Source organism: Leptospira sanjuanensis, from assembly GCF_022267375.1.
GTDB lineage: Bacteria > Spirochaetota > Leptospiria > Leptospirales > Leptospiraceae > Leptospira > Leptospira sanjuanensis.
In genome coordinates, this window is record NZ_JAIZBH010000001.1 from 288,358 (window position 1) to 344,919 (window position 56,562).

The 56,562-nt window shown below is 42.9% G+C and carries 56 protein-coding genes, 1 rRNA gene and 2 pseudogenes (2 of these 59 cut by a window edge); 31 read left to right on the forward strand and 28 right to left on the reverse strand.

What is annotated here, in order from left to right; genetic code table 11:
- Positions 1-1,020, reverse strand: partial view of an MFS transporter gene (locus tag LFX17_RS01385; RefSeq protein WP_406600468.1) — the 5' portion only. The gene continues 384 nt to the left of window position 1, outside the view; only the first 1,020 of its 1,404 coding nucleotides appear in the window; the start codon lies at positions 1,018-1,020; the stop codon falls past the left edge of the window.
- A gap of 95 nt (positions 1,021-1,115) precedes the next feature.
- On the opposite strand from LFX17_RS01385, the gene LFX17_RS01390 reads away from it, so the two are divergent.
- From LFX17_RS01390 to LFX17_RS01400, 3 genes are read left to right on the forward strand one after another with little or no spacing between them, the layout of a single operon-like run.
- Positions 1,116-1,343, forward strand: a complete 228-nt coding sequence (locus tag LFX17_RS01390) for a (2Fe-2S)-binding protein (protein ID WP_167450738.1) — start codon at positions 1,116-1,118, stop codon at positions 1,341-1,343.
- A complete protein-coding gene (locus LFX17_RS01395; RefSeq protein WP_238728537.1) occupies positions 1,340-2,002 on the forward strand; it encodes a RibD family protein in 663 nt (220 codons plus the stop codon). Before LFX17_RS01390 ends, LFX17_RS01395 begins: the two co-directional genes overlap by 4 nt.
- 17 nt (positions 2,003-2,019) lie before the next feature.
- A complete protein-coding gene (locus LFX17_RS01400; protein WP_238728538.1) occupies positions 2,020-2,652 on the forward strand; it encodes a biosynthetic peptidoglycan transglycosylase in 633 nt (210 codons plus the stop codon).
- A 111-nt stretch (positions 2,653-2,763) separates the two neighbouring features.
- Here the strand turns inward: LFX17_RS01400 and LFX17_RS01405 are convergent, their stop codons facing one another.
- The 4 genes from LFX17_RS01405 to LFX17_RS01420 form a co-directional block, all read right to left on the reverse strand.
- Positions 2,764-3,198 carry a c-type cytochrome gene (locus tag LFX17_RS01405; protein ID WP_238744671.1) on the reverse strand — a complete coding sequence of 145 codons (435 nt, stop codon included), beginning with the start codon at positions 3,196-3,198 and terminating at the stop codon, positions 2,764-2,766.
- A 47-nt stretch (positions 3,199-3,245) separates the two neighbouring features.
- On the reverse strand, positions 3,246-4,091 hold the full coding sequence (locus LFX17_RS01410; protein ID WP_238728540.1) for a lysophospholipid acyltransferase family protein: 846 nt from the start codon (positions 4,089-4,091) through the stop codon (positions 3,246-3,248).
- A gap of 337 nt (positions 4,092-4,428) precedes the next feature.
- Positions 4,429-4,545 (reverse strand): 5S ribosomal RNA (gene rrf, locus LFX17_RS01415).
- Between the two features lie 78 nt (positions 4,546-4,623).
- Entirely contained in the window at positions 4,624-5,790 is a 1,167-nt protein-coding gene (locus LFX17_RS01420) for a hypothetical protein (RefSeq protein ID WP_238744672.1), read from the reverse strand.
- 438 nt (positions 5,791-6,228) lie between these two features.
- On the opposite strand from LFX17_RS01420, the gene ppnP reads away from it, so the two are divergent.
- Positions 6,229-6,543 (forward strand): pyrimidine/purine nucleoside phosphorylase, encoded by a 315-nt coding sequence (gene ppnP / locus LFX17_RS01425; RefSeq protein ID WP_238728542.1) that lies wholly within the window; start codon positions 6,229-6,231, stop codon positions 6,541-6,543.
- Positions 6,544-6,678: 135 nt separating this feature from the next.
- Here the strand turns inward: ppnP and LFX17_RS01430 are convergent, their stop codons facing one another.
- The 4 genes from LFX17_RS01430 to gcvT all read right to left on the reverse strand — a co-directional run bounded on the left by LFX17_RS01430 (position 6,679) and on the right by gcvT (position 11,567).
- Positions 6,679-7,026 carry a DUF3147 family protein gene (locus LFX17_RS01430; protein ID WP_238744673.1) on the reverse strand — a complete coding sequence of 116 codons (348 nt, stop codon included), beginning with the start codon at positions 7,024-7,026 and terminating at the stop codon, positions 6,679-6,681.
- 80 nt (positions 7,027-7,106) lie between these two features.
- Positions 7,107-10,001, reverse strand: a complete 2,895-nt coding sequence (gene gcvP, locus LFX17_RS01435; protein ID WP_238744674.1) for an aminomethyl-transferring glycine dehydrogenase — start codon at positions 9,999-10,001, stop codon at positions 7,107-7,109.
- 39 nt (positions 10,002-10,040) lie between these two features.
- On the reverse strand, positions 10,041-10,433 hold the full coding sequence (gene gcvH, locus LFX17_RS01440; RefSeq protein WP_238728544.1) for a glycine cleavage system protein GcvH: 393 nt from the start codon (positions 10,431-10,433) through the stop codon (positions 10,041-10,043).
- 18 nt (positions 10,434-10,451) lie between these two features.
- Positions 10,452-11,567, reverse strand: a complete 1,116-nt coding sequence (gcvT, locus tag LFX17_RS01445) for a glycine cleavage system aminomethyltransferase GcvT (RefSeq protein WP_238744675.1) — start codon at positions 11,565-11,567, stop codon at positions 10,452-10,454.
- Positions 11,568-11,928: 361 nt separating this feature from the next.
- Here gcvT and LFX17_RS01450 point away from each other — a divergent pair, with 361 nt between their 5' ends.
- The gene (locus LFX17_RS01450) at positions 11,929-12,231 is read left to right on the forward strand and encodes an LA_0364 family Cys-rich lipoprotein (protein ID WP_238728546.1); all 303 of its coding nucleotides are present in this window, start codon (positions 11,929-11,931) and stop codon (positions 12,229-12,231) included.
- 216 nt (positions 12,232-12,447) lie between these two features.
- Positions 12,448-12,705: an LA_0364 family Cys-rich lipoprotein gene (locus LFX17_RS20910; RefSeq protein WP_406600652.1), complete on the forward strand. Its 258-nt coding sequence runs from the start codon at positions 12,448-12,450 to the stop codon at positions 12,703-12,705.
- Between the two features lie 5 nt (positions 12,706-12,710).
- Here LFX17_RS20910 and LFX17_RS01455 read toward each other — a convergent pair whose 3' ends face one another.
- Entirely contained in the window at positions 12,711-14,888 is a 2,178-nt protein-coding gene (locus tag LFX17_RS01455; protein ID WP_238744676.1) for a hybrid sensor histidine kinase/response regulator, read from the reverse strand.
- A 322-nt stretch (positions 14,889-15,210) separates the two neighbouring features.
- On the opposite strand from LFX17_RS01455, the gene LFX17_RS01460 reads away from it, so the two are divergent.
- Positions 15,211-16,911, forward strand: a complete 1,701-nt coding sequence (locus tag LFX17_RS01460) for a hypothetical protein (protein ID WP_238744677.1) — start codon at positions 15,211-15,213, stop codon at positions 16,909-16,911.
- A 218-nt stretch (positions 16,912-17,129) separates the two neighbouring features.
- Here LFX17_RS01460 and LFX17_RS01465 read toward each other — a convergent pair whose 3' ends face one another.
- Complete coding sequence (locus LFX17_RS01465; protein WP_238744678.1) at positions 17,130-17,627, reverse strand: GlcG/HbpS family heme-binding protein; 498 nt, start codon at positions 17,625-17,627, stop codon at positions 17,130-17,132.
- 350 nt (positions 17,628-17,977) lie between these two features.
- Between LFX17_RS01465 and LFX17_RS01470 the strand changes: the two genes are divergently transcribed.
- Positions 17,978-18,949 (forward strand): glycerophosphodiester phosphodiesterase, encoded by a 972-nt coding sequence (locus tag LFX17_RS01470; RefSeq protein WP_238731466.1) that lies wholly within the window; start codon positions 17,978-17,980, stop codon positions 18,947-18,949.
- Positions 18,950-19,007: 58 nt separating this feature from the next.
- Here the strand turns inward: LFX17_RS01470 and LFX17_RS01475 are convergent, their stop codons facing one another.
- Complete coding sequence (locus tag LFX17_RS01475; protein WP_238744679.1) at positions 19,008-20,267, reverse strand: NADH:flavin oxidoreductase/NADH oxidase family protein; 1,260 nt, start codon at positions 20,265-20,267, stop codon at positions 19,008-19,010.
- A gap of 162 nt (positions 20,268-20,429) precedes the next feature.
- Here LFX17_RS01475 and LFX17_RS01480 point away from each other — a divergent pair, with 162 nt between their 5' ends.
- Entirely contained in the window at positions 20,430-21,065 is a 636-nt protein-coding gene (locus LFX17_RS01480) for a TetR/AcrR family transcriptional regulator (protein ID WP_238728551.1), read from the forward strand.
- Positions 21,066-21,068: 3 nt separating this feature from the next.
- Here LFX17_RS01480 and LFX17_RS01485 read toward each other — a convergent pair whose 3' ends face one another.
- Entirely contained in the window at positions 21,069-22,232 is a 1,164-nt protein-coding gene (locus tag LFX17_RS01485; protein ID WP_238744680.1) for a DUF819 family protein, read from the reverse strand.
- Positions 22,233-22,685: 453 nt separating this feature from the next.
- Here LFX17_RS01485 and LFX17_RS01490 point away from each other — a divergent pair, with 453 nt between their 5' ends.
- Positions 22,686-23,450 (forward strand): DUF4846 domain-containing protein, encoded by a 765-nt coding sequence (locus LFX17_RS01490; protein ID WP_238744681.1) that lies wholly within the window; start codon positions 22,686-22,688, stop codon positions 23,448-23,450.
- A 43-nt stretch (positions 23,451-23,493) separates the two neighbouring features.
- Here the strand turns inward: LFX17_RS01490 and LFX17_RS01495 are convergent, their stop codons facing one another.
- The 3 genes from LFX17_RS01495 to LFX17_RS01505 all read right to left on the reverse strand — a co-directional run bounded on the left by LFX17_RS01495 (position 23,494) and on the right by LFX17_RS01505 (position 26,106).
- Positions 23,494-24,162: a class I SAM-dependent methyltransferase gene (locus tag LFX17_RS01495; protein WP_238744682.1), complete on the reverse strand. Its 669-nt coding sequence runs from the start codon at positions 24,160-24,162 to the stop codon at positions 23,494-23,496.
- Positions 24,163-24,201: 39 nt separating this feature from the next.
- The gene (locus LFX17_RS01500) at positions 24,202-24,939 is read right to left on the reverse strand and encodes a hypothetical protein (RefSeq protein WP_238744683.1); all 738 of its coding nucleotides are present in this window, start codon (positions 24,937-24,939) and stop codon (positions 24,202-24,204) included.
- Positions 24,940-25,026: 87 nt separating this feature from the next.
- A complete protein-coding gene (locus LFX17_RS01505) occupies positions 25,027-26,106 on the reverse strand; it encodes a helix-turn-helix transcriptional regulator (RefSeq protein ID WP_238744684.1) in 1,080 nt (359 codons plus the stop codon).
- A 158-nt stretch (positions 26,107-26,264) separates the two neighbouring features.
- Here LFX17_RS01505 and LFX17_RS01510 point away from each other — a divergent pair, with 158 nt between their 5' ends.
- The 3 genes from LFX17_RS01510 to LFX17_RS01520 all read left to right on the forward strand — a co-directional run bounded on the left by LFX17_RS01510 (position 26,265) and on the right by LFX17_RS01520 (position 30,082).
- Complete coding sequence (locus tag LFX17_RS01510) at positions 26,265-27,290, forward strand: S1C family serine protease (RefSeq protein ID WP_238728557.1); 1,026 nt, start codon at positions 26,265-26,267, stop codon at positions 27,288-27,290.
- Positions 27,291-27,394: 104 nt separating this feature from the next.
- Positions 27,395-28,474 carry a hypothetical protein gene (locus LFX17_RS01515; protein WP_238744685.1) on the forward strand — a complete coding sequence of 360 codons (1,080 nt, stop codon included), beginning with the start codon at positions 27,395-27,397 and terminating at the stop codon, positions 28,472-28,474.
- A 510-nt stretch (positions 28,475-28,984) separates the two neighbouring features.
- Entirely contained in the window at positions 28,985-30,082 is a 1,098-nt protein-coding gene (locus LFX17_RS01520) for an alkene reductase (protein WP_238744686.1), read from the forward strand.
- Positions 30,083-30,156: 74 nt separating this feature from the next.
- Here the strand turns inward: LFX17_RS01520 and LFX17_RS01525 are convergent, their stop codons facing one another.
- Complete coding sequence (locus tag LFX17_RS01525) at positions 30,157-30,663, reverse strand: MarR family winged helix-turn-helix transcriptional regulator (RefSeq protein ID WP_238744687.1); 507 nt, start codon at positions 30,661-30,663, stop codon at positions 30,157-30,159.
- A 103-nt stretch (positions 30,664-30,766) separates the two neighbouring features.
- On the opposite strand from LFX17_RS01525, the gene LFX17_RS01530 reads away from it, so the two are divergent.
- The 3 genes from LFX17_RS01530 (at position 30,767) to LFX17_RS01540 (ending at position 33,085) form a co-directional block, all read left to right on the forward strand.
- Positions 30,767-31,927 (forward strand): hypothetical protein, encoded by a 1,161-nt coding sequence (locus LFX17_RS01530; protein WP_238744688.1) that lies wholly within the window; start codon positions 30,767-30,769, stop codon positions 31,925-31,927.
- 246 nt (positions 31,928-32,173) lie between these two features.
- Positions 32,174-32,554 carry a hypothetical protein gene (locus LFX17_RS01535; RefSeq protein ID WP_238744689.1) on the forward strand — a complete coding sequence of 127 codons (381 nt, stop codon included), beginning with the start codon at positions 32,174-32,176 and terminating at the stop codon, positions 32,552-32,554.
- 21 nt (positions 32,555-32,575) lie between these two features.
- Positions 32,576-33,085, forward strand: a complete 510-nt coding sequence (locus tag LFX17_RS01540) for a TetR/AcrR family transcriptional regulator (protein WP_238744690.1) — start codon at positions 32,576-32,578, stop codon at positions 33,083-33,085.
- Here the strand turns inward: LFX17_RS01540 and LFX17_RS01545 are convergent.
- Complete coding sequence (locus LFX17_RS01545; RefSeq protein WP_238744691.1) at positions 33,073-33,555, reverse strand: DUF4442 domain-containing protein; 483 nt, start codon at positions 33,553-33,555, stop codon at positions 33,073-33,075. The genes LFX17_RS01540 and LFX17_RS01545 overlap by 13 nt on opposite strands.
- A gap of 171 nt (positions 33,556-33,726) precedes the next feature.
- On the opposite strand from LFX17_RS01545, the gene LFX17_RS01550 reads away from it, so the two are divergent.
- The 6 genes from LFX17_RS01550 to LFX17_RS01575 all read left to right on the forward strand — a co-directional run bounded on the left by LFX17_RS01550 (position 33,727) and on the right by LFX17_RS01575 (position 41,488).
- Positions 33,727-35,772 carry a neutral/alkaline non-lysosomal ceramidase N-terminal domain-containing protein gene (locus tag LFX17_RS01550; RefSeq protein WP_238744692.1) on the forward strand — a complete coding sequence of 682 codons (2,046 nt, stop codon included), beginning with the start codon at positions 33,727-33,729 and terminating at the stop codon, positions 35,770-35,772.
- Positions 35,773-36,144: 372 nt separating this feature from the next.
- Complete coding sequence (locus tag LFX17_RS01555) at positions 36,145-37,164, forward strand: synaptic vesicle VAT-1 family membrane protein (RefSeq protein WP_238744693.1); 1,020 nt, start codon at positions 36,145-36,147, stop codon at positions 37,162-37,164.
- A 46-nt stretch (positions 37,165-37,210) separates the two neighbouring features.
- Positions 37,211-38,152 carry a polyprenyl synthetase family protein gene (locus tag LFX17_RS01560; RefSeq protein WP_238728567.1) on the forward strand — a complete coding sequence of 314 codons (942 nt, stop codon included), beginning with the start codon at positions 37,211-37,213 and terminating at the stop codon, positions 38,150-38,152.
- Positions 38,133-38,912 (forward strand): TlyA family RNA methyltransferase, encoded by a 780-nt coding sequence (locus LFX17_RS01565; protein WP_238728568.1) that lies wholly within the window; start codon positions 38,133-38,135, stop codon positions 38,910-38,912. Before LFX17_RS01560 ends, LFX17_RS01565 begins: the two co-directional genes overlap by 20 nt.
- Positions 38,913-39,043: 131 nt before the next feature.
- The gene (locus LFX17_RS01570) at positions 39,044-40,282 is read left to right on the forward strand and encodes an acyltransferase family protein (RefSeq protein ID WP_238744694.1); all 1,239 of its coding nucleotides are present in this window, start codon (positions 39,044-39,046) and stop codon (positions 40,280-40,282) included.
- Positions 40,283-40,381: 99 nt separating this feature from the next.
- Positions 40,382-41,488 (forward strand): DNA alkylation repair protein, encoded by a 1,107-nt coding sequence (locus LFX17_RS01575; protein WP_238744695.1) that lies wholly within the window; start codon positions 40,382-40,384, stop codon positions 41,486-41,488.
- A 35-nt stretch (positions 41,489-41,523) separates the two neighbouring features.
- On the opposite strand, the gene LFX17_RS01580 is transcribed toward LFX17_RS01575, so the two are convergent.
- Positions 41,524-41,925, reverse strand: coding sequence for a hypothetical protein (locus LFX17_RS01580; protein ID WP_238728571.1), 402 nt, complete (start codon positions 41,923-41,925; stop codon positions 41,524-41,526).
- 395 nt (positions 41,926-42,320) lie between these two features.
- On the opposite strand from LFX17_RS01580, the pseudogene LFX17_RS01585 reads away from it, so the two are divergent.
- Positions 42,321-43,178, forward strand: a pseudogene (locus tag LFX17_RS01585) (DDE-type integrase/transposase/recombinase); the annotation flags it as partial.
- A gap of 18 nt (positions 43,179-43,196) precedes the next feature.
- Here the strand turns inward: LFX17_RS01585 and LFX17_RS01590 are convergent.
- Positions 43,197-44,018: an IS3 family transposase gene (locus tag LFX17_RS01590; RefSeq protein ID WP_238744696.1), complete on the reverse strand. Its 822-nt coding sequence runs from the start codon at positions 44,016-44,018 to the stop codon at positions 43,197-43,199.
- Complete coding sequence (locus LFX17_RS20785; protein ID WP_004475080.1) at positions 44,015-44,137, reverse strand: helix-turn-helix domain-containing protein; 123 nt, start codon at positions 44,135-44,137, stop codon at positions 44,015-44,017. Before LFX17_RS20785 ends, LFX17_RS01590 begins: the two co-directional genes overlap by 4 nt.
- Before the next feature lie 87 nt (positions 44,138-44,224).
- Between LFX17_RS20785 and LFX17_RS01595 the strand changes: the two genes are divergently transcribed.
- Positions 44,225-45,438, forward strand: a protein-coding gene (locus LFX17_RS01595) for an IS3 family transposase (RefSeq protein WP_238728572.1) whose coding sequence is annotated in 2 segments (ribosomal slippage) — positions 44,225-44,567 and positions 44,567-45,438 — 1,215 coding nt in all. Because the reading frame shifts where the segments join, the coding sequence is not laid out codon by codon here.
- Here LFX17_RS01595 and LFX17_RS01600 read toward each other — a convergent pair.
- Positions 45,421-45,708, reverse strand: a complete 288-nt coding sequence (locus tag LFX17_RS01600; protein ID WP_238744697.1) for a transposase — start codon at positions 45,706-45,708, stop codon at positions 45,421-45,423. The genes LFX17_RS01595 and LFX17_RS01600 overlap by 18 nt on opposite strands.
- 63 nt (positions 45,709-45,771) lie before the next feature.
- Here LFX17_RS01600 and LFX17_RS01605 point away from each other — a divergent pair.
- Positions 45,772-45,969: pseudogene (locus LFX17_RS01605) on the forward strand (IS481 family transposase); the annotation flags it as partial.
- 351 nt (positions 45,970-46,320) lie between these two features.
- Here the strand turns inward: LFX17_RS01605 and LFX17_RS01610 are convergent.
- The 4 genes from LFX17_RS01610 to fcpA form a co-directional block, all read right to left on the reverse strand.
- The gene (locus LFX17_RS01610; protein ID WP_238728573.1) at positions 46,321-46,971 is read right to left on the reverse strand and encodes a hypothetical protein; all 651 of its coding nucleotides are present in this window, start codon (positions 46,969-46,971) and stop codon (positions 46,321-46,323) included.
- A gap of 228 nt (positions 46,972-47,199) precedes the next feature.
- Positions 47,200-48,087, reverse strand: a complete 888-nt coding sequence (locus LFX17_RS01615) for a hypothetical protein (RefSeq protein ID WP_238744698.1) — start codon at positions 48,085-48,087, stop codon at positions 47,200-47,202.
- A complete protein-coding gene (locus tag LFX17_RS01620) occupies positions 48,056-48,817 on the reverse strand; it encodes a hypothetical protein (RefSeq protein ID WP_238744699.1) in 762 nt (253 codons plus the stop codon). Before LFX17_RS01620 ends, LFX17_RS01615 begins: the two co-directional genes overlap by 32 nt.
- A gap of 298 nt (positions 48,818-49,115) precedes the next feature.
- On the reverse strand, positions 49,116-50,027 hold the full coding sequence (fcpA, locus tag LFX17_RS01625; protein WP_026131228.1) for a flagellar coiling protein FcpA: 912 nt from the start codon (positions 50,025-50,027) through the stop codon (positions 49,116-49,118).
- Between the two features lie 314 nt (positions 50,028-50,341).
- Here fcpA and zapE point away from each other — a divergent pair, with 314 nt between their 5' ends.
- From zapE to LFX17_RS01645, 4 genes are all read left to right on the forward strand, one after another.
- Positions 50,342-51,199, forward strand: a complete 858-nt coding sequence (gene zapE, locus LFX17_RS01630) for an AFG1/ZapE family ATPase (RefSeq protein WP_004766621.1) — start codon at positions 50,342-50,344, stop codon at positions 51,197-51,199.
- Positions 51,196-51,645, forward strand: coding sequence for a 2-amino-4-hydroxy-6-hydroxymethyldihydropteridine diphosphokinase (folK, locus tag LFX17_RS01635; RefSeq protein ID WP_238744700.1), 450 nt, complete (start codon positions 51,196-51,198; stop codon positions 51,643-51,645). The genes zapE and folK overlap by 4 nt, the downstream gene beginning before the upstream one ends.
- The gene (gene panB / locus LFX17_RS01640; protein WP_238744701.1) at positions 51,629-52,426 is read left to right on the forward strand and encodes a 3-methyl-2-oxobutanoate hydroxymethyltransferase; all 798 of its coding nucleotides are present in this window, start codon (positions 51,629-51,631) and stop codon (positions 52,424-52,426) included. Before folK ends, panB begins: the two co-directional genes overlap by 17 nt.
- Positions 52,427-52,497: 71 nt before the next feature.
- On the forward strand, positions 52,498-53,640 hold the full coding sequence (locus LFX17_RS01645) for an N-acetylneuraminate synthase family protein (protein ID WP_238744702.1): 1,143 nt from the start codon (positions 52,498-52,500) through the stop codon (positions 53,638-53,640).
- 431 nt (positions 53,641-54,071) lie between these two features.
- On the opposite strand, the gene LFX17_RS01650 is transcribed toward LFX17_RS01645, so the two are convergent.
- Positions 54,072-54,953 (reverse strand): ankyrin repeat domain-containing protein, encoded by an 882-nt coding sequence (locus LFX17_RS01650; protein WP_238744703.1) that lies wholly within the window; start codon positions 54,951-54,953, stop codon positions 54,072-54,074.
- Positions 54,954-54,984: 31 nt separating this feature from the next.
- Entirely contained in the window at positions 54,985-55,335 is a 351-nt protein-coding gene (locus LFX17_RS01655; RefSeq protein ID WP_238728580.1) for an Hpt domain-containing protein, read from the reverse strand.
- 144 nt (positions 55,336-55,479) lie between these two features.
- Between LFX17_RS01655 and lpxA the strand changes: the two genes are divergently transcribed.
- Positions 55,480-56,259 carry an acyl-ACP--UDP-N-acetylglucosamine O-acyltransferase gene (gene lpxA / locus LFX17_RS01660; RefSeq protein WP_135572427.1) on the forward strand — a complete coding sequence of 260 codons (780 nt, stop codon included), beginning with the start codon at positions 55,480-55,482 and terminating at the stop codon, positions 56,257-56,259.
- Positions 56,256-56,562, forward strand: partial view of a UDP-glucose 4-epimerase GalE gene (galE, locus tag LFX17_RS01665; protein ID WP_238744704.1) — the beginning only. The gene runs 665 nt beyond the window's last position; the window shows 307 of its 972 coding nt (coding positions 1-307); its start codon is at positions 56,256-56,258; its stop codon lies off the right edge, out of view. Before lpxA ends, galE begins: the two co-directional genes overlap by 4 nt.

The following is a 56,562-nucleotide window of genomic DNA, read 5'->3' on the forward strand; positions in this document are numbered from 1 at the left end:
GATCCATAAGAAGAGCGTAATGTTAAAGGTCTTTTTTGCTCCGATCTTATCCTGAATGAAACCGAATACGATCGCTCCGACCGCTGCGAAAAGTTGAATCAAAAGAAACATCGCGATTTCGTGTTTTTCTTCCGTTTTTATTTCCTGCGCTCCATAGATGAACGCGAAGCTGATTACGATCCCGAGCGCGGCCATCGCAAAGAACAGCGAAACGAGATACAATGCCATATCCCGGAATTTGTGGATTTCCCTCATCGTGGAAGTGACTCGCTCGATTCCGATTTTGAGATAGGAAAGCCCTTCGGGTTTTTCTTTTCCGTCGGTGTATTCTCTTAAAAGAAGAAAGGTCGGAATTCCGGCGAACAAAAAGAAGAACGCCGTATACGGTCCCACCATACGGAGACTATCGAAATTCTCCAGTGTCTTTGGACCGAGCGTGTTGACTAACGCAACCGCCGCGATTCCTCCGAAGTAACCGATTCCCCAGGCGTAACCGGAAATTTTTCCCAAATCTTCTTTCGGTCCGAGATACGGAAGAAAGCTGGATGCGAAGTTTTCCCCCGAGGCGAAAAAGAAGTTCGAAAAGATGATGAGAATGAATGCGAGGAGATATTGTCCCGGAGCGATTACGAACCAAAGTGCGCCCGTGGAAATGATACAAAAGACATAACTATAAAATAGGAACTGTTTCTTCCGAGCGGAATAATCTGTAATCGCGCCGAAAATCGGTCCCGTTAAAACCACGAGCAAATAGGAAATCGCAAGGGCGATCGACCAGAGAAGATTTCCGTATTCGTATGGATTTTCCTGATTGGAAGAGGCAGGGACCACAAGTTGGCTGAAAACGATTCCGTATGTTACGCTGATAATGACCGTCGTATAGGATGAGTTCGCGAAATCGAACATGCACCACCCGAGAATTTCTCGGAGAGGGGCTCTTTTTATATCTTGCATGGCTTTCCTTTTGGGTTTTTGATCCGAAATTTCAAAAAAGGCTATTTTTCGGAAACCGGATGTCAAATGAAAACCGCAAAAAATTTCTCTTGCAGAAGATTTTCAGACTCTTTAATCTGATTGGAAAACCGCTTTCTAACTGTCCAATTAAATAGAAGATTATGGATTCCTCTTTTTTCAGTCAAGTCGACCTGTGCCAACTGATGCGGCCCCGCAAGGTTTGCGTATGCAATCAGGTTTCGGAAGAAGAGCTCCTAACGTCGATCCGAAACGGGAACGATACCTTGGAAAAGCTCATGGACGATACGGGCGCTTCCACGGGTTGCGGAACTTGTATGGGATCGGTTCGTAAACTTCTGGCTCGGGAACTGAAAGTTCCGAGAGCATGACTTCGATTCCCAACGTAACAATCAATATGGCTATGACTTTGGACGGAAAGGTTTCCCGTCCGGACGGACGTTGGTACGGTCTTTCTTCCCGCAATGATAAGAAGAGAATGGATGAGATCCGTTCCAAAGCGGACGTTCTGATCTTAGGTAAGAATTCGATTCTCAACGACGACCCCGTGGTTCATCTTAGATATGTCGAGAATGGAAACGATCCGAGACCTGTGATTCTCCTTCGATCCGGAACCTTGCCCCAAGACAAAAAAGTATTCCGTTTTTCTAATCAACCTCCGTTGATCTTTTGTTTAAACGGAAACTACTCGGCGATTCGAGATAACCTTTGTTCGGTCGCGGAAATCATCCTTCTTCCCGGAGAAGATTTGAGTCCTCTCGAAGTTCTCAAACATTTATACGAGATGGGATATCGCGAAGCGCTTTTGGAAGGAGGTCCTTCCTTGAACGATTCCTTTTTTCGTTTGGATTTGATCTCGAGAATTTACGTCACGATCGTTCCGTTTTTAATCGGACAAAACGATCTGCCTTCGATCACCGGCGGTCATAAACAATATTTCGAATTCGATCGTAAAAAATGGGAACTCAAGTCCCATGATGCGATCGAAAATGAAGTTTTTCTAATGTACGAAAAAATTAAAGAAGTTTAGAATTTAGAATCGAGTCCATGAAACAGAGAGAACTTCTTTATACTTTCTTTTTGAGAGTTCTTCCGATTTTTTTCGCGGCCGTTCTTATCTACGAACAATTCTTTCCCGAGCGCAAAATTCTGGTTCAACAGGATCGCTTGATTTATTTGCCCGATCAGAAAGAATCCGTCCCTTTAGAAGTGGAATGGGTTCGGCTCGGGGACATTCCGAAAGAATGGATTTCATATACGGTCCAAGTGGAGGACAGAAGATTTTACTTTCACAACGGGTATTCGATTTCGGACATTCACTCTACTCTTGTTTCTTCCCTGTTATTGTTTCGAAAGATGAGAGGAGCGAGTACGATCACGCAGCAGCTGGCTCGGACGCTTTTTCTGTCGAGGGAAAAATCCTTATCACGCAAGTGGAAGGAAATTCAGATCGCTTCCGCTTTGGAGGAAGAACTTGGAAAAGAAACGATCTTGGAATTTTATCTCAACAGCGTATATTGGGGAAGAGGTATGAACGGCTTGAATCAGGCTTCTCGTTATTATTTTAGAAAAAGACCGACCGATTTGGAAACGCCTCAATTCAAAGCGCTGATTCAAATTCTAAAAAAGCCGGACGCTTATACAAGGGAAGAGGTCATCGACCTTTCGAGGAATCTTTGAATCCTTTTCGATTTTTTGAAAATGTGGGAACTACCGCAAAAGAAGGATAGGACTGTCGCTGAACTCTAAAAAAGAAATGTAGGAACTGCTACGGCAGCCATCGCGATCGCGTTAAAATCGCTCGATGCGTTTTACCAAAGCCCGAATCTGATCTTCGGACAATTCGTTTTTGAAGGAAGGCATGGTTTGATTCTTTCCATCGCGAATTGTTTTAACGATCCCTTCTCTCATCTTATTTCCTCCGAAAAAGAAACCCATCTTTAATCCAAAGCCGCTTAGTTTACGCGGTTTCGGCAGGACCGATTCGTTCGGAGTTCCGTCCAGGCCGTGACACGCGGCGCATCTTTGTTCCCATAAAAGATCCGCTTCCTGATCCGTTACTTTGTTATTGGAGAATTCTTCCGTTCGCGCTTGCGAACTTTGGCACGTGACGATCGGAACCGTTGCGATCATCGTTAGAAAGAATGGAATTATTGATGACAATATCGAATCGGAAGAAAGAAGCGAAAGTCGGTGCGTTTTAGAGTTCGGTGTAATTTGTTTCACGATGATTGTCCGGTTTTTTGTTGAATCAAATCTTCACTCTCAAGGGATCACGACTCATGGACGATCGTTCCCCATTGTTTGATATGAGTCACAACGAATCGGAGTAGGGTTTCCTGATTCTTTCTTGAATCATCCGTGGGTAAAAGAGGATCACCGAACTTAATGTTGATTTTGCGGTCCCTGAAAATTCTTCCTAGTTCTTTGATGACTCTTCCGTTTTCCCAAAAGTCGGTACGCAGCGCGACCGGGATCAACGGAACCTTTGCCCGCGCGGCGAGTTTGACGGCAATTGAATTGAATTCAGCCGGATTAAAATCCGTGGTTCGGGTGCTTTGCGGAAATACGATGATCGACATTCCTTGTTGTAAAAGTTTGGTTCCTTCTTCCAAGACCGCGACTAAGTCTTCCCGCGGATTGGTTCTTCCCACCGAAATCGGATTGCGCGAGCGCATGATCGGACCGAAAAGATTGCCGCGAGTCAGACTTTCTTTTACGACGAACGTGATGGGTTTGTATCTCGTAACAAAGGTCGGAAGTATGAACGTTTCCAAAGTGCTCATGTGATTTCCGGCGATCACAACCGGACCTTGCACGCTGAGAATTTTTTCGATTCCTTCCACGTCGATTTTTCCGCCGCAACTTTCGATCAGATCTAAAATTCTTGCCGAAGATTCGCACCAACTGGCGTTATCATACAATCCGTCCAAAGCCAAACGTCTGCTTCTAAAAATCTCTTTAAAGTATCCATAATGAAAGGCGAGATCCGTTTCGCGGAAAATTAAATCCAATACGGATCGTTTTTTATCGAGTGCGGTTTGATAAGAAATCGGAATTTCTTGATCGTATTCTAAGGGTTTGCAGAGATCCTTTCTTTGCAGCAGTCTCGTACTCATTGAGTTTCCTTTCGACGCCGAAGCGTGCGCGCAATTCTATTCGACTTATGGACAATGAAACTAAAAATCTTTGTGCGAAAGGAAAAGAGTTTCGTTCAATGTCTTCGTGAATTACAGATTCATTCTTATAGGAGCCGGTCCCGAAACCTTACAGCTTCTCTCTTTATCAAAGTACAATAAGCTTTTGGACGCGCTGTAAAGAGTAGGAACCGAATTTTACGGTAGGGTTGCAAAATACGAAGATAAGATTGAGAAACGGGGATATTGAAAAAAAGGGAAGGTTTAAAGGATTTCGCCGTGATTGACGATCTTACGATTTTGATAAAATCGTAAGATAACCCGGCAACGTCCTACTCTCCCATGCAGCGAACCACACAGTACCATCAGCGATGAGAGGCTTAACTTCCGTGTTCGGGATGGGAACGGGTGTGGCCCTCTCTCTATAGTCACCGGGAATCTTGAGGACATTGTTTCGTACTCGTTCGCTTTGTCATTCTTAAATTAAAAGAATGGAGGAATTTTTAAACGGAATTCAAAGATTTTCGAAGCCGATTTTTTCCTCGTCCCATTGCATTCTTTCTTGGATCGCAATTTCCGCCGCGAACAGATCCGCAAAACCGGGAGAATCCGGAAGCCAGGGCATGAGATGCCAAACGCCTAAAAGTTCTTTGTCGCCGGGAAGAACATACGCACTCAATGGAATCGTCTGAAGATTGAAGAGGAACGAAAGTTTTTCGCGCGAATTTTTTTCCAAGTCCTTCAACGAAACGGTAAGAACGCTTTGATCGCCGGGAAGTCGATTGGCTCTTACATGACGCACAACGTGTTTCGGAAAGAAACGCTCCAAGTATAAAAAGTGCGACAAAATCGGCAGCGTAGTTCCGTATCGGATGCGTAAACCGGAGGAATTCACGATCAGTTCCAAACTTCTCGTCATTACGAAAACGAGCGCTAAAGTAAAAATTCCCAAAAACAAAACGGAGAAGGGAATCATAAAGAATAAGAAGATCGGATCGGAGTTGATCGGAAAGAAAACCGCTCCCCATCCTCCGTAGAAAATTCCGATTACAAGAAAAATCGTAAACTTTTCGCGAGCGGTTCGACGTTTTACAAGTTCGATTCCGGTTCCGTTTTCATTCGTAATCAACTTTAGAAATTTTGAATCCGGTTTTTGAGTTTCAAATCTTGTTTGAAATCGGGAGCCTTCGTTCGTTTTCAGATTTTGCTCCGAATCGTCCGAGATCGGAAGGGGAAACAAGGACCTGAACAAAATTAAATCCTTTTTCAATTCTTCGATTATTGAATACGTTTCTAAAAGATAATAAGCTCCGTCCGATTTTAAGAGAAACAAATCCCAGTATTTTCTTCTGCCGCTTCCCGAGGAGGAAGTTCCTTGTGAGGATTCCAGTCTTTTTTTGATCTTATAAGCGATGAACTCTCCCAAATCGATCGTTACCGTCGATCGATCTGTTTCCGAAATCGAATACGTTCCTTTGGAAATATCGATTTCTTCCGTTAGCATCGAATCTTTGGTTTTTCGATAGGTTCGGATCGATGAAAACAGAAGATAGGAAAAGGAAAAACAAAAAAATACTATAAAACTCGGCGTAGCGTATTCTCCCTTTTCGAATTGTAAAGCCGCGTATCCGACGGCTCCGATGGAAAAGAAAAACACGAAGATCGATAGAAAAAGCATCATACATCCGATTAGGCCATTGAATCGATAAGGATTGCCGGAGTTTTTTAGGGCGCGCGACGTTTCGAAATTCCAGGATGACAAAGGGTGCCTCGTATTTTTAGAAATTTATAATATACGGATTCGTTTCCGATTTGAAAAACTTTCGTCCGAAAAGCCGATCGAATCGATCAGGCAATCTCGAACGGCTCGGTCCCCCATGCAAAAAATTCTTCCGATATAATGATTCGGTTTTTGACACGCTATAAATTATTTCTTTTCGGAACTCGTCAAGCCGTAAAACCGTTCTTTTTGTTTCGGATTTTTCATCGGAAACGTTGATTCTTGCCTTTTAAAAGTTGTAGCCTTCCCGGTTTCCTTTGGAAGCCTTGCAGAAAGGGCTTTTTAAAAGCTTCGACTCGTTTTTAAAACGAAATTCTTTGTGAAGATCATGGAGGCTGCATGGCGCAGTTTGAAAACGTTACCGTAATTAAAAAAGCGAATGTTTACTACGATGGAAAAGTTACGAGCAGAACCGTTCTATTTCCGAACGGGAGTAAAAAAACTCTCGGTATTCTTATGCCGGGTGAATATGATTTTGGAACCGATGAAAAGGAAATTATGGAAATCCTGGACGGGGAAATGCTCGTGAAACTTCCGGGACAGGATTCTTGGAAAGAAATCAAAGGCGGTCAATCCTTCGAGGTTCCCGCAAAATCCAGATTCCAAATGGACGTCAAAAAAATCAGCGATTATTGCTGCTCTTACATCGCGTAAAGGACCGTTTCCGTTTATAAGAATTTTTGCATGGATGAAATTCTATAAACCGACTCTTGACAAGGATCTTGAATTTGAATCAAGGCCTTGTCGAATTTCGACAAGATGAACGTCGTCGATTCGGTTTATCAAAATTTATAATAGATCGATTTTGAATTTCCTTCCGATCCATACCGTGACCCCAAAAAGCAAAACCGTCAAAGCGCAGGACAAGAAGAGCGCGATCCAAAAGTTGAATTTTCTGTGCAAGGCAGGAAATACTAAAAACATCGGTAGGGTGGGGAGAACATACCAAAACGTGTAAAAGGCGTGGTTTTCAATTTTCGCATTCTCTTGATTTTCCAGCTTCAACCAAATGAGAGTGAAGATAGTTATGAAAGGAAGTGAACCGATAAAAGCGCCTAAACGATCGGATCTTTTCGCCAATTCCGAAATTAAAGTTATAAAAGCGGCGCTTAAAACGTATTTTAAGATAAGAAACATAAAATCGAACGATTTCCGTTTAAGGTCGGATTTTGTTTTTAGTCCGTTCTTCTTTCGAAAAACGGACTTCGCTTAACAAATCATTGATAACTTTCGATCGGTAAACAGGAACAAACAAGGTTTCTGTCTCCGTAAACGTTATCCACTCTTCCCACATAGGGCCAGAACTTATGATCTCTAAGCCAAGAAGCGGGATAAGCCGCACGTTCTCTAGGATACAAATGGTCCCAACGATCGGAAGTGACCATCGCTGCCGTATGAGGAGAATTTTTCAAAGGATTGTCCGTTTTATCGAGCGTTCCGTTTTGAACGTCCATAATTTCCTGATGAATAAGCAACATCGCTTCGCAGAAACGATCCAATTCTTCCAAGGACTCGGATTCGGTCGGCTCGATCATTAAGGTTCCCGGTACGGGAAAGGACATCGTAGGCGCGTGAAATCCGTAGTCGATCAATCTCTTCGCCACGTCTTCGACTTCGATTCCGGCGGTTTTTTTAAACGGTCTTACGTCCAGAATACATTCGTGAGCGACAAAGCCGTTCTTTCCCTTGTAAAGAACGGGATACGCTTTTTCCAAACGTTTTGTGATGTAGTTTGCGTTTAAGATGGAAGTCTGAGTCGCATTTTTCAGCCCTTCTTCCCCCATAAGAGCGATGTATGTCCAGGAAATCAATACGATGCTCGCGCTTCCCCAGGGAGCGGCGGAGACCGCTCCGTGTTCGTTGCCGGTTGCATTGTCCACAAGCACGTGTCCGGGTAAGAATGGAACGAGATGTTTTGCGACTCCAATCGGTCCTACTCCCGGACCGCCGCCTCCGTGAGGGATACAAAACGTCTTATGAAGATTGAGATGGCAAACGTCGGCGCCGATTTCTCCGGGGCTTGTTAATGCGACCTGCGCGTTCATATTCGCGCCGTCCATATAGACCTGACCGCCGTGCGCGTGAACGATCTGACAGATTTCCTTTACCGATTCTTCGAACACGCCGTGAGTGGAAGGATAGGTGATCATCAATGCGGCGAGATCGTCTTTGTGTTCTTCCGCTTTCGTTTTGAGATCATCCAGATCCACGTTTCCGTTTTGATCGCAGGAAACGACCACGACTTTGAAACCCGCCATCGCCGCGCTCGCAGGGTTGGTTCCGTGAGCGGAAATCGGAATCAGACAAACGTTTCTATGAGCTTCTTTTCTACTTTCATGATATCTGCGGATCGCTAAAAGACCCGCGTATTCTCCTTGAGAACCCGCGTTCGGTTGAAGGGAAACTCCCGCAAAACCGGTGATTTCGCAGAGCCATTTTTCCAGTTGTTCAAAGATAACTTTGTATCCTTTGGTCTGATCCGCAGGCGCGAACGGATGGATCGCACCGAACTCCGGCCAAGTGACGGGATACATTTCCGTGGTCGCGTTGAGTTTCATCGTGCAGGAACCGAGAGGAATCATCGACGTAGTCAAAGAAAGATCCCTGGATTCGAGCTTACGGATATAACGAAGCATCTTCGTTTCGGTATGATGCGATTGAAAAATCGGATGCGTCAGGTAAGAAGTGTTTCTTTTGAAAGTATCGGAAACGTTCGGAGCCGCCGCGAAACTTTTCTCGACGTCCGCATTCTTCACATCGAAAATCTCGAACAGATCGTTGAGGTCGGCAACATTTACAGTTTCGTCTAACGCGATCCCGATTCTTCCGTCCTGATATTCTCTCAGATTGATCTTTTTGGAGCGCGCTTTGTTTAAAATTTCCTTCGCCTTTCCGCCCGCTTGAATCGTAAGCGTATCAAAGAAAGAATTGTTCGTAATCGTAAATCCCGCCGATTTAAGCGCGTTTGCGAGAACCGCGGTGAATTTATGAATGCGAGTCGCGATATTTTTCAGGCCTTCGGGTCCGTGATAAACCGCATACATGGAAGAAATCACCGCAAGCAAAACCTGCGCCGTGCAGATGTTGCTCGTCGCTTTGTCTCTGCGGATATGCTGTTCTCTGGTTTGAAGAGAAAGTCTGAGTCCGGGATTTCCTTGCGAGTCTTTGGAAACTCCGATCAATCTTCCCGGCATGTTGCGTTTGAATTCGTCTTTCGTTGCGAAGTAGCCCGCGTGCGGTCCTCCGAATCCGAGAGGAAGTCCGAATCTTTGAGAAGAACCGACCGCGATATCCGCACCCATTTCCCCCGGAGATTTCAAAAGCGTCAGAGACAAAAGATCGGCTGCGACGGCGGATATCGCCCCCACGTTATGCGCTCTTTGAATAAAGGTAGTATAATCGATTACGTTTCCGTCGGTCGCGGGATATTGCAGAAGAATTCCGAAAAAGTCTTCGTTGAGTTCGACCGATTCGTGGTTTCCGATTTCCACTTCGATTCCGAGAGGATTCGCTCTGGTTACGACGACGTCGATCGTTTGCGGATGACAAAGTTCCGACACGAAGAATTTTTTTGCGGTCTCGTTCTTACGGACGGAATACGCAAGAAACATCGCTTCCGCAGCGGCGGTTCCTTCGTCGAGGAGAGACGCGTTCGAAATTTCCAAACCTGTCAAATCGATGATCATCGTCTGAAAGTTCAAAAGCGCTTCGAGACGGCCTTGAGAAATCTCCGCCTGATAAGGGGTATAAGCTGTATACCAACCCGGGTTTTCGAGAATGTTCCTTTGAATCACTCCGGGAACGATACAAGCGTTGTAGCCAGCTCCGATGTAAGAACGAAAGACCTGATTCTGAGACGCGATGAGTTTCAAATCCTGAAGAATCCTGTGTTCCGTCAAAGCCTTCGGCAGATCCAGATTCTTCTTTAAGCGAATCCCGTCCGGAACCGCTTTGGAAATCAGTTCTTCCAATGAAGATAATCCCAACTCTTTCAACATTTCGGCGGTTTGTTGCGGATTCGGACCGATATGCCGCCTTGGAAAAGTGTCCAACGGACCCGTGCTTACCTTGGAAAGATCTGTGTTGGATTGGTTTTGAAGAGTCGAGTTCATAATTACCTTCTGCTAAATTCTCTATATTAGACTTTACTGTTATTCGAGTCCGGCTACGAGAGCCTTATATTTTTCCGGACTGAGAAGTTTTTCCAGCTCCGCGGTGGAAAAACCCTTTACCTTAATCATCCAGGAATCGAACGGTTTTGCGTTTACGTCGCCCGGATTTTTGGAAAGAGCCGGATTGGATTCGACGACTTCTCCGCCGATCGGAGCGTAGAGGTCTTCCGCCGCTTTTACGGATTCGATGGTTCCGAAGGTTTCGAATTGTTTGATCGATTTTCCGGCTTTCGGAAGATCCACAAATACGATATCACCGAGCGCTGATTGAGCGAAGTCCGAAATTCCGATGAGAGCGATGTCTCCTTCCACTTTTACCCATTCGTGTTTTTCCGAGAAAAGATATCCTGCGGGTGCTTGCGTTTCTGCCATGATCCGTTGTTTCCTGATTTAGTTTTTTCTGATGCTGCCTGGGACAAAAGGCTTTGTCGTTATGATAGCTTGTTTGGGTTGCTCGCGGATTTCAATCTGAATCGGTTCGCCGTCCTTGATTTTTTCGGCGCGGATCAAAGCCAAGCCGATTCCCTTCTTTAAGGAAGGGGAGAATGTTCCTGAAGTCGTTTTTCCGATTTCGTTTCCTTGAGAATCGAGAACGCGGAAATTCTCGCGAGGAACACCCGCTTCCGTTAATTCGAAGGCGACGATTTTTGACGGAACTCCGTTTTTCTTTTGGGAAAGAATTTTATCGGAACAAAAGTAGGATTGTTCCTTTTCCTTTACGATCCAGCCTATTCCGGATTCGATCGGTGTCCAAAGGTCGTTGAGTTCATGTCCGTATAACGGATATTTTGCTTCGATTCTCAGAGTGTCTCTCGCACCGAGTCCGCAAGGAAGAAGTCCTTGTTCTTTACCGAATTCCAAAAGTCCGTTCCAGAGTTTTAGTCCTAAAGGAATGGAAGAATAAATTTCAAAGCCGTCTTCTCCCGTGTAACCGGTTCGGGAAACGATGATCTCTTCGCCTTCGTGTTGAAGCAGGGCGAAGTGATAATACTTGATCGAATCCAATTCTCTTCCTAGGAATTTCGAAAAGATTTCGTTGGCCTTCGGACCTTGCAGAGCGATTTGATGCCAGCGTAGACTTTGATCTTCTACCTTTACGCCGGATGCGGGAAGATGTTTGAGAAGATGAGCGGTAACCGCTTCGTAATTGGAAGCGTTCGAACAGATCATATATTTTTCGGGGGAGAATCTGTAGATCGTAACGTCGTCCACGAGTCCGCCTTGTTCGTTGAGAATGGCGTTGTATTGAACTTGAAAGTCGTTCAAAGAAGAAACGGAATTACAGGTGACCGATTCCAAAAAACGAAGAATCGCATTCGCTTCGCCGGTCACGAAAATTTCTCCCATATGAGAAACATCGAAAAGGCCGGCCGCTTGACGCGTCGCGTTGTGTTCCGCGATAATCCCCGAATATTGAACGGGCATGTCCCAGCCCCCAAACGGAATCATTTTGGCGCCGAGCGCGCGATGGGTTTCGTAGAGCGGTGTTTTTTTATCTTGGGACATAAAGCTTTCCGGGTACCAATTTTTACTAGTTCCGTATAGGGACAAATGGATTTTTGGGTAAATTTTTACCAATTCGCGGCCGAAGGCGGGAAGGAACGGGATTTTAAGCGGAACCTGCCGGAAAAACCACCCGTATTGATTGGAGCGAACTTTCCGATTCTCCGCTGTTGCGAATGAAAGGAAAGGCGCTTTTCTATCCTTCCGATCTCGGAATCAAGACATGATATGCGGAAAAAATTGATAAAACTATATTAGAGAATTAGTTTTTTTTAATATTGCTTAATATTGAAATTTCACGTTCGAACCTTGAGTTTGGAATTAAATGATTGTCTTTTTCTGCGGATCTTCGATGGTTTCCGTTATGAAAAAAATCCGTATTGTTGCGTTAGTAATCGTTTCCGTCCTTTTCGTTTTACAGTGTTCCGAAATATCTCCTCGTCAAAAATGTTACGAAGATAATTATTGCAAATCCGCCGAATCGGATTGTATCGCCGGTTCTTTGTTGATTTCATCCTTGCTTGCAAATAATTCAAGCGGCTCCGGTTCGAGCTCATCAAGTGCAAGTTCATCGAATTCTTTTTTGAGTTTTTTATTTAGCCCGATTACCTGCATTGGCGCTAAAGCGTCTTGTGAAGCGGATTGCGACAAGAAACACGCGTTTTGATATTGTTTGAGGTTCTATTTGTATCGTCTAAAACCGATACGAAACGCAATCGGATCGTAGGCTCAATCGTAATAAGAACGGAAGAAGTTTTTTAGTGAGCGGCACTTGTATGAATGTGGAAAAATTGCGGCCTCTTTGCGGTTCAGTTTATAACTTAATGCAGAAATGCTAATGTGTTTCATTGATTGAAGATCGGATTTGGGATACAATCGAATTATGAATAAAATATTGATCCTCAATCTTTGGCTTTTGTGGGTTTCTTCTGCCGTCTCCTGTAACCAAACGACTTCTAAAGAACGTTGTGAAAACACATGCAAAGAGCGGTCGCAAATTTGCTTTTCAGCTTTGATCGTAAAAGATTCTTCCGCTCAGGCCTCGAACCAAAGTTCGAATCCGGCAGGGGATGCGATTGCGAACTGTTCCGTCTTTTACAATTTATGCCAAACCGATTGTAAACTGAAGGATATGTATTGAAAGGATCAATCGGTTCTCAGCGATTCCTGCACGATCGTTTGAACGGCTTCTATTTTATAAGGTTTGTCTAATATGCTGACGACGCCTTGTTCCAATAATTTCTCCTTCTTATCCCGTTCTATGTGACCGGAGGTGACGATCACCTTAATGGAAGGAGTTATTTTTTTTAAAAGCGCAAAAAGAACATCGCCGTTCATTTCGGGCATTCCCAGATCCGTAATGACCAAATCGATTTTGTCTTTCGAATTCTGATAGAGTTCCAAAGCTTGTTTTCCACTGTTCGCCGAGAAAACTTTGCAGCCCGATAACTCCAAAATATCTTTGAGAACGTCGAGAACCATAATTTCGTCGTCTACGATCAATACGTTCGCATTCAGTCGGGTTTGTTTTTTTACCTTGTCCGTATCGGCGACTTCTCCGGAGGAAACGGCCGGAAAGAATAAAGAAAATTTTGTTCCCTGATTGGGGAAGGATTCGACGTCGATAAAACCGAAATGATTTTTAGTGATCGTATCCACGATCGAAAGACCTAAACCGGTTCCTTTTCCCCGTTCTTTGGTCGTAAAGAAAGGTTCGAAAATTTTCGACTTCGTTGTAGAATTCATTCCTCTTCCCGTATCCGAAACTTGAATACAGACGTACCGGTTGGCGGTTCCGGAAATGAATTTTTTACGAACTTCTTCTCCCGTAACGATGCTTTCCTGAATCGTAATTTTTCCGCCGTCGGGCATCGCGTCTCTCGCGTTCAACGCCAGATTAAGAATCACCTGATGAAGATGTCCGCTGTCGCCCAAGATGATTCCTTTTGTGAGATCGACTTTCGTTTCAATCGAAATGTTTTTCGGAAGCGAAAACCCAAGAATATCCGTTACTTCTTTGATAATATGCGAAATGGAAATCGGTTTGAGTTCGGAGGAGCCCGGTCTTGAAAAAAGAAGAAGCTGTTTGGTGATCGAGCCTCCGCGTTTTGCCGCTTCAATAATTCTGTTTACGTGTTTATTCAGGTCGGAATTCTTATCGATCCGAAGTTCCATAACTTCCGCGCTTCCGAGAATCATCGTAAGTAGGTTATTGAAATCGTGCGCGATTCCTCCCGCAAGAAGGCCGATGCTTTCCATCTTTTGCGCTTGTCTTACGATTTCTTCGGTCACCTTTCTTTCTGAAATATTTCTAACGATTCCTTGAATATACCCGTTTTCCAAATAACGCGCATTGATTTCCACGGGGACGATGCTTCCGTCTTTGCGAACCAATCGTCTTTCCGTCAAAACCGGTCTACCGGCTTTCAGGTCGTTGACTCGAAGCGGTTGTTTTTTGAGATCTTCGGGTTCGATCACATCCCATAGATGAAGTTTCAGAAATTCTTCCTTTGTATAACCTAACAATGCACAGCCGCTCGGATTGATTTCGACGTATCTGCCTTCCCGATCGGTAAGAAAGATCGTATCCGAAGCTTGTTCCACAAGAGAGCGATAACGGGCTTCACTTTCCGTTTTAAGGTCTTCGATTCTTTTTCTTTCGATCGCAATACCCGCGATATGAGCCAGAGAATGAATCAATCTTAGATCCAGTTCCGAAGGGCGTTTCGGTTCGTAATAATAGAGCGCGAACGTGCCTAACACTTGTTCGGTGGGAGATAGGATCGGATGAGACCAGCAAGCGCGTAAATGAAATCGGTTTGCAGTGTCCTTATATTTTAGCCAAAGAGGATCGTTTTGTATGTCTTCGACGACAACGAGTTTTTTCGTATAAGCCGCGGTTCCGCAGGATCCGCAGTCGGGACCGATTCGTTCTCCGTCCACGAAGTCGCAATATTCTTTGGGAAGACTTGGAGCTGCACAATGCCTGAGAGTAACGCCGTCTTGGTCGATTAACAGAATACTCGCGTGAATATCGGAACTATATTTTTCGATCGCTTGAGCCAAAGTAAAAAGAATTTCGGAAAGCGAATACCCTGCGGAAAGATCTTCAAAAATCCGAAAGAGATGATCCAAGAGAACTTCGATCTTTTTCTGTTCTTCCAAATCGGAAAGAGCCAACCATCCTTTGGATAAAAATAAGTTTCGAAAAAAAGTTTTTAAGAATACGATCGGAGAGGTTAAGAATTTAAAAAAAGTTTCAAAGGACGAGGAAGCAGTGTTTTTTTTGGGGAATGCCGCAGTATCGATATAATGATGAATCATAGTGTACCACTTTCAATCCTTTCGTTTATACCAAAGTGACGGCAGAGAATCGAGTCGAGAGCATACCTTCACCGATTTAAAACGGATCGCAGAGAAAAACGATACCATAGAATCCTAAAAAGGAAATCTTAAAGATAAAATAAGGCCGTTTTCGATCGGAATTTTCGAGGAATCAAATTCGGATTAACGTAGATCGTTTTAAAGTGAATTCTCGGATTTGTTTAATTCTTTGCAAAGAACGCGTTTTTAAGTCCAATTGTAGAAAATTATGAGTTGTCTGTTCTGTAAAAACGGTGAAAAAACTTTTTTCCGAAGAGTTACCTTGACTGAGGATCGTTATTCCTATGATTTTCCGATCCGGGACATCGTGGAACATTCCACGGAGGTTTTTCCCGATATTTATCGATGCAAAACCTGCGCTTCTTTGTGGGTCATTCAAAGCAGAGGAACGGGCGATCCAAGATCCACATATCCCGAGTTTTATGTTCAGGAAGCGAGGCTGCTCGAGGGCAAGGAAAAAGAGATCGTGGAAAATCCGACCCTCGATAAACTTCTTGCGATCCGATTCGACGAAAAGCAGATTCTTCCCTACGGTTTCGCGGTGTCCTGCCTTCAAAAGATAGAACACGATGAACGAAAAACATTAAAGAAATTGTATATGGAAAGACCGATCGATCTTGATAATTCGATCAAGTATTGGTTGGAAAAGTGGTTTTCCGAGAATTTTCCGGAAGAACATAAAAAAATAACCGAACAAGGATTTCACGACGGTGCCGTTCCGATTCTTACTCTTCCGAAAGGAACCCGGACGATCGAAAGTTGTTCCATCGATGCGGATCGAATCGTTCTTTGGACCGCGGAAGGGGAAGAAAAACATTTTTTAAGTGCGATCGAAGTTAAGACCGGAAACGTATTATGGAAAACGAATATTCTTCCTCCGTTTCAAAGCGGTCCGAAGGTGCCGATTTTGTTTTGGAAAGCCGGATACGTTTGTTCTTTTCACGGCGTTCAGGAAACTCCGTTTTCCCTTTTGGATCGTCCCGATAAGCTGCTCATTCACGACTTAAACGGAAAAAAGTTGGGAGAATTCCTATTACAATTTTCCTGTTACGAAGTCGATCCGACGAGGGAACGGGATTATTCGGAATGTAGAACGGTCCATAACTTTGATGTAACGATTCATCATGACATTCTTTATTTGGCGAGGGACCGCTCCATCGTCGTTTACGATCTTCTCCGCCAAAAAGAAATCCGCCGATTGGATCTTCCCAACGGAGAAATTTTTTCGGGAAGAATGTTGTTCGACGAAACGGAGAATCTAATTCCGATCACGATGAAAGGATTTTCGGTGTTCGATTCCCGGTTTAAGCCGTTGACGGATTGGAAATCATTCGCACATCCGGTTTGGATCGACGAACGCTTGAATGTTTTTTATTATTATGCGAAGATCGAAAATCCGCAAAGAAACGGCTTAATCGAATTTAAGGAAAAACAGAATAGCGGCGTGGAATTGATTCATTTTTTGAACGCTCCGCCGTTGAATTTCGATGAGGGTTATCTTTTTTGTTTCGGTTACGATAAGACGTATGTCACCGATTCGGAATTTCGGATTCTAAAAATATACGATAAGACTTGTACCGATATTTTAGGTCCGCACAAAAGTCCGAATCCGAATCTTCCCGTTTTTTTAACCGAGGATCGACTCGTCTTTGCGGAAGATTATAAACACGTCACGATTTTAAACCGAAACGGAGAATTGATCGCAGAATATCCGATCCAAAGCGAACTCAGAAAGATTTTCACGTTTGACGGAAAGAATATCGCGTTTGTCGAATATGTTTACGACGGCTACGGAGCGGAGAATCGATTTCTTTTGACTGTTTTGGGACCGGACGGAGAACGAAAACGTCGGATTCTTTTGAGAACCCTGGACGGTTTTAATATTTGTTTCGAGGCATACTTGACTTTCGTTTACGATTTCAAATTGATGAGGATCGATCTGGTGGAAAACCCTAATCCTTGAATGCGAAGAAACTTTTGAACTTGAAGACGCTTTTCATCTATGACATTCTGATTTTAGTAAGGAAATGTAAATCATTACGGAAATGGAATATGTATTAAACGGATGTCGTCATTGCGGTAAGGTAAATTACGAGGTTGAATTGGGTTTGTCGAAAGGAAGTTCAAAATGCGAATGTTCCTTTCACCAAACAAGAGTTTGGCGAAAGGTGGAAGAATTCGTTATTCTTTAACTGCTTCCAATCCGCTGCGAGCCGCTTGACCGTCCTGGCTTGAAGTTCCTCCGGAAACCCCGATGGCTCCGGCGATTTTTCCATCGATCAAAATCAATTCTCCGCCTTCCAGAGGATATACTCCCGGTAAGCCTAGAATTCTTAATCCGACTCCGCCGGCGGCAATCGCGTCCTCCATCGATTTTGTGGGTCTTCTAAAATTGTTCGCGCATTTCGCCTTTCCCTGCGAAATATCGATCGAACCGAATTGGGCTCCGTCCATTCTTTCCAGAAGGATCAGATTGCCTCCGGAATCGACTACGGAAAAGACCATCTTCCAGCCGTTCTTTTTCGCTTCGTTCTGCGCTTTGAGTACGATCTTTTTTGCGAGATCTAAACGTACTGGGTTTCCGTAATCCGGAAAACTGGGTTGGCTTTGGCTTGCGATATAAAACGGATTTATTAGAAAAATAGAAACCGTTAATGCGACAATGAATTTTGGATTCATGGATGATTCTCCCTTGTGTGAATTGAAGTTCAATGGAACGGCGATCCAAACGAATCGACTCGAACCAAAGAAAGTTTTGATTGTTAGTTTAACCTTTTCGGATTTGAAACTGGAATCGATCCTTGGACCGAATGTCGTAGGATCGAGGAGGGCGGCTTTCTTCCGTAAAACCGTTTCGAGGAAAAATCCCGACGGAAGTTCGGAATTAAAAAAATTGAAACGGGAGCTTTCCGTTCTGTCAAGCGGTTTATGCGATCTTGAATGGTAATGAAATCGGAATTCGATTCGGCGCCGATCGGATCAAAAAAAGCTTTCCTACTTTCGAAAAGAAAAAAGAATTCTGCGCTAAGATGAATTCCAAAATCAAAGTTAGATTTCTTTTCGAGATTTTTTTCGTGGTTCTTTTTTCCTCCGCCGTGCCTTCCTGTTCGGGCGCGCCGATCGTCAATAAGCCGTTAGACGGCATTGTGGATTTGCAGGGACATCGGGGTGCAAGAGGTTTAAAACCGGAAAATACGTGGCCCGCGTTCGAGGAGGCGATCCGTTACGAGATGACTACTTTGGAATTGGACACGGTTCTTACCAAAGATAAGAAAATCGTAATTCATCACGATTCGGAAACCAATCCAACGATCTGTCAGAAAAAGGACGGAACTCCGATTTCTTCCGTTTCACTATACGATTTGACTTTGGCGGAATTGAAACAACTGGATTGCGGGACTAAAAAAAATCCGAAATATCCGGAACAAGTTTCCGTTCCGGGAACCGAACTGATTACGATTGAAGAATTTTTCTCGCTCGTCGCAAACGTTGAAAAGAAGAATCCGAATCGGCCGAAGCTCAAATTCAATATCGAAACGAAGTTCCCGAACGACGACAAGGCTCAACTTCCTATGGAGAAAGTGAGGGATCATGTAACTCTCCTCGTCAAAGCCGTCGAAGATGCAAAAGCCGCGGATCGAACAACGATCCAATCGTTTTACATACAAGCGTTGCCGATCGTAAAGGAAAAAAATCCAAAGATCAAAACGAGCGCTCTTTTTTCCGTAACATACTTTCAAGGCGCCCTGATGAAATTGGGATTCGGAAATTCCGCTCGCGAAAACGCGTTGAAAAAAACGATCGAAGTGAAAGCGGATATTATTTCTCCGTATTTCTTATACGTGACGGAAGCATTCGTTCAGGAAGCGCATTCTCATAAAATTTCCGTGATCCCTTGGACGGTGAACGAGCCGGATGAAATGAGAAGATTGATCGATGCGGGTGTGGACGGTATAATCAGTGATTATCCGGATCGATTGATGCAAGCGATCAAAAGATAAGAAGCTGAAACGCGATCGAAAAATGGATACGTTCGATCCCATAAAAAATTCCGATTCTTTATTTTGTCGAAGAGGGTAGTGCTAAAAAGTTTTTATATTTCGTAGCGTTTCTTCTACTGCGAATTTGTTCCCAGATTAAGTTGCCGATCATCGATCGAGGAATTCTCGGTTCTTTTCCTTGTCCCATTCTTCGGAACTGAAATTTGATGGCGGACATTTTTGAAAGAGAACTGAAAACCGGATTGGAAAGATTCGGAAGATTGAATTCGATCGTTTCCGCGTTTCCGGAAAGAAGTCGAGAAGCGCAATCCGGGTCGAAAGCGAACGGAGCCGCGATTCCGACCAGGTCGATGGCGCCGGAAGTGATTGCATTTTCCATAATATTCTTGGAACGGAAACCGCCCGTGGATATCAAAGGCATCTTTGCGATCGATCTCGCCTTTTTCGCAAAATCCAAAAAATACGCTTCGCGTTTGCGCGTTCCATTGAATTCTCCTCCCTGCATGGCGGGAGATTCGTAGTTTCCTCCCGATATTTCAAGTAGATCTAAATTAGATTGATTTAACATTTCAATCACTTGGATCGCGTTTTCTTCCGCAAAACCCCCGCCTTGAAAATCGGCCGAGTTGAGTTTTACTCCGACTCCGAATTCTTTTCGGGTGGAAGCGCGGATTCCGTTTACGATTTCGAGAAGAATTCTCGCGCGATTCTCCAGAGAACCGCCCCATTGATCCTTGCGAAGATTGGTCAACGGAGAAAGAAACTGATTGATCAAATAACCGTGAGCGGCGTGCACTTCGACTCCGTCGAAGCCAGCTTTTTCCGCGATGACCGCGGCTTGAATAAAACGATCGATGATTTTTTTGATTTCGTCTTCGGTGAGGGCGCGTGGAGTTCCGAAAACTTTCGCGAACATTCTTCCTGGAATATGAACTTTCACGGCGGAAGGGGCGACCGGAGTTTCCGAAATAAAACTGAAAACCTGTCTACCGGGATGATTGATTTGCATCCAAATTTTAGAGCCGCCCGATTTTCCCGCGTCGGCCCATCGTTTGAAAGAATCCAATTTTCCTTGGTCTCGGATAATGACATTTCCCGGTCCGGTCAACGCGGTCGGATCTACCATAGCGTTTCCGGTCAAAAGAAGTCCGGCTCCACCGTTTCCCCAGCGTTCATACAAACGAATCATTTCTTTTCCGGGAAGAAACTCGTCGTCGGCTAAACTTTCTTCCATCGAAGCTTTGGCGATCCGGTTCTTTAAAACCTGGCCGTTGGGCAATGTGAGGCTTTGAGAGAGCGGGGAAACTGTTTGGGACATGGGACTTCTCCAGTTCGGAATTTTCTTTCCTACCCATCGGTATTTATGGAGAATTCTTTGTCAACGCTTAATTCCTACCGGTTGGTATTTATTTTTACTTTGAAAAGCGAATTCGTTTGACCGGAGGAAAGTGGTTCCGAAGATGAAAGGGAGAATTTCGCAATGTCAAAGACTCTTGGCTGGAAAAAATTACCCGAGGACGTTCGGAGAGAATCGATTCTCTCCGCGGCGATGCGTTGTTTTTTTTCCAAGGGTTTTGAAAAGACATCGGTTCAAGACATCGCCGAAACGGCCGGTTTGACCAAGGGTGGAATCTACTTTCACTTCGAAAGTAAGGAAGAAATCCGGGACACTCTGATCCGTGAATTTTTAAATTTAGAACGTTTCGGATTTCAGGATCCGGAAGTTCTTTCTCTTTCTCCGCATCTGAGAATGAAGGAATATTTGGAGCGACTGGCGAATCGTCTTACGATCGAAGGGAATTGTTCTCCTCGGTTGTTTGCCGAAGCGACTTCCAACGGCGGAAGCATGGAGAAGGAAATCGTCGCCTTTTACGATTCTCTTGAATCCGTTTTTGCAAAGACGATTCAAGAAGGACAGAATCAGGGAAGCATCGTAAATTCTATGCCCGCAGTCTTAATCGCGCGCACCATTCTCGCGGTATTCGACGGGCTACAGATCCAAGCCGATATTTCTCCCTCGCAACGAGACCTGCAAGTGAGGGGAAGAGAAGTTCTCAATTCTTTCTTTAAGAATCTTCTTTTAACGTTCGATCCGACCTGCGAAACGAAAAAGTAAATCCTAATTTCCGATCGCGATCAAAACGGAATGAATTCCGATTCCTAGATAATTTCCTAACGCGTATCCGATCAATCCCGTGAGAATTCCCACAACCAAAACGCCTTTGTTTCCGATCGCCTGCGAAACCGGCGGAACGAACGCGGGTCCGTAGATGCTCGATACGGAAGTGATCATCCAGGTATCGACCGGAATTCGAAAGAGAATTCCCAAGAGAAGGTGGAGTAGAATCGCTCCGAAAAGAATCGACGTTAAGATGAGAAACACGGAACCGAAATCTTTTTTCAATTCCTCCAAATCCGCAAGAAAACCGATCGAGACCGAAAAGACCAAAATCATATAACTTCCGAACTCGTATGTTTTGAGTTGCCGCACTTTGGAATGAAAGGAAATTCCGATTCCCCAGGTTGTGATTCCGAGAAGGATCGAAGGCGCGTACAAAGAAGAGAAGATCAAAAACGTAAACGCGACCGAAACTCCGAAACCAAGCGTCGCCAACAACAAACCGATCCCGTTCGGCAGAAGTATTTTTTTTAACGGAAGTTTATCTTCTACTTTTGCGGACGATTCAGTTTCTTCGATCGGAACGTTTTTGACTTCTTCCTTTTTCAGAAAGAACGAAAAGATTTTTTTTCCAAAAGTCAGTAAGAAGAGAAGATAAATCCCGCCGATGACTACATCGATCGTGTTGACCAAGGCGATCGTTTCTTTATTTGCGCTTAAGGCCAATCCGATCGCGTTCAGGTTCGGAGTTCCGCCGGTATACATGCCGGAAAGCATGCTCGCGATTTTTGCGGATTCGGGATGCGTTTCCGCATATATGTATCCTACTAGCGCGGCGGATATCGCAACCGCCACCGCGGATAAAAAGAAGGAGAAGAGAGCGAGTTTCGCTTCGCCGAACCCTTTTCGAAAATCGGTGGAACTTAAAAGCAGAGGAATCGCAAGAGGAATCGCAATATCGGCTATGGTAAGAGGCACCGATTTCGGAATCCACGAATGAGGGACGAGGTTTCCCAAAAGGATTCCCGCAATGTAGCAGATCGATACGGAACCTAGGATTCCGAGCAGTTTGACTTTTTGCGTGAGACGGATTGCGAGCCACGGGAAAAAAAGAATAAACAAAGCCAAAAATATCGGATTAAGGATCGAAGATGCGAATTCCATAAGGGTTCCTGAATATACAAAAATTTTAATCTTTCAATTCCGTATCGCGAGACCCTTGTTTGTGCGGACCGTTTCGAATCTTTGTTTGTATCCGATTCGGAAGTCCGCTCTTTCACGATTCGGTTCAAACCGACTCATAACTCTTCTTTTATTAAAATATCAGAACGGGATTTTGAAAATTCAAGCAGAAAAGCCGCCGAACGTACGTTTGGCCGATTTCTTTTTTACAGCGTGTCCCAAAACCTAATTTTACTTTAGCAGAAAGATCATCGGCAAGGTTCTGTCCCGGTTTTTGGGACAGGTTCTTATGGAAATTCTAAGATTTTATGGAAAAGGATGACTTCTTTGTTCGACGGATTTCCGAAAAAAGGGGAAACCGAAACGGGATAGAATCCGGTCTTAGTTTACGTTTTTTGGTATTCCGGAAAGATTGAGATTCTGTAAGGAATTAGGATGAGTTTCGTTTCGAATTGTAAAGTACCTTCATTATTGATCACGATCGGTTTGTATCTTCCGATTGCGGGTTGTCTCGACGCGGAGCCGATTCCTGCAAAGGTGAACGAGATCCGTCTTCCTGCGGGAGCCTCTCGAGTCGCTTTTCCGAAAAATTCTTTTTCCGATTTCGTTCGGAATCTTCCCTTAAAAAGCGAACGGACTCTTTGGACGTATAAAAAGCAAAACATCATCCGCAGATACGACACGATCGCCGTTTTGGATCTTCCTCTTTTATTCAAAGACGATTTGGAACAATGCGCCGATTATTCAATGCGGGTTTGGGCGGAATATCACAAACAAACCGGCAACTTAAATCGGCTGTATCTTTTCGATTACAACGGAAATCGAAAACGATTTCAAGAAAGCGGTCTTTCGTATTCATCTTTTTTAAGAAAGGCATTCGCTTCCTCCAATTCCTATTCTTTGAAGAAGGGCGGGGCGGTCGTTACGGAAAAGGATTTGAGACCGGGAGATCTTTTCGTTCAAAATGAAACCGGCGGAATCGGACACGTTTCTATGATTCTAGATGCGGCCGAAGCGAAAAACGGCAGGAAATTTTTTTTGATCGGATTCAGCTTTATGCCCGCTCAGGAAATGCACATTGAAAAGGCTCCGAATGAATTCGGTTCCTCCGGTTGGTTCACATACGAAGGTTTTATCGGCCATCTCAACGAATCGTATCCGTACGGGACGCCGGTTCTCCGGAGATTTTCGGAACGATAAACGAATTTGGTTTAACGAATTCTAATTTTGGAATATTCCAAAATTATCGTTTCGCTTCCCAGCCGCCCACGTGATAAGCCCGAAAGATTTGTTTGAAATTTTGAAAGCCCGCTTTGCGAAACAAATCCTCGTATCGGGCGCTCGGAATTCTATTTAAATCTTTCACTCTTTGAATGTACGTTTTCAGAGCTTCTTCTTCCCAGCCCTGAAACGTTTTTAGATATAAGCCGAGTTCATTGAAAACGACTTCCATTCGTGCTTGCGAATCGTAAAGATCGAATAAGAGAAAAATTCCTCCCGGTTCCAATCGGGAGGAAATGTCCCGAAGCAGGGAAAGTTTTGCCCCGTCGTCCGGAAGAAAGTGAAGCACGAATAAAAGCGTCGCAGCGGAGAATTTACGATTCGGATCCAGAGCTGAAACCGGAGAAGAAATCAACTCCGCGTTCGGAAAATTTTTACGCGCGATTGAAATCATTTCGGGAGAGGGATCCACCCCGGTGATCGAATAACGATCGGGTGCGATCTTTAGAAGGGCTCGAAAATCCGCGCCGGTTCCGCAACCGGCTGCTAGAATTTTTTTGCCGACCGGAACCGAATTCAAAATCGAAGTCGCGACCAATTCTGAAATTCCCGAATAGAACGGAATCATCGTTCCGATTCGATTTTCGTATTGAACCGCTCTTTCCCCTTCAAAGGTTTCAATGTAATCCATAAATATCTTCCTTCTCGTTTCGGTTTAAATTGATTTCGTTTAAGCCGAACCCGATACGCCCAAGTTTTTTTCCGTCTTCCATTCTTTCCAGCCGATTGCGATCCCCAGTATATGTCCCGCGAAGGCAAGAGGAACCATAAACAAAGGAAGGAAACAAACCGGATATTCCGTTACGACTACGTTAGGCGGGTTTGTAAAGAGGATTCGGAACGGAAACGGAACGGACGTGATTCCCGTAATAACGGTCAAACCTAAAACGACGATCGCCGCCGCGTTCCAACCGATAATCCATTTCTTGGAAAGAATTCCTTTGGACACGAGAAGGAAAAGAACCGGCGCGGTGATCGGAACCCAAATGTCGAAATTCCTACCTTTGATCGTCATGATGTCGGAAATCAAGCCCTCGCGAACCAAAAGAACGATCAGGATTTCCGGAAGAATTCTCCAGACCTGAAATAAACAAAGATGAATCGATCCGAACCGGGTTAGAATCCGATGCGCCCCTTTTGAAAATCCGAATCCTAAAAAGAGCGTCAAGGTCGATAAGACGCCGATCAAAAGTCTAGGAGGAAGGTCGAATCGAAAGAAGAATCCTTGAAACCCCAAAAACCATTGTCCGATTAAAAAAGCTAGAACGACAAGGAATCCGTATGCGGGTTTGTGCGACGGGTTCGAAACGTCCTTTCGCAGAAAAAAGATCGATAGGATCGTGACGAGCGTTCCGCAGGATGCGAGAGTGAACGCGGAAATGTAAACGGGAATTGAATTTGTTTCCATAGAAACCTCCGTGAAAGAGGTTAACAGGATTCGCAAAACGCGCCATAGTCCTGTCGTCACGAATCGGATTTTAAACCGTGACGATCGTCACGGTTTCTTATAGGAATGCAGAAATACGGTCAGTCTTTGGAATTTATCCTTGGAGCCGGAATTCTTTTCACGATCGATCGTTTTTTCATACAGATTTACTAAATGATTTCTTAATGTTCCGTTTGCGATTCCTAAAAAGAAACCGATCTGCTTTCGAGTATAACCTTCCGATATGAGTTCGCAGATTCTAAGTTCTTGTTTGGTTAATCCTTTTTGCGTTAAGGAGCTCAGATCCAGAAGTCCCGAATTTTCCTTTTTCCGAAACAGACGCAACACGATCCAAGAGGCGCCGACTCCGATTGCGGAAAGAAAGATCGTTTGGATTCGAGCGGATTCTCCGCTTAAAAAAAGAACGGAAAGAGATCCGCAACCCAGCGCGACGCTTGCGCTCGCCAATATTTCCGCAACCTTGTGAAAGAAGGAATCCGCGCGATCGCGTGAAAGATAAACGGAAATGAAAACGCTGACGATCGTATCTGCTCCCATTCCGAGCGGAAACACGTTCCATCCGAACAGGGGAAGAAAGTTCGTTCCTAATCCTAACCACCAGCATAAAACCAAAAAAGGAATCCAACCTTTGACGGGCGCGTCTTTCGGTTTTAAAAGAAGAAACAAAGAAAGAATAAAACCGATTCCGAAAAATCCTCCCACCAAGATTCGAGCTTGATTTTCTAAAACGGGAAACCAACCCCAGGAATACGATTTCCATTCGCGGATAAGAACGGATTTTGTTGAGGATGAATAATCCAATTCGATCAAAAGAATCAATCCGATTGAGATCGCGATCACACCCGCGGTCATCGGCGATTTTACTTTTCTTCCAGAAAGAATTCTACTCAGACACAATAGAAGAGGAGGTACGAAAAAAATAAAATGCCGAAAGACGTGGAAAAAGAAGTAGGCTTGATCGGACGATGAAGACGCGAGTAAAAAGAAAAGGGAAAGATTTCCGCCCGCCAATATGATGAGAAGAATCCGAAAATAATTTCCGAACGAATCTTTGTCTTTCCACAACGCAAAGAACGCCGCAAGATTCGCGGACATCGCCGTAAGAGGGAATAGTTGAACGATTTCCATATATCAAATCGATCGATCACTCGAAAGAATTTAGAATTCTCGCATTCTCGATTCTGTTTTTTTACTGTAAAGATCTTTCCAATGTCCGAGTTTTGATTTAGGAACGATAGAAAAAACGACCTGAAATCCGATCGAACCTTCGGAGTTTAAAACGAAATATGAAACAAACCGCATTCATTCTCTTCATTCTTTGTATGAGTTTTTTCGCCTGTTCGAAAAATTCTTTCGAAACCGACAAGTTGGATGAGGAAAGCCTGAACGTTTCTCTCCATTTGCAAAACCGATTGAACGGATTGATCGATAAAATTTCACCCGCAACGGTAAGCGTATTTCCGAAAGGAAGCACGGAAAATTCCACTCCGATCGGTTCCGGTTTTTTTATAGATGAAGAAGGACATATTCTCACTTGCCAACATGTGATTCGGGGATCGGAAGAATTTATCATTCAACCGGGTAAATCCGGAGAACGTTTGAAAGCGAAGGTGATTAAACAGGACGCGGATGCGGATCTTGCTCTTTTGGAATCGGAAACGAACGACAACAAGAATGCGTTCATTGCTGTTCCCAAGTTGAATGTTCCCAAGGAAGGCACGATTTACCTTTCGTTTGGGGCCGCGTACGGACTTCCGGATTCGATTTCTACGGGCGTGGTTGCGTTTTCACAAAGGGCAAAGGTGGATCCGTATCATCCGGAAAAGGGTTTTGTTCAACTCAGTTTGCCGATCTATCCGGGTATGTCCGGCGGCGCCGTGATCGATATTCAAGGGAACCTAATCGGTGTTCAACGATTCACCTATAATACGACGGGAAATCAGCCGATCGGTCCGGGATTTGCAATTCCCGTAGGTCATGTTTCCAATTTTTTGGAATCATCGGCTCAATTAAGGGAGAATCGCATTCGTTCACAAAGAGGAATCGTGGAGATTCCATTTGTGACTCCTCATCTGATTGATAAGTTAAAACTTCCGCATCCGCTTGGTGTGATCGTGAGTTATGTTCAAAAGGATTCTCCCGCCGAAAAGTCAGGAATTCAACGTTACGATTTTATAACGCATATCAATTCCAAAAAGGTAAATTCTTCCGCGGAGTTTTATCGCGAAATCGCTTTGTTAAACGGAGAAGCGTCAATAAAGCTGTTTCGAAGCGGTAAAGAAATGGAAGTCGTTTTAAAAAATTGGAAATAATTTATTAAAATTATGATTCGATGGAAAAAAATATTTTTCCATGTCTTTGTTCATATTGAACCGGGGAAGAATAGGAAGGACTCTAAACTTCCCAGGAGAATAATATGAAAAAGCATCAAGGTTTGCTGATTGTTATGATTCTAATCACGGCAATCACCGCTTGTAAAAAGGATTCGAAAGACGATACGACTCAAAATCTGGCTTTGTTAGCACTTTTGAATACTCGAAACGGCTTATCGCCGGAACAAAAGACCGCTAGTGCAACCGCGAACGGAGTAGTGGGTGCGGCCTCGGCGGCACAAACCAGCGGCGGTATGACCGCCTCCAACGAAGCCCGAACCGAACAAATGCTAGTGGCCGACATTTTTGAAAACGGAATGGACCCTATCGTAGTCCGGGATGTCGCTTCTCAACTTGCTTCTTTACAAAAAGGAAAACAGGAAAATCCAGTTCACCTAACGGCGATTACTGCGACTCCATCCGGAAGCACGCCGACTAGAACTTGGACTTTTTCGGGAGATGTGAGCGGATCCGGAGTGACGACCCAATCCAATACCTCATTCGGACTTGCTTTAGGAATTCCTAACTGCGCAATTTCTACGCTTGCTCCTTCCGGAACTCAAGGAACCGCCACGTTTTCCAATGGAACTCTTTCTTTCAGCGGATCCGGAACGAGTACGGCATTTTCAGGAACGAGCGATTTGAGTGCGAATATCGCTTTTTCGAATTATGGAGTCTTTTACGCCGATTATTTGGCCATGATTCAATACTATAAGAATCCTCCAAGTACGACTTCCAGTATCTCCACTTGTGAAGGATTACAGCAGGTTTTCGGTTCGTTCTACAATGCGATCGCGAAATATGCGGTTATTTCCGCAGGAAGCGCTGCGGTCACTTATTCGAGAACGTACAGCGGACAAAACGCGGCGTCCGGAGTTTCTTCCAATTCTAAGTTTGACGCAACCGTTAGTTCACCGTCCGGTATAACGATCACCGAGTATGAAGGAACCACAGCGGGAACGGCTAAAACCGTTACTCTTCAGAATGTGAAATACGGATATTCGTCCAGCATTAGCTTAAGCGGAAGTCCATCTTCGCAGGTTGGAAGCGGAAGTTTCAGCGTTTCTTTTTCCGGAATCGTGAACGGCACCGCGATCGATCAAATCTTTTCGTTCACTTTCTAATCGTTTAGAAACGAAAAGTAGGCGAAAGCCCTTCTATATTGGAGGGCTTTTTTATTAGTGTATATTTTTTAAATATTAAAATTTACTAATTCAACGGAACCGATCCATTCATTCTTCGGTTTTCGGGTAGATTGTCCTGCCGCAATGTAAACTGTATCGATCGATTGGCTGTTGAATTCTTTATTGTTTGTCGAAGAATTCCCTCTTTGGTCGATCTCTATGTCCATCCTTACGATTTTCTTCTCTGAAGAATTTCACCTTTCTATCAAGTTCCGCCTATCTTCCGAAAACGAATTCCGAAAAAATGTTTCAACTTTGTATAAAACTTAGAACATTGTATTATAAAAATTGAATATATATTCGATTGTTGGCGAATGGAACAAGTGGAAGTCGCAGAATATTTTTGAAAAATCTCCTTTAAATCCCTTAAATTCTTTGCCAAAAAGTAACTTTTTTTGTTACATTTTGTCTAAGTACAAAATCCCAATTTCATTTTTAGGAGAATAAAAAATGAACGTAGAATCCAAATCTTCCGTTGACCTTTTCGGGCCGGTAAAACTCGGAAGTATCGACCTCAAAAATAGAATCGTAATGGCTCCCATGACGAGATCCCGCGCTTTAAACAACGTTCCCAATTCGATCATGGCGGAATATTATTCCCAGAGATCCGGCGCGGGGTTGATCGTTACGGAAGGAACCGCTCCTTCTCCAAATGCGTTGGGATATGCGCGTATTCCCGGAATTTTTAGCAAGGAACAGGTGGAAGGATGGAAACTAACTACAAAAGCCGTTCACGCAAAGGGTGGAAAGATTTTCGTTCAGTTGATGCATACGGGTCGGGTCGGAAGTACGGCAAATCTTCCGAGCGGCGCCGAGTTAGTGGCGCCTTCCGCGGTTCAACTTTCAGGTGAAAACTGGACCGATGCACAAGGGATGCAGCCTTACGCTCTGCCGCGTGAGATGAATTCGCAAGATATTCGAAAAACGATCGAAGAATTTGTTCAGGCCGCAAAGAACGCGATTGAGGCCGGGTTTGACGGTGTGGAACTTCACGGTGCAAACGGTTATTTAATCGAACAATTTTTAAATCCGAATGTGAATCGCAGAACCGATTCATACGGCGGTTCGAATGAGAATCGGATTCGTTTTGCGGTGGAAGTTGCGCGTGCGGTTTCGGAAGCCATCGGAAAAGAGAGAACCGGGATTCGAATTTCTCCTTACGGAGTCTTTAACGAAATGGGAGCGTTCGACGGAGTCGAAGAACAATACGAACTTCTCGCAAAAGAATTGAATCATGTCGGTTTAGCATACATTCATCTCGTGAATCACAGTGCGATGGGCGCTCCCCCCGTTCCGGAGAGCGTAGTTCAAAAGATCGGAAATCAATTTAAGAATGTCATAATATTGAGCGGCGGTTACGATAAGACTCGCGCACAATCGGATCTTGAATCGAATAAGGCGGACTTGATCGCTTTCGGAAGACCGTTCATCGCCAATCCTGATTTCGTTTCCAGATTGAAATCGGATCGGATTCTCTCCGATGCGGATCAAAGTACGTTCTATACTCCCGGTGAAAAAGGATATTCGGATTATCCGAACTATAACTGATTTTACCAAAAAATTTCGTTCAGTCGGATCGATTCCGGCTGAACGAAACTTCCCTTCCATGTTTCGAATCGAATTCATTCTTCGAAGTTCAAAAGAAGCTTTCTCAATAATTTAGAAAGTTCAGTGTGTTCTTTTTCCGTTAGGCAACTCATCAATGCCTGTCCGCTTTTTACGTGATCTAAAAGCGTTTTCGTAATCACGAGTTTCCCTTCCGATGTCAATCCGATCAAAACGCTTCTTCGGTCGTTCGGGTCGGATTCTCGTTTTACCCAACCCAGTGATTCAAGTCGATCAATGCGATTGGTCATCGTTCCCGATGTGATCATCAAGGTGGAAAGGAGTTCGCCCGGAGATTTTTTGTAGGGTTTTCCGCTGCGGAGCAGCGCGGCCATCACGTCGAACTCCGGAGCTGCAAGTCCGTGGCTTTCAAAAACTTCCTTATGGACGTTGTAGAAAAAGATCGAAGAAAGCCGGTGAATTCTCCCGATCGTGCCCATGGCCGTCATATCTAAATCAGGCCGTTCCTCGGCCCATTGTTTCAGGATAAAATCGACGTGATCTTCGGTTTTTTTGGACTTCATACTTCCTTATTTTTAGAAAATATCTTGACGTCAAGATAAATGAGTGATTGCTTTGGCTTCAAGTATCTTGAAATCAAGATAATAATTTCTTTCGGAGAAATATATGAGAATTTCCGTTTTCCTTTCTTTGTTCGCTTCGATTCTGGTTTTGGTTCTAACACCCGTTCAATCCCTGATTTGGAACGGAGAATCGTTTCCCATTTATCTTTTAAAAACGGAAACGTATGTTCGGGCTTTGTTCGATTTTCGAGCGGAGTTCGCACCCGAGACGTCGGATTATTATTTTTTCGGAAGAATGGCGATTCTTATTCATCTTGGAATTTTATTCGGATTACTGGAATTAAAACGAAACGGTTTCTTTCCGATCGCCGCAACAAAGGCTTTTCGTGCGGTTCTTGGTTTTCTTTTGATCGCAATCATCGGTGATACGGTTGCGTACTGGGGAGGAAGTTTTTTCGGGGAATTGTTTCGGAACATTGGTTTTCGTTGGATCGAAGCGCCCGGCATCTTTTTTCTTTTATGCGCATTCGGTTATCTGGGTTTTAAAATAAGGCCCGAAAAGAAAGCGATCGGAATTACGTTTCTGATTCTTCCTTTTTTGATGATCGGATCCATATTATTTTTTCGTTATATACCGCACGGTCCTCTGTTGCCGGTTTCTTGGATCGTAACGGTATTTCTTTTAGGATCGGATTCCTCGGCTTCGTTTCGAAATCTCAGCCAAGTCTTTCTCAGGTTCACTTCGGTCAAATCGATTCTGCTTTTGTTTGTTGCTGCGTTAGTTTGCGCGGAGGGAATGCAGATTTTGGAAAAGTTCATACCGGTTGCGGATGGAAATATACTTCCGAAAAAAATGGACTTTCGCCCGTTTTCCGGAGCAAAGGATTTTATCGAAGTTTTCGGCGCATACGGGGAAGCGGGCAGGCGTTTGTATTTTTGGATCGACGTCGTCGATATGATTTTCCCTTTTCCATTAGCGTTGTGTTTCGGCGGAATTTACGCGAAAGCGGCTCTAAGGGCCAATCTTCCTCTTTCTCTCGGTCTTCTTGCATACGGCTTTTTGCTATTCGATCTGCTTGAGAATTCTCTTATGTTTTATTTTCTCTCCGTTTGGCCTACGGTTCCCGAAGGTTTGGCGGCGTTTACGGGAACGATAACTGCAGTTAAACTTTTCTTTTTGTTCACCGGATTCTTTATGTTTATTGCATCTTTTCTCATTCTTGTAGTCCGGTGGGCGCAGGAAAAAAAGACCGTAAAGGTTTGAGGTTGTCTATGATAAGAACCTGTCCCAAAACCGGGACAGAACCTTGCAGCTGATCTTTCTGGTAAAGTAAAATTAGGTTTTGGGACACGCTGTAAAAGTTTTTCGGAAAATTTTCGAATAGGTAGGCTAGGTAGGTTCCGGAAAATCAGAATAAATGAATGATTTCAGAAAAACATACCATAAGGTATGTCATGTATCTTGACAAAGCCGATTCTTCGCATTAGGATTAAGAAAAGGAGAATTGTCATGGAACCGAAAGATTTTCTTATTATAGGAACGATTCACAGTTTGGGCTTTGCCGTCTTTCACGTTTTCTTTTGGAGGATTTTCCGTTGGAAAGAGGATTTAAAACGTGTTTCTTTTGCGAACCGTGCCATTTTACAGATCGCAAATCTTCGTCTTATCTATCTTTTTCTTTTTATGGCGGGTATAACTTTCTTTTTTCCCACTGAGCTTTTGTCTTCTTCTTTGGGAAAATGGATTTTGATCGGCTTTTCCGCTTTCTGGTGGGGACGTTTGATAGAACAATTCATTTTCCTTCGGGTAAATTCCGTAATGGTTCATACTCTTTCCGTTCTGTTCTTTGCCGGCGGAATCGTGTATCTGATTCCGTTGTTCGCGTTTTAACTTCGGAACCATTTCGAATTTATGTTATCCTCCGAAGACTGGATCATAGCAGGATTGGATCTTTTGTATCACAAAGGCGAAGAATTTCTAACCATTGAATCTCTTTGTAAAAAACTGAAACTGACCAAAGGTTCTTTCTATCATCATTTTAAGAATCGCGAGGATTTCTCGCAAAGAATGCTGATCTATTGGGAAAAGACGTTTACGGATGATATTATCGTTCTTGCAGGTTCGGAATCTTCTCCGCAAAGCCGATTGAAAACGCTTCGATCTTTGACCTTCGGTTTTTCTAAAAATGCGGAACGTGCGATTCGCGCTTGGGCCTTTCGAAATTCTAAGGTGAAAAAAGTTCAGGAGAGAGTGGATCGGAAGCGAATTTCTTTTTTAAAGGAAGTTTATTTCGAAGTTTTCAAAAATAGCAGGCAAGCGGAGCAAAAAGCAAGGCTTGCCTATGCGATCTTCGTCGGAGCGGAAATGATTCTTCCGAGTTTGGAGGAAAAGGAAGTCAAAAAATTATATTACTTATTTTGAATATTTTCTTTTTTTATTCTTTCTTTTCTTCGAACGTAGACGACCTTATCCAACTCTGCGACGACTTTGCCGGTTTTTGCGTCGTAAATTTTCGTTTGAAAGAACGCGTCTAACTTCCTCTTTTCGTCGGCTTCTCTTTGGATTCTTTCTATCTCTTCGTGCGGGATTTCAAAGTCCGCATAAACCTTTCCCATACCCGGGCTGATAAAACGAATGGTTGCCGCTTTGTCCCAGACGATATAATTTTCCCCCAAGTTTTCCATGAGAATCAGCATGTAAAACGGATCGCACATCGAATACAAAGAACCGCCGAAATGCGTTCCTACGAGGTTTTTGTTCCACCAACGAAGTTTCATTGAAAGACGGAAATGGGTAAAATCCTTGCTCATTCGTTTGTATCGAATACCTGCTCCGAAGTAGGGCGGGTAGAAATTGAAAAAATAAAATCGAAGTCTTTTCCAAAAATTCATACAGTTTGATGTAAAACCTTTTAGGTATTTTGTCTTTTGTTCTACGAGGGGTTCAATTTGAAATCAGAAAATAAGTGAATTATAATGAATTTCGGTTAAAATATCGCGTTTCGATCGAAAGCATCTTGATTTTTCGGAACACATCTTATAGAACAACTCACCCGGAGGACTTTGAATTTGAAAATTTATTATTTCCGTTCGCTTATCGCGATTTTATTCGTTTCTGTTTTTTCGATAGGCTTTATCGGTTGCAGCGATTCTACGACCTACGTGATTAAAAATAAAAAACCTTTCGTTGCATCGAACACGAAAGGCATCTTTGCGGGCGCGGTAAAGGTCGATATTACTCCGCCGCCCGGACTTCCTCTCGCGGGTTATTCCATGCTTGCAAATACGGAAAAAGGATTTAGAACGAAAATATATGCGCGCGTGATTTATATTCGGAAGGATCATCATTCTCCCTTGGTTCTGATACAAACGGATTTGCTTTCCGGTTCTTTACTGTTGCATCATAAACTCGCGGAACGCCTTGCGGATAAAACGGATATCAGTCTCGGAGGAATCGTTATTTCGGGAACGCATACACACTCGGCTCCGGGGAATTTTTATGAAAATAATTTTTACAACGAGTTTGCGGGAAACAAACCGGGCTTTGAAAAAGAATGGTATGAATTTCTGGAGAATCGAATCTTTGATGCGGTTTTGGAAGCGTATCAAAGCGCAAAACCCGCTAAAATCGCAACAGGAAAATTGAATGTATGGGGTTTGACACGGAACCGTTCGATCGAAGCTTACGCAGCGAATAAGAATTCGGGTATCGATGAAATTAAAACAGAACAGATCTACGACGCGGTCAATCCGGAGATGACGATGATTCGTGTGGACGCAAAGGATAAGGACGGAAGTTATAAACCTCTTGCGGTTTATACGACGTATTCGATTCACGGAACGACGGTTCCTTCTTGGAACAAAGTCGTAAATGCGGACGTATTCGCCTATCCGGAACGAGAACTCGAATTCAAGATCAAGGAAGAATTCAAAACCGACTGGGAACCGTTGCATGCCGTTTCGAACGCGACGCACGGAGACAATTCTCCCGATTATCGCGAAGATATGCAGGGGTTTATCGAGTCGAAACGAATCGGTTACGAAATATCAAAAAAATCTTATGAACTTTTTCAGAGTTTAGGAAAGAAGTTGAGCGCCGATCTTACGTATTCTTACAACTCCAAAGAAGTGGACGTCTACGAAAATCCGAAGATGGGTAATGCGGAACTTTGCAGCAGACCCGTTGCGGGAACCGCATTAACCGGGGGAGCGGAAGACGGAATGACGCCGGTTTTATTTTGGCTTCCGTTTTGGGGCGAAGGATGGCCGCGTTATATTTTTACCGGCGGATGTCAGGGGCACAAACGGACTGCGGGTTCTTTCTTTCAGTACATCGTATTAGCAAAAAAGAATTTTCCTCATCGAATGATTCTTCAATCCGCGAGAATCGGAGACACGGTTTTGCTCGCGGTTCCTTTTGAAGTTACGAACGAATCAGGAAGAAGATTCTCCAGTGCGGCTTTGGAAGCGGAAAAACAAAGAACTTCCAAAAGCAAGGAATCGATCACTCAAACTTCCGTGCTGTCCTGTACGAACGGTTATTTCGGTTATACGACTACGCCGGAAGAATATTCGAAACAACACTATGAAGGCGGCCATACGATCTACGGACCCGCGACACAACCTTTCTTACAAGCTCATCTTGCGGATCTTGTAAAACAAATGCCTGCGGAAGGAGGCAAAGAGAGTTTTCCGGAATCATGGGAATTTCAACTCGATACGAAGAGTTATATGCCTGAAAAGCGCGAGGCGAAAGGAAATCGAGAATTAAAGGAAGCTCCTCGACTTGTTTTGGCGGAAGAGAATTCGGAAAAACATTGGATCTTTCGTTATAAAGACGTGAACCCTTCTCAAATTCAATTTCATCAAGCCCTGGTCTCCATTCAATATAAGGAAGAAAAGGGAGAATGGAAAACTCTGCAACAAGACGGAAGAATGGTGAATGATAGCGGAACCGAGTTGGACATTCGATTGCAGGGAGATTCATCGGATGGAATGGCGGTTTATGAAGTTCGCTGGTTTAATCCCGAGTTTCACTCGAAACGAAAATACCGATTTGCGATCGCTCCTCGAGGTAAGGAGAAGGAGTTTTATTCTCCCGAGTTTTAGCGAATGGATTGTGAATCGAGGCGGGCGCTTCCCGTCTCGGCGATCATCTTTTAGAAAGCTCTTTTTGTTTCTTGAAAATATTCGAATAATCGAATTCGTTTTGATAAAGAAGCGAATGGCTTCGTTTCAGTATGTCCGTTGGTTACGGTAGAGAATTTTTAACAAAGTGGATCGATTGTTTTCGAATTGAAACGACTACGTTCGTAAAGAAAAAAACGAGGAAGGGAACTTTATCCTTAAAAACAAGGATTTGATCGTTCGGATAAAATTCTTTCCTGCAAGATTCGATTGACATCCGGATAAAATCGAATTCTTGCCACACTCAAAAATTTTTTCTTGCTCTCCCATTTTGAATTCTTATAACCTCCTCTCATGCAAAGAACCATAGCCATCGTCCGTAAAAAAGGATCTCTTGAAAACGTAAGATTAGAAACCGAAACTCTTCCCGAGCCTGGAGAAAATGAAGTGCAAATAGAAGTTCATTCGATCGGGTTGAACTTTGCCGATTTGTTTGCGATTCAAGGATTGTATAGTGCCACCCCGCAAGGAGCGTTTATACCCGGATTGGAATTTTCAGGAGTTGTAATCGCCGCCGGAAAAAAGGTAAAGAACGTTAAGAAAAAAGATAAGATCATGGGTGTAACCCGATTCGGCGGTTATGTTTCCCATTTGAATATCGATTCAAGATATGTTTTTAAACTTCCGTCCAAATGGAATTTCGATCAAGGCGCGGGCTTTCTGGTTCAAGGATTAACCGCCTATTACGCGTTAGTTGCTTTGGGGGATTTGGAGAAAGGTCAAACAGTGCTGATTCACAGCGCCGCGGGAGGAGTGGGAATTCTCGCGAATCGAATCGCGAAAAAATTAGGGGCATATACGATCGGAACGATCGGATCGCCATCCAAGATCGATCTTCTCAAGAAAGAGGGATATGACAAACAGATCGTACGTTCGGATCGTTTCGCTAAGGACTTGCAGGAAGCTTTGGCGGGTAAGGATCTGGATCTCGTATTGGAGTGCATCGGAGGAAAAATCTTTCAGGAGAGTTACGATACCATGGCCCCCATGGGAAGGATGATCGTCTATGGAGCAGCTGAAATGATGGGGGGAGGGAGCGGGGTGAATTGGCCGATTCTCGCTTATAAATATCTTTCCAGACCGAAATTGGATCCGATGAAAATGGTTTCGGATAACAAGGCCGTTATGGGTTTCAATTTGATCTGGTTGTATGAAAAGGTTGAAAAATTGACCAAACATTTGAACGGCCTCGTCAAGTTGAATCTAACCGCGCCGCATATCGGTAAAACCTTTCCGTTTGAAAATATAGACGAAGCTTTGAAATACTTTCAATCCGGCACTTCGGTCGGTAAGGTCGTTTTAAAAGTTAAGTAGAGATTGCTCTTTACAATTCCAGGATTTCTTTCAAATTGGAGGCAGAGTGAGTCAATCTGCCTTTTCTGAAATATTCCATTCGTATCGGGTTGCTTTTGAGAATTTTTTAGATTCTCAAACACTCTCCGCGCTTGCAAAACAATCCGCACCCGAACTTTTCGAAGCAATGAAGTATAGCCTCGTCGCCGGCGGAAAACGTCTTCGACCGGTGTTGGCCTTGGCCGCCGCAGGTGGACTTAAGAATGAAACGCGCAATGCCTTGTATCTCGGATCTTCCCTTGAATGCATTCATACGTATTCTTTGATTCACGATGATCTTCCAAGTATGGACAACGACGATTTTAGAAGAGGACTGCCGACCCTTCACAAAAAGTTTTCCGAAGCGACCGCGATTCTGGCGGGAGACGCTCTGAATTCTTTCGCATTTTATTTATTATCGTTTGTTCAAGGGGAGAATGGCGATTTGTCCCTGCATCGAGATTTATTAGAAATTTTGCATACTGGTTCCGGGGCTCCCGGAATGGTTTCCGGACAAATCTACGATCTCCAAATGGAGCGGGAAAACGGGAAAACACAGAATTCGAATGGCGACCAGGATCCGATTTCGATGGTTCAGTTGACTCATCGATTGAAGACCGGCGCTTTAATTAAAGCGTCTTTGCTTTTGGGGAATCGGCTTCGAAACGATTGGAAACAAAGGAAAGAGTCCTTACTGAAATATGGAGAGGACTTGGGACTTCTTTTTCAGATCACGGATGATATTTTGGATGTGGAAGGAACCCAAGAATCCTTAGGAAAAACGCCCGGAAAAGATCAGAGATCGGGTAAGATCACCTATCCTGCGTTATTCGGTATGGATCGTTGTAAAAAGATGACGAAAGAACTTCAAGACAATCTTGTTTCGATTGCTTCCGATTTTACATCTACGGACGAGGAAAGAATATTTTTCCGGGAGCTTCCGGTTTACATTGGGCAAAGAAAAAATTAGACTGGATATTCTACTTTTCGATCGGGGATATGCCGATTCGATTGAAATCGCAAGAAGTCTGATTCTTTCCGGGTCCGTGTTGGTAAACGAGCAAAAGATCACGAAAGTCGGATTAAAATTTTCGGAAGATTCCGAAATCCGGATTTTAAACGTTATACCGCGTTATGTAAGCCGAGGCGCTTATAAATTATTAAAAGCCTTCGAAACTTTTCCTTTTCGAGTGAACGGAAAACTTTGCATCGATTTGGGCGCTTCGACCGGCGGGTTCACGCAAGTTCTTTTGGAACAGGGCGCTTGGAAGGTTTTTGCCTGCGACGTAGGTTATGGTCAACTTGCGGACAAGTTAAGAAATCATTCTTCCGTGATCGTAAAAGATCGTTTTCATCTGAAAAATTTATCTTCTCTTGAAATCGAATGGGAAACGAATCGGTTTCAAGTTCCGAATTCGGATTCGATTGCGGTCGTGATGGATCTGAGTTTTATTTCTTTGCGGTCCGTTTTTCCGGTGATTCGAAGATTTCGGGAAGAAAAGAATATTCCAAAATTGGAATGTGTGACTTTGATAAAACCGCAATTCGAAGCGGATGAAAAAAATCTTGTGAAAGGAGTTTTACGAGATCCAAAAATTCGAATTCGAATCGTTCGTTCGATTTGCGAATATCTCAGGAAAGAAATCGGCGGAAAAATTATCGGTTTAAAATGGTCGCCGATCGAAGGCCGCGACGGAAACAAAGAAGTTCTTTTGTATTGGGAGATTTGACGATTTGCTTATCTATCGATTTCCGTATCCGAAAATTTTAATAGCCTGTCAATTATATGATTCCTTCTTTGTTATCTTTGTTGGAAAGTCACTTTACAACTAAATTCTTTAAAAAAAAATAGTTCGGGATTATGAAGCAAGAAGCAGTAGAAAATAAAAAAGAAGAAATCCTGCCCTTAAATGGATTAAGAGCGTTTGCAATCACGGCTGTGTTCGTTTATCATTATTATTTTTATTCCGGTTATACGGCCGCAAATAATAATTCCATTCTTCAAGCCTTCATCGATATGCTTCATCATTTTGAAATTAATTTATTTCTTATTTTGAGCGGATTTTTGATTTCGATGGCTTTATGGAAAGAATGGTCGGAAAAAGGACGCATTAGTTACTTAGATTTTTTCTTAAAACGAAATTATAAACTACTGCCAGTTTATTATATATTTATTACCATCAGTTACGTAATCAATCGAGTTTCCTATACGATTAGTCAGAAATGGATTGCAACGAAAGAATTAACTGTACCTGAAACATTGATGGCATTAAACGTAATGGAAAGTGCGGATAACGGACTTCGAAACGCTTGGGCGGACTTCGTATTTTTAGGAAATTATTTTAAAGGTCCAAACATACACACTTGGTTTTTATCGATGATCGAACAATTCTATATCTTTTTCCCGCTGTTCTGTGGATTTATCCTGTTTAAGAGAGATTTCTTTACTAGACAATGCATTCTTTGGGTCTTATATTTTATTCCCGTTTTATTCAGAGTTTATATTTACCTGAATCCGAATGTCTTCGGTACTGATTACGAAATTTTAGTATTTCGTCCGACGCATACTCGTATGGATTCCATTATCATTGGTGTGATACTTATGGATTGGGTAGTAAATCGAAGCGAGTTTTTAAAGAAATATTTAACGGGAAGAATTGTCAGTATTCTATTGATGCTTTTACCTATCGGAATTTTAGTTTTTATTAATATAGTAAGTGATTCCGTTTATTCGTTCTTTTCCGGTACGGTACGATTTAATTTAATCGATTTCGTTTATATTTCAGTTCTTTTATCGGTAATGTTATTTCCGAATACTCTTCTTGCAAGGGGATTGAGTTTGAAGTTAATCAACCCTGTTGCAAACTTAAGCTACACTATTTATATTTGGCATTTGCTTCTTTCGTTGATTTCTTTTGGAACGTTAAAGATACTATTACCGGATCTTTTTGAAACTGGTTTGTTCTTTTTCGTAATTAGTCTTTTGATAAGTTACTTTTTTACTATAGGCATTTGTTGGTTAATTCATAGATATGTGGAAAACCCATTAGGCAGGGTTTTTAAACGAATTTTTCCACTTTCTTCTGTTTCGAAGAAGTAACCTATATTCGTTATTCTGAAAATTTCTTTTTCCTGCTTAGTTTATCGGAACAATGAAAACCGACGTTGTTAAAATACTGGACAAGGTGTAATTTCCTCAATGGCTGAGCTGCTCAAAGATCTTTATACGGAAACCGTATTGCGTAAAATTGCCGATTCCTTTTCGAAAGAAATTTCTTCCGTTTCCTCGGAAGAATGGATCAAACGGATCAAACAAAAGGATTGGAAACAGCTCGAACTCAAACAAAGAATCCGAAGAATTGCGGAGACATTGGCGGAAGAATTACCGAAACCGTTTCCGAAAACTTTAAAACCTCTGCTCAAAATCACGGATTCCCTTCAAAAGAAGTTTGAGGGGAAGGAAGTCTTTCTTACGATTTTTTTAGGAGATACGGTTGAAATTCTCGGGATCGATTATCCGGACGAATCCATGATCGCCTTTGAGAGAATCACTAAGTTGATCTCCTGCGAATTTTCGATCCGTCCTTTTTTAATCCGACATCCCGAACAGGCATGGAATCAGATGTCGGATTGGTCTTTGCATGAGAACGCCGCCGTTCGACGTTTGGCATCCGAGGGAAGCAGGCCTCGCCTTCCTTGGGGAATGGGAATTCCCGGTTTAAAACAAGAGCCGCAAAAAACTCTTTCCATTCTTGAAAATCTAAAAGACGATGTTGACGAAGTCGTTCGCAGAAGTGTTGCAAATCATTTGAACGATATTTCCAAAGATCATCCCGAGCTGATTTTGAGTATCGCGGAAAAGTGGGTTGGTTTTTCGGAAGAACGAGACGCGCTTTTAAAGCACGCGTTACGCGGTCTTTTAAAAGAAGGGAATCCGAAGGTGATGAGAATTTTCGGTTTCGGTTCTAAGATAAATGCAAAAATTCTAGATTTAAAACTGAAGTCCGCAATCGTAAAAATCGGGGGGAATCTTTTTTTCGGATTTAAAGTTCGATCTTTAGATGCAAAACCGAATCGCCTTCGTATCGAATACAAGATTCAATATGCAAAAGAATCGGGTAAAATTTCGAGAAAGGTTTTTCAGATCGAGGAAAGAATCTTTCAGCCGAAAGAATCCGTATCTTACGAAAAGAAACAATCCTTTAAACAGATGACCACCCGGAAGCACGTTCCGGGTAAGCATACGTTGGAAATTCACATCAACGGTGTTTTGAAAGCGAAGACGGAGTTTCAAGTCGTCCGATAAGTTTGAAGGATTCGATTCTCCGTTCTCTTATTTGATTAGGCGGAAAATACTCCGTAAGCGATCACCAAGCTTCCTGCAAGATTGGTGATAACACCGATCGCTCCTAAAGATTTTCCTAATATAGGATTTTCTTGAAATTCATCTTTGATCCCCTGAAGCCAGTTCGCCGTATCTTTCAACGCTAAAAATAAAGAAGAAACCGCAAACAGAGAGGCGCCGATCAAAGCCAAATTTTCCGATAGGTTCGCATATCGGAATGCAATCACTAGACCCAGCAACATAGCTCCTTGCATCAAAGAACCGATATGTGCGGCCTGCAGATAGCGCGAAGGAAATTCCGTTTTCTTTCTTGCGAGAGCGTAAGGGAATCCGGTAAGGCTTCCGTAAGCCAGATTGAGAACTCCGGCGATAATGAGTATCTTTTCGGGTAGAAGCATAGTAGACCTCGTTTAGCCGAAAAAAATAGCAGATAACGTTGATTTCGTCGATCAGATTCCGATGCAAAATGAGATAAAGTTGTGCGGAGTGATCTTGGAGATAACGTCCTAACTTTTTCGCATATTTACGAATAAACGAGAATACTCTCCTTGCCGATTGGGATTGTGACCAAACAAATTCAAGAAGAAGGAGCCCCCCGTGAGGGCAGAAGAAGAAAAACCACACCTGAAAGTAATCCAAGTGGATGAGACTCAACTCGGGGAAAGACTTAAGCGAACTCGTAATCTGTGTAGTGATAGTATTCACCTGACAGTAGGGTAAAAATCAGTGGTCCCGGCTTCTTCTGAAAGTAAAAATGATTTTACCACAAATTATTTAAACTCAGGAGAAACCGATGACCACCAACACCAATGCAGTAGAAAAAGCAAAAAGAAGGAAGCTAAATTTATTAGAGCTTGCTAACGAATTAGAAAATGTAAGCAAAGCTTGTAAGATCATAGGATATTCCCGTCAGCAGTTCTATGAGATTAGAAGAAACTTCCAAACATACGGAGCAGAAGGACTCTTAGATAGAATCCCAGGAGCAACTGGCCCTCACCCTAACCGAGTCAGTGAAGAAATCGAAAAAGAAGTCTTAAAATATTCTCTACTTCGTCCTACCCATGAGTGTTTAAAAGTCGCACAACAACTCAGTCTCAAGGGAATCAAAGTGAGCTCAGGAGGTGTTAGAGGAGTCTGGGCGAGAAATAAACTCGTAACCAAACATCAAAGACTTCTAAGACTCGATGAACATCATAAAGATCAAATCATACCTCTCAGCGAGGAGCAGATCAAGCTCCTCGAAAGATTCGATCCAGAATACAGAGAAAGGCACATACAAGCCGATTCTACCGGAGAATTAGTTTCCATGGATACATTCATGGTGGGTTCCTTAAAAGGTGTTGGGAGAGTCTATTTACAAACCGTTATCGATTGCCACAGTCGATTTGCTTGGGGAAGACTTTTCAACACAAAGATTCCTGTCACTGCCGTCCAAACTCTCAATAACGATGTTCTTCCATTCTTTGAAAAACATAATATTAAAGTTCAAACCGTTCTTACCGATAATGGTCGTGAGTATTGTGGAAGAGAAGATCAACATCCTTTCGAATTATTTCTTCAATTAGAAGACATCGAACATCGAACTACAAAGGTCCGAAGACCTCAAAGCAATGGATACGTCGAGCGTCTTCACAGAACATTACTCGATGAGCGGAGTTACCCCCAAAAATCATACAGCCAATGTTAGCTCTTTTTCGATAAATTCTTTTGGCGACATCATTTTCAATCCTTTATGTGGTGCAAAGGAATTGTAGTCGTCAATCCAATTGTGTATTTTCAGCATAACTTCTTCAGCATAGTTTAGGCGATTCACATAAGCATAATCTCTTTTGAATGTTTTCACAAAGGCTTCGGCCATTCCGTTGCTCTCTGGAGAATAAGCAGGGGTATGACAGACTTCAAATCCCAAGGTTTCAATAAAAGCCATAGTGGCAAAAGAAGTATATTGAGGACCGTTGTCGGATAGGAACTGCGTCGAAGAAACTTTGGAATCGCCGAATCGTTGCTCCTTTGCCTCAAGAAGCATATCTCGAATCATCTGACCGTCAATGCCAATCGTTGAGGAAATATAACTTATAATTTCTCTGTCATGGCAATCCATAACAAAGGCCAACCAAATAAGCCTACCGTCCCAACAGCGTATTCCTAAAATATCGGAACACCATCTTACATTGCTTTTTAATGTGATGATTTTCCCTTCATGGGTCCGTTTTAACCTTGGAACATTCCTTTGTAAAAGTAGATTTTGTTCCTTCATGATTCGGTAAATCCGCTTGTGATTCACTCGTGGCAAATCCTTGTTTCTATTGATCCGATTGACGATCGCTGTAATTCTTGGATATCCGTAGGTAGGTCTATCATGGCAGACATCTTTAATCGTTTGCAAGATATGTTCTTTGAATTCGCTGATCGAATGTTTTTTCTCGCGCACGCGATTCTTGTAGTTAAAAATCGACCGAGAAACGCCTAATGCGGTAGCAATTCTACTCATTGGAAACCTTCGATTCCTTCCAATGGCTTTTGCGAGATCAGTTTTTTTTTACGAGCAAGAATGACAGCTTCTTTGAGAATCTCGTTCTCTTCGGTCTTTCTTCCGAGAAGGCGTTCCAAATTCTTAATTCTCTGTTCGAGCTTTTTGTAGTTACCCCACTTAAAACCGTACAGCTGAGTTAGCTTCTAAATAATAGGAGTAATGCTATGAATAATACTATTATTAATGACCCGGTTACTGTAATCACATCGGTTCAACGAAGAAGAAGATGGTCTTCAAAGGACAAAGAACAGATAGTAAAAGAGACCTTTGAACCAGGAAATTCAGTTTCTTTAGTGGCGAGAAAGTATAATATAGCCGCCAGTCAGCTTTTTCAGTGGAGGCGGTTTATGGAAAACGGCGCAAGCAAAGGAATCGAGAATGAAGAGAACTTGGTCCCAGAATCAGAGTATAAAAAGCTCGAACAGAGAATTAAGAATTTGGAACGCCTTCTCGGAAGAAAGACCGAAGAGAACGAGATTCTCAAAGAAGCTGTCATTCTTGCTCGTAAAAAAAAACTGATCTCGCAAAAGCCATTGGAAGGAATCGAAGGTTTCCAATGAGTAGAATTGCTACCGCATTAGGCGTTTCTCGGTCGATTTTTAACTACAAGAATCGCGTGCGCGAGAAAAAACATTCGATCAGCGAATTCAAAGAACATATCTTGCAAACGATTAAAGATGTCTGCCATGATAGACCTACCTACGGATATCCAAGAATTACAGCGATCGTCAATCGGATCAATAGAAACAAGGATTTGCCACGAGTGAATCACAAGCGGATTTACCGAATCATGAAGGAACAAAATCTACTTTTACAAAGGAATGTTCCAAGGTTAAAACGGACCCATGAAGGGAAAATCATCACATTAAAAAGCAATGTAAGATGGTGTTCCGATATTTTAGGAATACGCTGTTGGGACGGTAGGCTTATTTGGTTGGCCTTTGTTATGGATTGCCATGACAGAGAAATTATAAGTTATATTTCCTCAACGATTGGCATTGACGGTCAGATGATTCGAGATATGCTTCTTGAGGCAAAGGAGCAACGATTCGGCGATTCCAAAGTTTCTTCGACGCAGTTCCTATCCGACAACGGTCCTCAATATACTTCTTTTGCCACTATGGCTTTTATTGAAACCTTGGGATTTGAAGTCTGTCATACCCCTGCTTATTCTCCAGAGAGCAACGGAATGGCCGAAGCCTTTGTGAAAACATTCAAAAGAGATTATGCTTATGTGAATCGCCTAAACCATGCTGAAGAAGTTATGCTGAAAATACACAATTGGATTGACGACTACAATTCCTTTGCACCACATAAAGGATTGAAAATGATGTCGCCAAAAGAATTTATCGAAAAAGAGCTAACATTGGCTGTATGATTTTTGGGGGTAACTCCACTTTTTATACTCTGATTCTGGGACCAAGTTCTCTTCATTCTCGATTCCTTTGCTTGCGCCGTTTTCCATAAACCGCCTCCACTGAAAAAGCTGACTGGCGGCTATATTATACTTTCTCGCCACTAAAGAAACTGAATTTCCTGGTTCAAAGGTCTCTTTTACTATCTGTTCTTTGTCCTTTGAAGACCATCTTCTTCTTCGTTGAACCGATGTGATTACAGTAACCGGGTCATTAATAATAGTATTATTCATAGCATTACTCCTATTATTTAGAAGCTAACTCAGCTGTACGGTTTTAAGTGGGGTAACTACAAGGAGCATTTTAGAATAGCAGGAAGAACTAAATTCTACGAGTCCATTGACGAAATGCAAATCGATTTGGAAATCTTCTTTGAGGAATACAATTACAAACGAGCTCATCAAGGAAGAAATATGAACGGAAGAACTCCTTCTCAAGTTTTCATCGAAGGAATCAAATTCAAGCAGGACGAGGATACAATTTTAGAAAATTAGGAAATTTCTTTCAGAAGAAGTGTAAGGGGAATACTGTCATTGTACAAATAGGGAACTAAAAAGTATATTGACATGGACAAGCTAAAAGAACTAAAAATTTCAAAGTTCACGGCTTGACATACTTGATGAGAGCCTTATCTGAAATTCTAATTGTGCGAAACTTTTAAGACACTATCTGTTGTCATCTTTTTCTCCTTGTTAGTTTCAAGAAGTAAGATCAAGTTCTAACTAATGCACCAAATAAAACCCCGTCGTTTCCGACAGGGTTAAAAGCTTAATGAGCAATTCTAATAAATGGATACTTATTACAAAATATACTCAATGAAACAGCTAAAAAAGAAAATTTAATTGTTAGTTTAATGTACCAAACTCGTTAGCGATTTTATTAGCTATATATTTTCCATAACTATTTACGTAATTTCTAAAGAATTCGCCTTCGATATCCGAGTCGAAAGATGTATATATGAAACCGCCGATTAAAGAAGACAATCCAAGGGTAAGTAGCCAATCTACTCCTTGCGTCCAAGTCCTTCCGAGGTCGGAGTGATTTGCTTTGAGTGAAAATGGAATCATAATTTGTTTCGTGACAATATTATTCTTCTTAATGGTAATATCAGTTTCAATATCGGCAAAATATTTATATCCGTTCCATGCAGGTGCAAAAATCAAAAAGCCTGGAAAACTAATCAAAAAATTCCATCTAGATCCATCGTATGTAACTTTAGGACGAAGTTCAAGAATGTATTCTACCTTTGATGCGGTTGGATTGTAGGGAAAAATTACCTCAAAATTTCCAGTTGCTCTAAGTGCCTGGAGAATTTCTTCCGCGTGACGTTCTTCAGCAGGGTTTGCTGAATTTATAATAACGCCGATTTTATGTTTTTTACCGGCAAAGGAATAGCTACTATAATACTCTGAAAGATTTTGAATTTTTAAGCTATGGGAGCAATTTGCCACAAACGCTAATCCAATTAAAAGAATTGCAATGCTACTTTTTCTCATTTTTTACTACTTTCTCCGAAGGAAATTATGTCCAATCAAAATATGTGGTACTTTATATGTATATTTAAACTCAGCTGTGTTAAGACTACAGAAAAAATACTAATAAGGAAGTCCAATATTTGATTTATTTCACCGTTATTCCAATGAAACTTGTGAAGTCAAATTTAAAACAGATTCTTATTTTATTTTTTTAATTTATAGTAAAACTAAAAAGTCTCAATTTCATTATTATGTCGAATAGTCACTTTTTTCAAGTAACCTGCATTCAGGAATTTCTTTTCGCTTGATAATTCTCTCCGTTGAAATTCCTACTGTATGGCCGGGAATACTAGAAACGATACTGTAAGGAAAAGTCAATACTTGACCCACGACATATGTAGAATACGCTGGATATAACGTTCTATAACCTAATAATTCATTTTTTTCATCGCATTTTTTCCGAAGATATCGAATTGCGTCGTCTGATGCTCGAGCCTCTGGATACAAAGGGCCAAAGAATGGAATCAGGGAATATGCTAAGGAATATAACGATTTGTATTTTCTTATTGAAAAATCCTTGGCATGCCCCCCTTCGTGAAGGGCTACCGTTGGTAAATCGCTATAAATTTTAATTGTATTTGAATACGGGTTATAATGATCTCCGCCAATGAGACCTGCAAATATTCTTTCAGGAAATACGGTTCCTATAAGCCAATTGAATAATCCAACAGTATATTTTAAGACAGGGTGAACTGTTTGGGCCCGCCACAGTTGAATCAGATCATCCAATGGCGCATATTGGTTAAATCGTACTTTAACATCTACAAGATTATTCTCTTTTAAATACTCTTTTAGATAATTTTTTGTCTCGTAAGAAATGCTATGACTATTCATTTTTCTATTCCAAAGAACCAATTTAGTAAGACTTCCGAAAATATTTCCTAATCCATCTAAAAACCAATACCGCTCTCCTTCTTCAATTTGCGGATCTTCATCATTAAAGTAATTTTGATTTGGGTAATACGGCTTGGAGTAGGTATATTTTCTCTCAGTAGAATAGGTACAATGTAAAAAAAATAAAATTACGAATAAGTGTAATATTATCTTAAAGTAAAGAAATGCTTTTCTGTTTCCCATATTTTTTTTTCCTTCTTAGTAGAGGAATCGGCTTGATTTTTGATTCCTCCTTTAATGAGAGCTTTAAAGCATCAAGAAATTCTAATAAAGCTAATTTAGAAACTTGATTTAATTGATCTTCTCTATTACCGCGAAATCCTATATAAGGAGCGTAAATAAACCACCCTAAGAATATAGGTAACGAGGCCGCAACAATGTAACAATCCGTAACATTAGAATTGATGTTGTCTTTAAATCTAAATTCTAAAATCTTCCGTTCGGCGGCTATGTTTTCGACGTCTATTGACAAGTTAATTCCAACATCATTACTAAAGCACCGATCTTTAGAGTAAAGATTGAATTCGATTAAACGTATCAAATACTTATCAGTATTTCCCACGCGAAAATCTTGATTAGTATTGATTTCTTGGTTGATTAGCTCTGATATCGTCCCATATTCATTCGTAAGGTTTTTGGGTACAAAATGGAAAAGATAGGGGGAATGTTTTGCGAAGGGTTCTTGAGAAAAATTCTTTGGTCTTTCGATTTGATAAGCACCGATTGAATTAAGAGTGAAATACTTCGATGAATCTCCTGTCAAGGCAGGTTTGGCAACGTAAACTCTCATTGCAATACAATTGTAAAGCATTAAAAAAAGCAGTGAAAATGAACACATTTTGACAATAGTCGAAAGTTTGAATGCTCTTTCACTATAATGTTTCGTTTGATAATCCCTAATTAAATAAAACATGATTGACTGTATTTGAGTTATTTCTATTCCAATTTATGCTCATAAATTAAAGAAGCTTAGATAACGGTATCAAATTTTTTTTTACAGGTTTTAGTCAAATTTATTTAAGAAATCTATTAAATTTACAAATCACTTATTATAAATGTGGCATGACTTGATCACTCAAAGATTCGAGTGATTAAAGACGTGTAAAAATTTTTTAGGGGACTATAAAACAAGGGTGGGATTGGACGTACAAACAAAAAACCCCGTCGTTTCCGACAGGGTCTTGTTTCCATTTCGATTGAAAGAGGGTTGATTACGGTCTTACGGAAATCACTTCGTCCTTGTTCACAAGGTTTACGATGTGTTTGTATTCCGGAGAATCTTTTCCGTATTTCAGCTCGGTCGCTCTCAGAAGGTGAACGTTTTTCTTGTAACGGTATTTGAACATCTGATCTTCGGATGCTCCGCCGTATTTCTTAATCATGTTCTCTTCGAAAGCGTAGCAACTTGCCAGATACTTGTGAGCAGGATATTCCTTCTCATTCTCATCGATCTCGATGTAGAGTTCGAGGATGGGGATACACTGTGGAAGATTTTGTAAATCATACTCAGTGAGAATCCAAGATCTATAAGTATCGGAAAGGAGTCTTTTAAACTCTGGTCTTTCTCTCAAGTCCGGGTTTTTAATTTCATCTAAGTGGTTGATCGCCTTAGTGAAATAGTTCAGAGCTTGTTGTTTCGCAACGAGTTTTTCGCGGGAAACGACACGGTCTTCTCTTGCTTTGCGGTCTACTTTTTGCCAGTACCACTTTTCATCGAGACGCTTCTTTTCCGCTTCTTCTTTGCGGTATTGTTCGACGGATTCTCTCATTTTGAGAACCGTGTTTACGCCCGATTGGTAGTTGGATAATGCCAATCTAAATTTGTTGTTAGCGAATGCCTTGGAGAGCTGGTGGAGTTCTTGGAAATTCTTGTCATAGCCCTTAAAGTCAGGGTTCTTCCACAGAGCTTCTTGTTCCTGGATTGCTTTTTTACGACGTTTCTGCTCTTCCGTGAGGTTCTTGTCATCGTCTTCGGGAACCAACTCGCCTTTTAACAGCTCGTCAATTTTTTCTACAGCTTCATTGGCTTGCTGATTACCGCCCTGATTGTTTTGCTGAGCTAAAACAGACAGGTTGAGTCCCAGCACGGCCAGAAGAATGAATATGCTTTTCATCACCTTCATAATGCTCACACCTTTTACTTCTCTTTCAATGGTATTAGGGAAAAGGAACATCCTGTGCCTTCTCTCCTGTATAACTATCGGACTTACTATCCGAGATATAAACTAAGAACGAATTTTTTTTCCGCTTTCTCCCAAATAAGCGACATAAGAGTCGTTTTTCTCGATTCGGAATGAATGTTTTTCTTTTTTGGTCGGAATTCCGCACCGAAAAAGCACGTTCCTACTTTCTTTTATTCCCCGCATTTTTCCAGCAGATTCTTCTTTTAGAAAAGGTTTTCCTTCAGCCTTTTGGTGAAAAAACTGGAATTAGTCCTATGATTCTCAAAAAATACACCCCGGTTCAAGAAGGCGCTCCCAACTGTCCTCAGTGCGGGGGAGTGGGTTTTTCGCTTACCGAGAACGTTCCCGGAACCAGTTCGGGCGTTCTTACGATCTGTCATTGTATTTCCGAGAATTGTCCCTGCCAAGGCAAACCTCCTTGGAGGGTTTACGACGAAAGCCTCGGCAAGATGATTCCCTGCGTTTGTCATAACGCGAGAATGGAACTCGGTCATCTCGAAACTATATTCAAAAAATCTGGAATTCCCCCCAAATATCGATACAGAACCTTGGATCAAACCGATCACAGCGCCGCGGTGGGAATTTCTTTTACGATCGCTCACAATTGGGCGCATGATCTCGTCCATAAATGGAACGATCCCGGTTTTAAACCGCACGGCTTGTATCTTTGGGGCGGACCGGGAACGGGAAAAACGCTTCTCGCCTGCATTATATTAAACGAACTGATCTTTCGTTATAAAATAAACTGCAAATACGCAAAGATCAACCGCGACTTTCTCAATACTTTACGGGAAACATATCAAAAAGACTCCGAGACGCATGGAATGGAAAAGACGATCGAAACGTTGTTTGCGGAAGTCGAAGTATTAGTGTTGGACGATTTCGGAGTTCAAAAAGAATCCGATTGGTCGAACTCCAAGTTATACGACCTCATCGATGCGAGATACGAGCAGGAAAAACTCACGATTCTCACTTCGAACACTTCTCCCGCGGAATGGAAAGACAAAGCGGAAGGAAGAATTTATTCCAGACTTCGGGAGATGACGGAAGAAGTTCATTTGGAATGCGCCGATTATCGGTTGAAACTTTCGGAATCCGGAGGAAGAGGATGAAAGAAGCGTTTCTTTCTTTAGGATCCAATCTAGGAAACCGCGCCGAGTTTTTAAAGATCGCCGTTCGCAAATTGAAGAACACGATCGGAATCGAAGTAATAAAAGAATCGGAACCGTTGAACACGGTGGCTTTGGAAGTTACGGATCAACCGGACTTTCTCAACCAGATCTTGAAAATCGAAACGTCGTTTTCTCCCGAAGAACTTTTAGAAGTCACGCTTCGAATCGAAAAGGAAATGGGAAGAATTCGGGTAAAAGATAAAGGGCCGAGAGAAATCGACATCGACATTTTGACTTTCGACGTTGTGAAGATGCACACCAAAGGTTTGCATCTTCCGCATCATTCTCTGTTTACTCGTCCGTTTATCCGCGAGATTTTGGAAACGATGGGTGAAGGTTCGTTGTACGAACACTTTACGGGAGACGAATATGAAAAACGTGCATAAGATCTTTTCTCCGGAAAAGAAAGGGAAAGAAAAAATTTCCGTAGTAACGTGTTACGATTTCAGTTTCGCGAGAATTCTAGGCGAAACGGAAGTCGATTCGATTCTCGTAGGAGATTCTCTCGGAATGGTGATTCAGGGAAATTCGAGCACGCTTCCTGTCACGCTGGAAGAAATGATTTATCATACGAAAGCGGTTCGCCGTGGGGCTCCCGAGAAATTTATTATCGCGGATCTTCCTTTTTTAAGTTATCAAACTTCGATCGAAGACGGGATTCGTTCCGCCGGAAGAATGATGAAGGAAACCGATTGCGACGCCGTCAAAATAGAAGGCGGATCGGATTTTATCTGCGAGTTAGTCGCCATTCTCAAACAGATCGGAGTTCCCGTGATGGGACATCTCGGGTTAACCCCGCAGAGCGTTCACGTGTTCGGCGGTCATCGGATTCAGGGCAAAGGAGAAGAATCGAGTGCGAAACTTCTCCGCGAAGCTGTCGCGCTTTCGGAAGCGGGAGCGTTCTCTATGGTTCTGGAATTGATCCCGGCCGATCTTGGAAAAAAGGTAAGCGAAGAAGTCGGGGTTCCGACCATCGGGATCGGAGCAGGGCCGGATTGCGATGGGCAAGTTCTCGTATTAAACGATCTTCTCGGGACGGATCCGAATTTCCAACCCAAGTTTTTGAAGAAGTTTTCCAATCTGCATTCGGTCGTAAAGGATGCGGTGGGAAATTATAACAAAGAAGTAAAATCCGGGGAGTTTCCGGGGAAAGATCACAGTTTCTGATGAATTCTTGACGATAATCGGAACAATAGAAGCTTGTAAACTAAGGGAGAATCTCCCGTTTGGAGTGAAGTGTGGACATAGTTGAGTTAGAAAAAGGCCATCCGGAAACGGAGAACAAAATCAAAGAACTGGCAAAAGAATGCGGGAATCAAACCGAAATCATCCGCGGTGCGGCGGTATCGGATACGATTCATTTCATAGGCGATACTCGCAAAATTTCCGAAAAAGAAGGCTATGTCAAAGAACTCCCGGGGGTTGCAAAAATCTGGAACGTGTCCATTCCCTATAAAAACATCGCAAAAACAGCGGCAGGAAAAAACGGTGAAGTGGTTCACAGAGCCACAAGAATCGTGGAAGTCAAAGGGCCGGACGGACTTGTTCGTAAGTTCGGAACGGGAAAACATATCTTCATCGTTGGACCCGATTCTCCGCAAACATACGAGCAGACTTTGACGATCGCAAAACAAGCGGTTGAGCTCGGAAAGAAATACGACATTTTAGATAGAATCATTTTCCGCGGTGGGGCTTTCAAACCCCGCACTCGTCCGACCGACTGGAGAGGTTTAGGTTGGGAAGGAATCGCGATGATGGATAAGGTCAAGGCGGAAACCGGGCTTCCGTACGTAACCGAAGTGATGGATCATACCATGGCGGAAGAAGTCGCAAAACACGCGGACATGATTCAGATCGGAACTCGAAACGCGCAGGACTTTGAACTTCTTGAAGCCGTGGGAAGAACGGGAAAGCCCGTGATTTTAAAACGCGGATTCGGAAACGAAGCGGTGGAATGGTTTTCCGCAGCGGAATATATCGCGAATCAAGGAAATTTGAATATAGTTCTTTGTGAAAGAGGGGTCAAAACCCTTTTTATTAAAGAAGGTTATTGTAGAAACACTCCGGACTTGAACGTGATCACTCACGTAAAGAATCAGACGATTCTTCCGGTGATCTACGATCCTTCTCACGTTGCGGGAGACGATAAGATCGTGATCTCCAATCTTCTCGCTTCGTTGCCGTTCAATCCGGACGGTTCCATCACCGAAACTCTTCACGTCGAAGAATTCAGAAAGGAACAGATGTGCGACGCGGCTCAGGCTTTGCTTATGAGCATCTACGAAAAAGCGGTTCAATCGATTTTGAAATACGAGGAAGCGATTCGCCCGATTACGGACGACGTGGATTCTTATTTTGTGAAACGGAAATCGGGTAAGTAAGAAAGGCGGGGCGTGCCTCTGCGCTTATGATTCGATAGAATAGGATCGTTTTGAGCAACCGCGCAGAGTCGCGTGTCTACGGGCTCGCGGATTCCCGCTCGTTCTCTTCGAGAACGCTTCGCGCCCTTCGACCCGCTCACGCGGGGAAAGGGTCGGAATTACGGTGAACCTGCCGTTGGAACGGGCCGTCCTTGGCTTGGTTTAAAAATTTGTGGGAACTCCTGCAAGTCTGAAACCTTCGAATTAGATTTTGAGTACAGGACGTGTGGGAACTCTTACATTCTTCGCTTCTAACTGAGTTTGCATTTGAAACTATTGTGGGAACTCCTGCGAACTTTTTTCCTACGATTGGTTTTTAGATCAAACAAGTGTAGGAACTCATACGGATTCAAGAATCACAGTCGGACAAAGAGTCGCAAAAATCGAATAACCTAACGAACCGGAGTTCTGTTTTCGCCAACCGGAGCCTTTTTTGTCGCCGTAGCAGGCTTCGCATCTTTCAATCTCTTGATATACCAATGCATCATATTCTGGCCGTTGTCTTCCCAGGCAAATTCGCTGAAATGAGAAAACGCCCGTTCGGAGGCGCAATAGGTCTGCGGAGAAAACAACTGCGGACGTTTTGCAATCGTTTCCGCGAGATTCTTTTCCATTTTCGTCGAGTTTCCGCAAACGGAATGGTGATACCGATCATGAACCGAAGAATCGCTTGGAATCGTATTCAGGTCCAAATCCTTCGCGTTGGCGTTCGTCAACAAACTGAGAATCCGTTCGTATTCGTTGGGTTTGTTTTCTTGAAGAATCTTTACCGCTTCCAGATGAATGTTCTTTCCCTCTTTGTCGAAGAGATTTACGTTCGCGCCTTTGGAAATCAAATATTCCGTAATATCGACTCTACCCCGAAGAATCGCCTTTTTTAAAGGAGAATCTCCGTGGATATCCAAAATGTTCGGATCGGCTCCGTATCCGATTAACGTTTTCGTAATATTCAAATCGGTCGAATAGATGAGCGCGGTATCGCGTCCGATGGGAACGTTTCCTCCGTAAGGAACGGGTTTGAAACATTCGTAGTTGCGGACGTTCGGATCGGAACCGCTGGAAAGTAAAAGTTCGATGAAATCGGGATTGCCGTTCATCACGGCAACGCTCAAAGCGTTGTAACATTCTCCGATTGCGTTTACGTTTTCTCCCCGTCGAAGTAAAGATCGCGCTTCTTCTAAATTTCTTTCTTTAATCGCTCGAATGAGTTTTGTGTCATGGCTGCAATCGCAGAGAAGGAGCGCGATTAAAACGAAGAAGGCGAAATTCTTCATGGATTCTTCTTTTTTAAATCGAAAAGAAATTCTATTGAATCCCGAATTTCTTTTTGAGTTCGTTTTTGGTTTGTTCCCAAAGCGCGGGAGTTTTCAAACTCAGAGCGTACGAAGAATTCGAATCCGCAGTTTTCAGAAGCTGTTCCGCTTCGGTGACTAACGCCCTCAAATCTTCCAAGCCGAAGTTAGCGGAAACTCCTTTGGTCTGATGAAGCTCCGCTTGAAGGTCCGCATCTTTTTTTTCCTCGGTAAAACGAACGATGTTTTTGACTCGAACTTCCATATTTGTGAGGAGAGATTCCACCATTTCTTTTAACCATGCGGCTTCTTCCTCATCGTCTCCCTGTTTCAGAGAATCCAGTCTGTTCCAGTCCACAAGCATGTCGCGACCTCGCTCCAAATTTATTTTTTTCGGGTAAAGAAATGCAATTTTTCAACGAAGTTTACGCTTGTTCAAGAAATCTTTAAAAGCTTGAATAAAAAAGCCGAGTCGATTTTTGTATTTTAGAACCGAAGTGAGGTCTAAATGAAAATACATCCGACTGCGATTATCGACCCGAGAGCCGAATTGCACGAATCCGTCGAGGTCGGTCCTTATTCCATTATCGAAGGACACGTTTCCATTCAAGAAGGAACGATCATCGAAAACCACGTGAAAATTTGCGCGGGTTCCGAGATCGGAAAATTCAATCGTTTTCACCAAGGCGCCGTTATCGGTGTAATGCCTCAAGATCTGGGATTTAATCAGCAATTATTGACTAAGACGATCATCGGCGATAATAATATTTTTCGAGAATACTCCAACATCCATAAGGGAACCAAAGAGGATTCTCCCACCGTAATCGGTAATAAAAATTATTTCATGGGAAATTCTCACGTCGGCCACGATTGTATTCTCGGAAACAATAACATTCTGACGCACGGCTGCGTGCTCGCGGGTCACGTGACTCTGGGAAGTTTTGCGTTTATCTCCGGTTTGGCGGCTGTGCATCAGTTCTGTTTTGTGGGTGACTACGCGATGGTGGCCGGTCTTGCAAAGGTCGTTCAGGACGTTCCTCCCTATTCCACCGTCGACGGAAACCCGAGCACGGTCGTTGGTTTGAACAGCGTGGGCATGAAACGTGCGGGGTTTTCTCCCGATGTTCGGAACGCGATCAAACACGCGTATAAAATCATCTATCATTCCGGTTTTACCACGAGAAAGGCTTTGGACGAACTCGAAGCTTCCGGAAATCTAATCGACCAAGTTAAGTATATTATAAAATTCTTTAGGGATAGCGATCGGGGAGTAACGGACCACAGGTGAGAATTCTTGTCACAGGCGGCGCCGGTTATATCGGCAGCCACGTAGTAGCCCAGCTTCTTGAAAAGAAATACGATCTGTTGATCGTGGATAATCTCGAAAAGGGAAATAAGGCCAATTTATTTCCCGGAGTCGAATTGATTCAGGGCAATATCCAGGACGATTCCATTCTGGAAAAGGCGTTTGCAAAACGGATCGACGCCGTATTTCATTTTGCCGCCTGGAAAGCCGCGGGTGAATCGATGACCGATCCTTCCAAATACGCGTTGAACAACATCAACGGTACGATCAAACTTCTTACGTTCA

Bases quoted from the DNA above. Each gene is read 5' to 3' on its own strand.
- LFX17_RS01390 (WP_167450738.1), top strand. From the start codon at position 1,116: ATGGATTCCTCTTTTTTCAGTCAAGTCGACCTGTGCCAACTGATGCGG.
- LFX17_RS01395 (WP_238728537.1), top strand. From the start codon at position 1,340: ATGACTTCGATTCCCAACGTAACAATCAATATGGCTATGACTTTGGAC.
- LFX17_RS01400 (WP_238728538.1), top strand. From the start codon at position 2,020: ATGAAACAGAGAGAACTTCTTTATACTTTCTTTTTGAGAGTTCTTCCG.
- LFX17_RS01410 (WP_238728540.1), bottom strand. From the start codon at position 4,091: ATGAGTACGAGACTGCTGCAAAGAAAGGATCTCTGCAAACCCTTAGAA.
- LFX17_RS01420 (WP_238744672.1), bottom strand. From the start codon at position 5,790: ATGATGCTTTTTCTATCGATCTTCGTGTTTTTCTTTTCCATCGGAGCC.
- ppnP (WP_238728542.1), top strand. From the start codon at position 6,229: ATGGCGCAGTTTGAAAACGTTACCGTAATTAAAAAAGCGAATGTTTAC.
- LFX17_RS01430 (WP_238744673.1), bottom strand. From the start codon at position 7,026: ATGTTTCTTATCTTAAAATACGTTTTAAGCGCCGCTTTTATAACTTTA.
- gcvP (WP_238744674.1), bottom strand. From the start codon at position 10,001: ATGAACTCGACTCTTCAAAACCAATCCAACACAGATCTTTCCAAGGTA.
- gcvH (WP_238728544.1), bottom strand. From the start codon at position 10,433: ATGGCAGAAACGCAAGCACCCGCAGGATATCTTTTCTCGGAAAAACAC.
- gcvT (WP_238744675.1), bottom strand. From the start codon at position 11,567: ATGTCCCAAGATAAAAAAACACCGCTCTACGAAACCCATCGCGCGCTC.
- LFX17_RS01450 (WP_238728546.1), top strand. From the start codon at position 11,929: ATGAAAAAAATCCGTATTGTTGCGTTAGTAATCGTTTCCGTCCTTTTC.
- LFX17_RS20910 (WP_406600652.1), top strand. From the start codon at position 12,448: ATGAATAAAATATTGATCCTCAATCTTTGGCTTTTGTGGGTTTCTTCT.
- LFX17_RS01455 (WP_238744676.1), bottom strand. From the start codon at position 14,888: ATGATTCATCATTATATCGATACTGCGGCATTCCCCAAAAAAAACACT.
- LFX17_RS01465 (WP_238744678.1), bottom strand. From the start codon at position 17,627: ATGAATCCAAAATTCATTGTCGCATTAACGGTTTCTATTTTTCTAATA.
- LFX17_RS01470 (WP_238731466.1), top strand. From the start codon at position 17,978: ATGAATTCCAAAATCAAAGTTAGATTTCTTTTCGAGATTTTTTTCGTG.
- LFX17_RS01475 (WP_238744679.1), bottom strand. From the start codon at position 20,267: ATGTCCCAAACAGTTTCCCCGCTCTCTCAAAGCCTCACATTGCCCAAC.
- LFX17_RS01480 (WP_238728551.1), top strand. From the start codon at position 20,430: ATGTCAAAGACTCTTGGCTGGAAAAAATTACCCGAGGACGTTCGGAGA.
- LFX17_RS01485 (WP_238744680.1), bottom strand. From the start codon at position 22,232: ATGGAATTCGCATCTTCGATCCTTAATCCGATATTTTTGGCTTTGTTT.
- LFX17_RS01490 (WP_238744681.1), top strand. From the start codon at position 22,686: ATGAGTTTCGTTTCGAATTGTAAAGTACCTTCATTATTGATCACGATC.
- LFX17_RS01495 (WP_238744682.1), bottom strand. From the start codon at position 24,162: ATGGATTACATTGAAACCTTTGAAGGGGAAAGAGCGGTTCAATACGAA.
- LFX17_RS01500 (WP_238744683.1), bottom strand. From the start codon at position 24,939: ATGGAAACAAATTCAATTCCCGTTTACATTTCCGCGTTCACTCTCGCA.
- LFX17_RS01505 (WP_238744684.1), bottom strand. From the start codon at position 26,106: ATGGAAATCGTTCAACTATTCCCTCTTACGGCGATGTCCGCGAATCTT.
- LFX17_RS01510 (WP_238728557.1), top strand. From the start codon at position 26,265: ATGAAACAAACCGCATTCATTCTCTTCATTCTTTGTATGAGTTTTTTC.
- LFX17_RS01515 (WP_238744685.1), top strand. From the start codon at position 27,395: ATGAAAAAGCATCAAGGTTTGCTGATTGTTATGATTCTAATCACGGCA.
- LFX17_RS01520 (WP_238744686.1), top strand. From the start codon at position 28,985: ATGAACGTAGAATCCAAATCTTCCGTTGACCTTTTCGGGCCGGTAAAA.
- LFX17_RS01525 (WP_238744687.1), bottom strand. From the start codon at position 30,663: ATGAAGTCCAAAAAAACCGAAGATCACGTCGATTTTATCCTGAAACAA.
- LFX17_RS01530 (WP_238744688.1), top strand. From the start codon at position 30,767: ATGAGAATTTCCGTTTTCCTTTCTTTGTTCGCTTCGATTCTGGTTTTG.
- LFX17_RS01535 (WP_238744689.1), top strand. From the start codon at position 32,174: ATGGAACCGAAAGATTTTCTTATTATAGGAACGATTCACAGTTTGGGC.
- LFX17_RS01540 (WP_238744690.1), top strand. From the start codon at position 32,576: ATGTTATCCTCCGAAGACTGGATCATAGCAGGATTGGATCTTTTGTAT.
- LFX17_RS01545 (WP_238744691.1), bottom strand. From the start codon at position 33,555: ATGAATTTTTGGAAAAGACTTCGATTTTATTTTTTCAATTTCTACCCG.
- LFX17_RS01555 (WP_238744693.1), top strand. From the start codon at position 36,145: ATGCAAAGAACCATAGCCATCGTCCGTAAAAAAGGATCTCTTGAAAAC.
- LFX17_RS01570 (WP_238744694.1), top strand. From the start codon at position 39,044: ATGAAGCAAGAAGCAGTAGAAAATAAAAAAGAAGAAATCCTGCCCTTA.
- LFX17_RS01575 (WP_238744695.1), top strand. From the start codon at position 40,382: ATGGCTGAGCTGCTCAAAGATCTTTATACGGAAACCGTATTGCGTAAA.
- LFX17_RS01580 (WP_238728571.1), bottom strand. From the start codon at position 41,925: ATGCTTCTACCCGAAAAGATACTCATTATCGCCGGAGTTCTCAATCTG.
- LFX17_RS01590 (WP_238744696.1), bottom strand. From the start codon at position 44,018: ATGAGTAGAATTGCTACCGCATTAGGCGTTTCTCGGTCGATTTTTAAC.
- LFX17_RS01600 (WP_238744697.1), bottom strand. From the start codon at position 45,708: ATGAATAATACTATTATTAATGACCCGGTTACTGTAATCACATCGGTT.
- LFX17_RS01610 (WP_238728573.1), bottom strand. From the start codon at position 46,971: ATGAGAAAAAGTAGCATTGCAATTCTTTTAATTGGATTAGCGTTTGTG.
- LFX17_RS01615 (WP_238744698.1), bottom strand. From the start codon at position 48,087: ATGGGAAACAGAAAAGCATTTCTTTACTTTAAGATAATATTACACTTA.
- LFX17_RS01620 (WP_238744699.1), bottom strand. From the start codon at position 48,817: ATGTTTTATTTAATTAGGGATTATCAAACGAAACATTATAGTGAAAGA.
- fcpA (WP_026131228.1), bottom strand. From the start codon at position 50,027: ATGAAGGTGATGAAAAGCATATTCATTCTTCTGGCCGTGCTGGGACTC.
- zapE (WP_004766621.1), top strand. From the start codon at position 50,342: ATGATTCTCAAAAAATACACCCCGGTTCAAGAAGGCGCTCCCAACTGT.
- folK (WP_238744700.1), top strand. From the start codon at position 51,196: ATGAAAGAAGCGTTTCTTTCTTTAGGATCCAATCTAGGAAACCGCGCC.
- panB (WP_238744701.1), top strand. From the start codon at position 51,629: ATGAAAAACGTGCATAAGATCTTTTCTCCGGAAAAGAAAGGGAAAGAA.
- LFX17_RS01650 (WP_238744703.1), bottom strand. From the start codon at position 54,953: ATGAAGAATTTCGCCTTCTTCGTTTTAATCGCGCTCCTTCTCTGCGAT.
- LFX17_RS01655 (WP_238728580.1), bottom strand. From the start codon at position 55,335: ATGCTTGTGGACTGGAACAGACTGGATTCTCTGAAACAGGGAGACGAT.
- lpxA (WP_135572427.1), top strand. From the start codon at position 55,480: ATGAAAATACATCCGACTGCGATTATCGACCCGAGAGCCGAATTGCAC.